The sequence below is a fragment of the Streptomyces sp. R302 genome, assembly GCF_012927245.1.
In the GTDB taxonomy this organism is placed as follows: Bacteria; Actinomycetota; Actinomycetes; order Streptomycetales; family Streptomycetaceae; genus Streptomyces.
Genome location: NZ_JABBGE010000011.1, coordinates 56,653 through 113,684 on the forward strand (window position 1 = coordinate 56,653; position 57,032 = coordinate 113,684).

General features: G+C 72.9%; 49 protein-coding genes, 1 tRNA gene and 1 pseudogene (2 of these 51 only partly in view). 27 read left to right on the plus strand and 24 right to left on the minus strand.

From position 1 onward, the window contains the following. Positions 1-2,329, minus strand: the 5' portion of a protein-coding gene (locus HHL19_RS29980) for a S41 family peptidase (protein ID WP_169093516.1). Its footprint begins 977 nt before the window's first position; only the first 2,329 of its 3,306 coding nucleotides appear in the window; it begins with the start codon at positions 2,327-2,329; its stop codon lies off the left edge, out of view. A 170-nt stretch (positions 2,330-2,499) separates the two neighbouring features. Between HHL19_RS29980 and HHL19_RS29985 the strand changes: the two genes are divergently transcribed. Next, a complete protein-coding gene (locus HHL19_RS29985) occupies positions 2,500-3,072 on the plus strand; it encodes a TetR/AcrR family transcriptional regulator (RefSeq protein ID WP_169093517.1) in 573 nt (190 codons plus the stop codon). A gap of 116 nt (positions 3,073-3,188) precedes the next feature. Further along, complete coding sequence (locus HHL19_RS29990; protein WP_169093518.1) at positions 3,189-5,348, plus strand: MMPL family transporter; 2,160 nt, start codon at positions 3,189-3,191, stop codon at positions 5,346-5,348. Positions 5,349-5,444: 96 nt separating this feature from the next. Here the strand turns inward: HHL19_RS29990 and HHL19_RS29995 are convergent, their stop codons facing one another. Beyond that, positions 5,445-5,795: an SsgA family sporulation/cell division regulator gene (locus HHL19_RS29995; protein WP_169093519.1), complete on the minus strand. Its 351-nt coding sequence runs from the start codon at positions 5,793-5,795 to the stop codon at positions 5,445-5,447. A gap of 162 nt (positions 5,796-5,957) precedes the next feature. Between HHL19_RS29995 and HHL19_RS30000 the strand changes: the two genes are divergently transcribed. From HHL19_RS30000 to HHL19_RS30015, 4 genes are all read left to right on the plus strand, one after another. Beyond that, positions 5,958-7,004 (plus strand): energy-coupling factor ABC transporter permease, encoded by a 1,047-nt coding sequence (locus HHL19_RS30000; RefSeq protein ID WP_169093520.1) that lies wholly within the window; start codon positions 5,958-5,960, stop codon positions 7,002-7,004. Position 7,005: 1 nt separating this feature from the next. Further along, positions 7,006-7,776, plus strand: a complete 771-nt coding sequence (gene cbiQ / locus HHL19_RS30005) for a cobalt ECF transporter T component CbiQ (RefSeq protein WP_169093521.1) — start codon at positions 7,006-7,008, stop codon at positions 7,774-7,776. Further along, a complete protein-coding gene (locus HHL19_RS30010) occupies positions 7,773-8,516 on the plus strand; it encodes an ABC transporter ATP-binding protein (RefSeq protein WP_169093522.1) in 744 nt (247 codons plus the stop codon). Before cbiQ ends, HHL19_RS30010 begins: the two co-directional genes overlap by 4 nt. 179 nt (positions 8,517-8,695) lie before the next feature. Further along, positions 8,696-9,871, plus strand: coding sequence for a serine hydrolase domain-containing protein (locus HHL19_RS30015; protein ID WP_346768471.1), 1,176 nt, complete (start codon positions 8,696-8,698; stop codon positions 9,869-9,871). Between the two features lie 71 nt (positions 9,872-9,942). On the opposite strand, the gene HHL19_RS30020 is transcribed toward HHL19_RS30015, so the two are convergent. Together HHL19_RS30020 and HHL19_RS30025 are read right to left on the minus strand one after the other, a co-directional pair. Continuing rightward, positions 9,943-10,152 carry a helix-turn-helix transcriptional regulator gene (locus HHL19_RS30020; protein ID WP_169093524.1) on the minus strand — a complete coding sequence of 70 codons (210 nt, stop codon included), beginning with the start codon at positions 10,150-10,152 and terminating at the stop codon, positions 9,943-9,945. Continuing rightward, positions 10,152-10,649 carry a DUF2975 domain-containing protein gene (locus HHL19_RS30025; protein ID WP_169093525.1) on the minus strand — a complete coding sequence of 166 codons (498 nt, stop codon included), beginning with the start codon at positions 10,647-10,649 and terminating at the stop codon, positions 10,152-10,154. Before HHL19_RS30025 ends, HHL19_RS30020 begins: the two co-directional genes overlap by 1 nt. 91 nt (positions 10,650-10,740) lie before the next feature. Here HHL19_RS30025 and HHL19_RS30030 point away from each other — a divergent pair. Further along, positions 10,741-11,488: pseudogene (locus tag HHL19_RS30030) on the plus strand (SDR family NAD(P)-dependent oxidoreductase). A 7-nt stretch (positions 11,489-11,495) separates the two neighbouring features. Here HHL19_RS30030 and HHL19_RS30035 read toward each other — a convergent pair. From HHL19_RS30035 to HHL19_RS30055, 5 genes are all read right to left on the minus strand, one after another. Further along, positions 11,496-12,131, minus strand: a complete 636-nt coding sequence (locus tag HHL19_RS30035) for a YdcF family protein (protein WP_169093526.1) — start codon at positions 12,129-12,131, stop codon at positions 11,496-11,498. A gap of 99 nt (positions 12,132-12,230) precedes the next feature. Continuing rightward, positions 12,231-13,076, minus strand: coding sequence for a DMT family transporter (locus HHL19_RS30040; protein WP_169093527.1), 846 nt, complete (start codon positions 13,074-13,076; stop codon positions 12,231-12,233). Beyond that, positions 13,073-13,564: a YbaK/EbsC family protein gene (locus HHL19_RS30045; protein WP_169093528.1), complete on the minus strand. Its 492-nt coding sequence runs from the start codon at positions 13,562-13,564 to the stop codon at positions 13,073-13,075. Before HHL19_RS30045 ends, HHL19_RS30040 begins: the two co-directional genes overlap by 4 nt. 68 nt (positions 13,565-13,632) lie before the next feature. After that, positions 13,633-15,261 (minus strand): penicillin-binding transpeptidase domain-containing protein, encoded by a 1,629-nt coding sequence (locus tag HHL19_RS30050; protein ID WP_169093529.1) that lies wholly within the window; start codon positions 15,259-15,261, stop codon positions 13,633-13,635. 96 nt (positions 15,262-15,357) lie between these two features. Next, positions 15,358-17,109 carry a phospholipid carrier-dependent glycosyltransferase gene (locus HHL19_RS30055; RefSeq protein WP_169093530.1) on the minus strand — a complete coding sequence of 584 codons (1,752 nt, stop codon included), beginning with the start codon at positions 17,107-17,109 and terminating at the stop codon, positions 15,358-15,360. 112 nt (positions 17,110-17,221) lie between these two features. Between HHL19_RS30055 and rsmI the strand changes: the two genes are divergently transcribed. From rsmI to HHL19_RS30085, 6 genes are all read left to right on the plus strand, one after another. Next, complete coding sequence (gene rsmI / locus HHL19_RS30060) at positions 17,222-18,067, plus strand: 16S rRNA (cytidine(1402)-2'-O)-methyltransferase (RefSeq protein WP_169093531.1); 846 nt, start codon at positions 17,222-17,224, stop codon at positions 18,065-18,067. A gap of 193 nt (positions 18,068-18,260) precedes the next feature. Continuing rightward, positions 18,261-18,683, plus strand: a complete 423-nt coding sequence (locus tag HHL19_RS30065) for a hypothetical protein (RefSeq protein ID WP_169093532.1) — start codon at positions 18,261-18,263, stop codon at positions 18,681-18,683. Between the two features lie 108 nt (positions 18,684-18,791). Then, complete coding sequence (locus tag HHL19_RS30070) at positions 18,792-19,661, plus strand: TatD family hydrolase (protein WP_169093533.1); 870 nt, start codon at positions 18,792-18,794, stop codon at positions 19,659-19,661. Positions 19,662-19,764: 103 nt separating this feature from the next. Further along, the gene (locus HHL19_RS30075; RefSeq protein WP_169093534.1) at positions 19,765-21,048 is read left to right on the plus strand and encodes a resuscitation-promoting factor; all 1,284 of its coding nucleotides are present in this window, start codon (positions 19,765-19,767) and stop codon (positions 21,046-21,048) included. Between the two features lie 28 nt (positions 21,049-21,076). After that, positions 21,077-22,000 (plus strand): 16S rRNA (adenine(1518)-N(6)/adenine(1519)-N(6))-dimethyltransferase RsmA, encoded by a 924-nt coding sequence (rsmA, locus tag HHL19_RS30080; protein WP_169093535.1) that lies wholly within the window; start codon positions 21,077-21,079, stop codon positions 21,998-22,000. Further along, positions 21,997-22,890, plus strand: coding sequence for a 4-(cytidine 5'-diphospho)-2-C-methyl-D-erythritol kinase (locus HHL19_RS30085; protein ID WP_169093536.1), 894 nt, complete (start codon positions 21,997-21,999; stop codon positions 22,888-22,890). The genes rsmA and HHL19_RS30085 overlap by 4 nt, the downstream gene beginning before the upstream one ends. Here the strand turns inward: HHL19_RS30085 and HHL19_RS30090 are convergent. After that, positions 22,887-23,852: a hypothetical protein gene (locus HHL19_RS30090; RefSeq protein WP_169093537.1), complete on the minus strand. Its 966-nt coding sequence runs from the start codon at positions 23,850-23,852 to the stop codon at positions 22,887-22,889. The two genes, HHL19_RS30085 and HHL19_RS30090, sit on opposite strands and share 4 nt — an antisense overlap. Positions 23,853-24,063: 211 nt before the next feature. Here HHL19_RS30090 and HHL19_RS30095 point away from each other — a divergent pair, with 211 nt between their 5' ends. The 9 genes from HHL19_RS30095 (at position 24,064) to HHL19_RS30135 (ending at position 36,131) form a co-directional block, all read left to right on the plus strand. Then, on the plus strand, positions 24,064-25,350 hold the full coding sequence (locus HHL19_RS30095) for an acyltransferase family protein (RefSeq protein ID WP_169093538.1): 1,287 nt from the start codon (positions 24,064-24,066) through the stop codon (positions 25,348-25,350). A gap of 76 nt (positions 25,351-25,426) precedes the next feature. Beyond that, complete coding sequence (locus tag HHL19_RS30100) at positions 25,427-27,235, plus strand: ABC-F family ATP-binding cassette domain-containing protein (RefSeq protein WP_169093539.1); 1,809 nt, start codon at positions 25,427-25,429, stop codon at positions 27,233-27,235. A 112-nt stretch (positions 27,236-27,347) separates the two neighbouring features. Then, positions 27,348-29,174, plus strand: coding sequence for a PQQ-binding-like beta-propeller repeat protein (locus HHL19_RS30105; protein ID WP_169093540.1), 1,827 nt, complete (start codon positions 27,348-27,350; stop codon positions 29,172-29,174). Next, on the plus strand, positions 29,171-30,988 hold the full coding sequence (locus tag HHL19_RS30110; protein ID WP_169093541.1) for a PQQ-binding-like beta-propeller repeat protein: 1,818 nt from the start codon (positions 29,171-29,173) through the stop codon (positions 30,986-30,988). The genes HHL19_RS30105 and HHL19_RS30110 overlap by 4 nt, the downstream gene beginning before the upstream one ends. A gap of 171 nt (positions 30,989-31,159) precedes the next feature. Beyond that, the gene (locus HHL19_RS30115; protein WP_169093542.1) at positions 31,160-31,843 is read left to right on the plus strand and encodes a response regulator transcription factor; all 684 of its coding nucleotides are present in this window, start codon (positions 31,160-31,162) and stop codon (positions 31,841-31,843) included. 99 nt (positions 31,844-31,942) lie between these two features. Further along, positions 31,943-32,986 carry a galactose-1-phosphate uridylyltransferase gene (galT, locus tag HHL19_RS30120; RefSeq protein WP_169093543.1) on the plus strand — a complete coding sequence of 348 codons (1,044 nt, stop codon included), beginning with the start codon at positions 31,943-31,945 and terminating at the stop codon, positions 32,984-32,986. After that, complete coding sequence (gene galE, locus HHL19_RS30125) at positions 32,983-33,978, plus strand: UDP-glucose 4-epimerase GalE (RefSeq protein WP_169093544.1); 996 nt, start codon at positions 32,983-32,985, stop codon at positions 33,976-33,978. The genes galT and galE overlap by 4 nt, the downstream gene beginning before the upstream one ends. Then, positions 33,975-35,114 (plus strand): galactokinase, encoded by a 1,140-nt coding sequence (galK, locus tag HHL19_RS30130; RefSeq protein ID WP_169093545.1) that lies wholly within the window; start codon positions 33,975-33,977, stop codon positions 35,112-35,114. The genes galE and galK overlap by 4 nt, the downstream gene beginning before the upstream one ends. A gap of 231 nt (positions 35,115-35,345) precedes the next feature. After that, a complete protein-coding gene (locus HHL19_RS30135; protein ID WP_169093546.1) occupies positions 35,346-36,131 on the plus strand; it encodes a response regulator transcription factor in 786 nt (261 codons plus the stop codon). Here HHL19_RS30135 and HHL19_RS30140 read toward each other — a convergent pair. Beyond that, positions 36,090-36,587, minus strand: coding sequence for a MarR family transcriptional regulator (locus tag HHL19_RS30140; protein WP_169093547.1), 498 nt, complete (start codon positions 36,585-36,587; stop codon positions 36,090-36,092). The genes HHL19_RS30135 and HHL19_RS30140 overlap by 42 nt on opposite strands. Before the next feature lie 161 nt (positions 36,588-36,748). Here HHL19_RS30140 and HHL19_RS30145 point away from each other — a divergent pair, with 161 nt between their 5' ends. Continuing rightward, positions 36,749-37,591, plus strand: a complete 843-nt coding sequence (locus tag HHL19_RS30145; protein ID WP_169093548.1) for a trans-aconitate 2-methyltransferase — start codon at positions 36,749-36,751, stop codon at positions 37,589-37,591. 85 nt (positions 37,592-37,676) lie between these two features. Here the strand turns inward: HHL19_RS30145 and HHL19_RS30150 are convergent, their stop codons facing one another. The 4 genes from HHL19_RS30150 to HHL19_RS30165 form a co-directional block, all read right to left on the minus strand. Further along, positions 37,677-39,350, minus strand: coding sequence for an FG-GAP-like repeat-containing protein (locus HHL19_RS30150; protein WP_240981969.1), 1,674 nt, complete (start codon positions 39,348-39,350; stop codon positions 37,677-37,679). 186 nt (positions 39,351-39,536) lie between these two features. After that, complete coding sequence (locus HHL19_RS30155) at positions 39,537-41,255, minus strand: VCBS repeat-containing protein (RefSeq protein ID WP_240981970.1); 1,719 nt, start codon at positions 41,253-41,255, stop codon at positions 39,537-39,539. A 193-nt stretch (positions 41,256-41,448) separates the two neighbouring features. Beyond that, positions 41,449-42,144: a TetR/AcrR family transcriptional regulator gene (locus HHL19_RS30160; RefSeq protein WP_206325414.1), complete on the minus strand. Its 696-nt coding sequence runs from the start codon at positions 42,142-42,144 to the stop codon at positions 41,449-41,451. Further along, on the minus strand, positions 42,141-43,124 hold the full coding sequence (locus HHL19_RS30165) for a fatty acid desaturase (RefSeq protein WP_169093549.1): 984 nt from the start codon (positions 43,122-43,124) through the stop codon (positions 42,141-42,143). The genes HHL19_RS30160 and HHL19_RS30165 overlap by 4 nt, the downstream gene beginning before the upstream one ends. A gap of 244 nt (positions 43,125-43,368) precedes the next feature. Between HHL19_RS30165 and ppc the strand changes: the two genes are divergently transcribed. Beyond that, positions 43,369-46,098, plus strand: a complete 2,730-nt coding sequence (gene ppc / locus HHL19_RS30170) for a phosphoenolpyruvate carboxylase (RefSeq protein WP_169093550.1) — start codon at positions 43,369-43,371, stop codon at positions 46,096-46,098. 67 nt (positions 46,099-46,165) lie between these two features. On the opposite strand, the gene HHL19_RS30175 is transcribed toward ppc, so the two are convergent. The 7 genes from HHL19_RS30175 to HHL19_RS30205 all read right to left on the minus strand — a co-directional run bounded on the left by HHL19_RS30175 (position 46,166) and on the right by HHL19_RS30205 (position 51,902). Next, positions 46,166-47,011: an LPXTG cell wall anchor domain-containing protein gene (locus tag HHL19_RS30175; protein WP_169093551.1), complete on the minus strand. Its 846-nt coding sequence runs from the start codon at positions 47,009-47,011 to the stop codon at positions 46,166-46,168. Positions 47,012-47,153: 142 nt separating this feature from the next. After that, a complete protein-coding gene (locus HHL19_RS30180; protein ID WP_169093552.1) occupies positions 47,154-47,597 on the minus strand; it encodes a hypothetical protein in 444 nt (147 codons plus the stop codon). Between the two features lie 39 nt (positions 47,598-47,636). Beyond that, on the minus strand, positions 47,637-48,239 hold the full coding sequence (pth, locus tag HHL19_RS30185; RefSeq protein WP_169093553.1) for an aminoacyl-tRNA hydrolase: 603 nt from the start codon (positions 48,237-48,239) through the stop codon (positions 47,637-47,639). A gap of 81 nt (positions 48,240-48,320) precedes the next feature. Continuing rightward, positions 48,321-48,905: a 50S ribosomal protein L25/general stress protein Ctc gene (locus tag HHL19_RS30190; protein WP_169093554.1), complete on the minus strand. Its 585-nt coding sequence runs from the start codon at positions 48,903-48,905 to the stop codon at positions 48,321-48,323. A gap of 247 nt (positions 48,906-49,152) precedes the next feature. Further along, the gene (locus HHL19_RS30195; RefSeq protein WP_031007234.1) at positions 49,153-50,127 is read right to left on the minus strand and encodes a ribose-phosphate diphosphokinase; all 975 of its coding nucleotides are present in this window, start codon (positions 50,125-50,127) and stop codon (positions 49,153-49,155) included. Between the two features lie 130 nt (positions 50,128-50,257). Next, positions 50,258-51,706: a bifunctional UDP-N-acetylglucosamine diphosphorylase/glucosamine-1-phosphate N-acetyltransferase GlmU gene (glmU, locus tag HHL19_RS30200; RefSeq protein ID WP_169093555.1), complete on the minus strand. Its 1,449-nt coding sequence runs from the start codon at positions 51,704-51,706 to the stop codon at positions 50,258-50,260. 120 nt (positions 51,707-51,826) lie between these two features. Further along, positions 51,827-51,902 (minus strand) — tRNA-Gln (locus HHL19_RS30205). A 91-nt stretch (positions 51,903-51,993) separates the two neighbouring features. Between HHL19_RS30205 and HHL19_RS30210 the strand changes: the two genes are divergently transcribed. Further along, on the plus strand, positions 51,994-53,292 hold the full coding sequence (locus HHL19_RS30210; RefSeq protein WP_169093556.1) for a histidine kinase: 1,299 nt from the start codon (positions 51,994-51,996) through the stop codon (positions 53,290-53,292). A gap of 32 nt (positions 53,293-53,324) precedes the next feature. On the opposite strand, the gene HHL19_RS30215 is transcribed toward HHL19_RS30210, so the two are convergent. Both HHL19_RS30215 and HHL19_RS30220 read right to left on the minus strand, forming a co-directional pair. Next, positions 53,325-53,807 (minus strand): SUKH-3 domain-containing protein, encoded by a 483-nt coding sequence (locus tag HHL19_RS30215; protein ID WP_169093557.1) that lies wholly within the window; start codon positions 53,805-53,807, stop codon positions 53,325-53,327. Between the two features lie 8 nt (positions 53,808-53,815). Then, positions 53,816-54,319 (minus strand): YwqJ-related putative deaminase, encoded by a 504-nt coding sequence (locus HHL19_RS30220; protein ID WP_169093558.1) that lies wholly within the window; start codon positions 54,317-54,319, stop codon positions 53,816-53,818. A 326-nt stretch (positions 54,320-54,645) separates the two neighbouring features. On the opposite strand from HHL19_RS30220, the gene HHL19_RS30225 reads away from it, so the two are divergent. Both HHL19_RS30225 and HHL19_RS30230 read left to right on the plus strand, forming a co-directional pair. Next, the gene (locus tag HHL19_RS30225; RefSeq protein ID WP_169093668.1) at positions 54,646-55,644 is read left to right on the plus strand and encodes an SMI1/KNR4 family protein; all 999 of its coding nucleotides are present in this window, start codon (positions 54,646-54,648) and stop codon (positions 55,642-55,644) included. 7 nt (positions 55,645-55,651) lie between these two features. Then, a protein-coding gene (locus HHL19_RS30230; RefSeq protein WP_169093559.1) for an SUKH-4 family immunity protein crosses the window boundary here: on the plus strand, positions 55,652-57,032 show its 5' portion. It continues 1,193 nt past the right edge of the window; 1,381 of the gene's 2,574 nt are visible here — the first part of the coding sequence; the start codon lies at positions 55,652-55,654; its stop codon lies beyond the right edge, outside the window.

Sequence of the window (57,032 nt, forward strand, 5' to 3'; positions counted from 1 at the left end):
GGCCCTGGGGGCGCTGGTAGTGCGGCGGTCCCTCGTTGCGCCGGGCCGGGGTGACGTAGGCGTGGGAGGTGCCGAGCTCGCCCATGACCTCGCGGAGCAGGTCGGCGAACTCGTCGGGGGAGGCGACCCGTTCGAGCAGGGGCCGGTACTGGTCGAGGATCGCGTCCCAGTCGACGCCGCCCATGCCGGGCTCCCAGAAGTAGGCGCGGACGATCCGCCCGGCCTCCTCGTAGGCCTGGCGCCATTCGGCGCCGGGGTCGGCGTCGTGGAGGATGCGCCGCAGGTCGAGGTAGACGGTGGAGTCGCCGTCGCCGGCCTCGGTGGCGGGGACGGCCCGCAGCTCGCCCTCGTCGAAGACGACGAGCCGGGTGCCGTCGCCGCTGACGGCGAACCAGTCGAGGTCGCGGGCGAGTTCGGTGCGGCGGGCCTTGGTGACGGAGAAGTGCTCCAGGGTGGGCCGGCCCGAGGTGTCGGCGGGGTTGGCGAAGGTCTCGCCGAGGGCGCCGGAGATGGGCCAGCGCAGCCAGACGAGGCCGCCGCCGGTGACGGGGGCGAGCGCCGAGTACTTGGAGGCGGCGACCGGGAAGGGGGTGACCCGGTCGGGCAGGCCCTCGATCTCCACGGTGACCGTGCCGTCGCCGCTGTCGGCGCCGTCGTCGGCGGGGTCGAGGCCGCCGGCCGCCGGGCGCCCGTCGGGCAGCAGCGCGAAGGGGGAGGGGGTCGCGGAGGAGAGCGGCACCAGGTAGGGGCGGCAGCCGAGGGGGAAGGACAGGTCGCCGGTGTGGACGTCGTACACCGGGTCGAAGCCGCGCCAGGAGAGGAAGGCGAGGTAGCGGCCGTCGCTGGTGAAGACCGGGTTCTCGTCCTCGAAGCGGCCGTTGGTGACGTCGATGACGGTGCGCGGGCCCGGTCCCGAGATGCGGACGAGCTTGATGGAGCGCAGGGAGCGGCCGATGCCGGGGTGGGACCAGGTGAGCCAGGCGCCGTCGGGGGAGAAGGCGAGGTCGCGGACGGGGCCGTTGACGGAGCGGATGAGCTCGGTGACCTCGCCGTTGGAGTCCTCGGTCGCGTCGATGAGGAGGAGCCGGCCGTCGTTGGAGGCGATGGCGAGCCGCTCGCCTTCGGGGTCGGCGACGAGCTCCTCGACGCGGCCGAGCTCCCCGGCGGCGAGCCGGCGCGGCGGCCGGTCGCCGCTGGCCCGGGGCAGGTAGGCGATCTCGACGGCGTCGTCGCCCTCGGCGTCGGTGACGTAGGCGATCTGGCCGCCGCTGCCGAGCATCTCGGGGAGCCGGACGCGGACGCCGGGGGTGTCGGTGATGGCCCGGGCGGGCCCGTCCCGGTGCGTCAGCCAGTACAGGCTGCCGCGCACGCCGACGGCGCTGGCCCGGCCGGTCTCGTCGACGGAGAGCGCGTCGACGTGCTGGGCGGCGGGCACCTGGTAGGGGCGGCGGCCGGCCCGCTGTCCGCCGAGCCGGACCTGCAGGCGGCGGGGTTCGGCGCCGGCGCCGAGGTCGTCGGCGATCCACAGCTCGCCGGCGCACTGGTAGACGATCCGGCGCCCGTCGGAGGAGGCGTGCCGGGCGTAGAAGTCGGCGTGGTCGGTGTGGCGGCGCAGGTCGGTGCCGTCGGGGCGGCAGGAGTACAGGTTGCCGATGCCCTCGTGGTCGGAGAGGAAGGCGATCCGGTACCCGTCCTCGCCGGGCGGCGCGGCGACGAACATGGGGTCGGCGAGGTGGCCGCAGAGGTCGGGCAGGAGCCGCTCGCCGTGGAGCCAGAGGCGGCCCGTGGCGCCGCCCCGGTACCGCTTCCAGGCGGCCGGTTCGTGCGGCGGGGTGCCGGTGAGCAGGAGCGTGCGGCGCTCGCCGTCGACGTCCCGGACGGCGATGTCGGAGACCGGCCCCCAGGGCATCTTGCTGCCGGGCGAGCCGTCGGTGGCGACGGTGTAGGCCCAGGAGAAGTACGAGAAGGGCTGCCCCTGGGAGGAGACGGCGAGGATGTCGGAGCGGCCGTCCTTGTCCGGGGGCGACCAGCCGCAGACCCGGGTGTCGGTGGAGCCCCAGTGGGTGAGCTGGCGGGCGTGGCCGCCGTCGACCGGCACGAGGTGGATCTCGGGGTCGAGGCTGCGCCAGTTCGTGTAGGTGATGTGGCGGCCGTCGGGGGAGAAGCGGGGGTGCCCGGCCCGGGTGCGGTCGACCGTGAGCCGCCAGGCGCGGCCGGGGCGATGGCCCTCGGGCACGAGCGGGGCGATCCAGAGGTCGTCCTCGGCCGTGAAGCACAGCAGGTCGTCGTGGAGGTGCGGGAAGCGGAGGTAGGCCACGTCGTCACTCACCCGTTCATGCTTTCCGTGCGGACGGGGTGCGGCAACCTGTGGACGCGAACCTGTGGATGACCGCGTGTGTCCCAGGCCACGTACGAAACGGTTTCGTTTCGCTGCGGGTGGGGGTACCTTCGTACCGTACGAAGAGTACGAAACCGTTTCGTTCGGTCCGGAGGTATGGCATGGCCCGCAGCAGACTCACCCCCGAGCGGGAGTCCGAGCTGTACGCGGCCGTGCTCGACCTCCTCCGCGAGGTCGGCTACGACGCCCTCACCATGGACGCCGTCGCCGCCCGCACCCACTCCAGCAAGGCCACCCTCTACCGCCAGTGGGGGAGCAAGCCGGAGCTGGTCGCCCGGGCCCTGCGCCACAACAAGCCCGTCAGCCTCACCGAGATCGACACCGGCTCGCTGCGGGGCGACTTCCAGGCCCTCATGGCGCTCACCGACGACTGTCAGATGGAGAAGGACACCGCGCTGATGCGGGGTCTGGCCCATGCCGTCCACGACAACCCGGACCTGCACCGGGCCCTGCGCGAGCTGCTCATCGAACCCGAGCTGAACAGCTTCGACGAGGTCCTCGCCCGCGCGGTCCGACGGGGTGAGGTCGCCCCGGACAATCCGGCGCTCAAGCTCGTCCCGCACATGCTGATCGGGGCGTTCGTCGCCCGCCCGCTGGTCGACGACCAGCCGGTCGACCACGCCTTCCTCAGCGCCTACGTCGACGCCGTCGTGCTCCCCTCACTCGGCGCCTGACCCCCCGTACGACCCGTACGACCCGTAAGTCCCCTGCTCCACCTGACTGCGCACCGCTCACGCCGTCGGGCCGGCTCCCCATGCCCTGTCCCGCCCCACAATGGGAGTACGCACCCGTGGCCACCTTCCTGTACAAGCTGGGCCGCACCGCCTTCCGGCGCCGACGGCTCGTCGCCCTCCTCTGGGTGGCGCTCCTCGCGCTCGCCGGAGTCGGCGCCGCCACCGCGCCCGCCGCGACCTCCAGCTCCTTCTCCATCCCCGGCACCGAGGCCCAGCGCGCCTTCGACCTGCTCGAAGAGCGCTTCCCCGGCGCCGGCGCCGACGGCGCCACCGCCCGGGTCGTCTTCAAGGCCCCCGACGGCGCGAAGATGACCGACGCGGCTTCCAAGGCCGTCGTCGAGGAGACCGTCTCCGCGCTGAAGTCCGGCTCGGACCAGATCGTCTCCGTCACCGACCCGTACACGGCGCAGGCCGTCTCCCGGGACGGCTCCACCGCCTACGTCTCCGTCGCCTACAAGGTGAACGCGATGGAGCTGACCGACGAGACCCGTGAGGCCCTCAAGCAGGCCGGTCACGCGGCCCAGGGCAAGGGCCTGACCGTCGAGCTCGGCGGCGACGCCCTCCAGTCCATGCCCGAGACCGGCGCCGGCGAGATCGTCGGCGTGGTCATCGCCGGCATCGTCCTCGTCATCACCTTCGGCTCGCTCGTCGCGGCCGGACTGCCGCTGCTGACCGCGATCATCGGCGTCGGCATCGGCGTCTCCACGATCACCGCGCTCGCCAACGTCCTGGACCTCGGCTCCACGACCTCCACGCTCGCGATGATGATCGGCCTCGCCGTCGGCATCGACTACGCCCTCTTCATCGTCTCCCGCTACCGCTCCGAGCTGGCCGACGGGCGCAGCGGGGAGGAGGCCGCGGGCCGCGCCACCGGCACCGCCGGATCGGCCGTCGTCTTCGCCGGACTCACCGTCGTCATCGCCCTCGTCGGCCTCGCCGTCGTCAACATCCCGATGCTGACGAAGATGGGCTTCGCCGCCGCCGGCACCGTCGTCATCGCCGTCCTGATCGCCCTCACCCTGATTCCGGCGCTGCTCGGCTTCGCCGGCGACAAGGTGATCGGCCGCAAGCAGCGCAAGGGCACCGCCGACCCGGAGAAGGCCGCCAAGCCGAACGCCGGCACCCGCTGGGCCCGCTTCGTCATCCGCCGCCCGCTCTTCGTGCTCCTCGCCGGTGTCATCGGCCTCGGCGCCATCGCGATCCCGGCCGCCTCCCTGGAGATGGGCCTCCCGGACGACGGCGTGAAGCCGGTCTCCGCGACCGAGCGCCGCGCCTACGACCTGCTCTCCGACGGCTTCGGCCCCGGCTTCAACGGCCCGCTGCTCGTCGTCGTCGACGGCGACAGGGCCACCGCCGACCGGACCGTCTCCACCATCAAGGGCCTCGACGGCATCGCCGCCGTCACCCCGGCCACCCCCAACAAGGCCGGCGACGCCGCCATGATCACGGTGATCCCGAAGGACCGCCCGTCCTCCGGCGCCACCGAGGCCCTCGTCCACGACATCCGGGACGCCACCGGCGACGACGTCCTCGTCACCGGCGCCACCGCGATGAACATCGACTTCTCGCAGAAGATGAACGACGCCCTGGTGCCCTACCTGGCCCTCGTCGTCGGCCTCGCCTTCGTCCTGCTGACCGTGGTCTTCCGCTCGATCCTGGTGCCGCTCAAGGCCGCCCTGGGCTTCCTGCTCTCGGTGGTCGCCGCCCTCGGCGCCGTCGTCGCGGTCTTCCAGTGGGGCTGGCTGGGCAGCCTGTTCGGCGTCGAGCAGACCGGCCCGATCATGTCGATGATGCCGATCTTCATGGTGGGCGTGGTCTTCGGCCTCGCGATGGACTACGAGGTCTTCCTCGTCACCCGGATGCGCGAGGCGTACGTCCACGGCGAGCGGCCCGGCGAGGCGATCGTGACCGGCTTCCGGCACAGCGCCCGGGTGGTCACCGCCGCCGCGGTGATCATGATCGCGGTCTTCTCCGGCTTCATCGGGATGACCGACCAGATGATCAAGATGATCGGCTTCGGCCTCGCCGTCGCCGTCCTCTTCGACGCCTTCGTCGTCCGCATGGCGATCGTCCCGGCCGTCCTCGCGCTCCTCGGCCACAAGGCCTGGTGGCTGCCGAAGTGGCTGGACAGGGCGCTGCCCAACGTGGACGTGGAGGGCGAGGGGCTCGCCGCCCACGACGCCGGGACCGCGGTGAAGGACCTCGTGAAGGCCTGATCCGTCACTGGACCCCGGGGCCGCCCCTGAGCGGGGGGTGCGCCCCGGATCGCGCCGGGACCTGTGGGGACGGGGAGCCGACGCGGCCGTACGCCGTCAGCGTGTCGTGAGCGACGACGCGCCGGCGGCGTACGTGTGTTCCAGGAACCGGGTCAGGGCGGCGTTGTCGAACTGGACGACGGCGACCGCCTCCCGGCCGTGGAACTCGACCACCGTCTGCACCCGCCCGCACGGCCAGACCGCGATGTCGCCCCGGTGCGCGGGCTCGTGCAGCCCGTCCTCCAGGAGGGCGCGGGGGAAGGACCATTCGACCCCGCCGGGAAGCACGAAGCGGACGGTGGCGGGGGAGAAGCCGGGGTCGTAGCGGAGGGCGACCGGGACGGCCCGGGTGACCGGGCCGTCGTCGCTGATCAGGCGGCCTCGGGCGTGGTCCTCGACGGCGCGCATGGAGTGGCTCCTCGGGTCGTGGTCGAGTGCGTTTTGTTGCTCAATGCCTGATTCTTCCCCCGTAGTCGCGTGGTCACTCGCGACGTGTCCGGCCTCACATCCGGTGTCTTGTCATCCCGGCGCTCTTGCAAGTCTTTTGCAGCTGCGCTCATCATTCGGTACGTGCACGTACCTGACGGATTCATCAACGCCCCCGTTTCGGCCGCAGCCGGCGTCGTCGCCGCGGCGGCCGTCGCCGTGAGCCTGCGCGGCGCGAGGAAAGAGCTCGACGAGAAGGCCGCCCCGCTCGCGGGCCTCGTCGCGGCCTTCGTCTTCGCCGTCCAGATGCTCAACTTCCCCGTCGCGGCCGGAACCAGCGGCCACCTCCTCGGCGGGGCGCTCGCCGCGATCCTCGTCGGGCCGTGGACCGGAGTCCTGTGCATCGCCGTCGTCCTGCTCATGCAGGGCGTCCTCTTCGCCGACGGCGGCCTCACCGCGCTCGGCGTCAACATCACCGTCATGGGCGTGGTGACCGTCGTCACCGCCCACGTCCTCTTCCGCGGCCTGCGGCTCGTGCTGCCCCGCACCCGGGGCGGCGTGACCGCCGCGACCTTCGTCGCCGCGCTCGTCTCCGTACCGGCCTCGGCCGCCGCCTTCACCCTGATCTACGCGATCGGCGGCACCACCGACGTGCCGATCGGCAAGGTCCTCACCGCGATGCTCGGCGTCCACGTCCTCATCGGCGTCGGCGAGGCCGTCATCACCGCCCTCACCGTCGGCGCCGTCCTCGCCGTCCGCCCCGACCTCGTCCACGGCGCCCGCGGCCTGACCGCCCCGCTGAAGCTCCGCGTCGACGGCGAACTGGTCGACGCCGCGCCCGCAGGGCCGGCAGCCCCCGCCGCCTCGAAGAGCCCGAGGAAGGTCTGGATCGGCGGCCTCGTCACCGCCCTCGTCCTCGCCGGCGTCGTCTCCTTCTACGCCTCCGAAAGCCCCGACGGCCTGGAGAAGGTCGCCGCCGACCAGGGCATCGACGCCAAGGCCGAGGAGTACGAGCACGCCACCGCCGACTCCCCGCTCGCCGACTACGGCGTCGCGGGCGTCGACTCCGACCGGATCTCCGGCGGCCTCGCCGGCGTCATCGGCGTCGGCCTCACCCTCGCCGTCGGCACCGGCGCCTTCTGGGCCGCCCGCCGCCGGCGTACGGGGGACGCCGGCGGGGCCCGGGTCTGACATGGGAGCGGGCCACGCGCACCGGCTGTACCGGCGGGGGGACTCGCCGGTCCACGGCCTGCCCCCGCACACCAAGCTCGTCGCCGTCCTCGGCTTCGTCCTGGTCGTCGTCACCACGCCCCGCGAGGCCGTCTGGGCCTTCGCCTGCTACGCGGCCCTGCTCGGCGCGGTCGCCGCGCTCGCCCGCGTACCGGCCGGCTTCCTGCTCCGCCGGCTCGCGATCGAGATCCCCTTCGTCGCCTTCGCCGTGCTCATGCCCTTCGTGGTCCCCGGCGAGCAGACGACCGTCCTCGGCGTCTCCCTGAGCGTCCCCGGCCTCTGGGGCGCCTGGAACATCCTCGCCAAGGGCACCCTCGGCGTCGCCGCCTCCGTGCTCCTCGCCGCCACCACCGAGCTGCGCGCCCTCGTCCTCGGCCTCCAGCGGCTCCGGCTGCCGTCGCTGCTCGTCCAGATCGCCTCGTTCATGATCCGGTACGGGGACGTCATCGCCGACGAGATGCGCCGGATGACCATCGCCCGCCGCTCCCGCGGCTTCGAGGCGTCCGGCGTACGCCACTGGGGCGTCCTCGCGAAGACCGCGGGCGCCCTCTTCATCCGCTCGTACGAGCGCGGCGAACGCGTCCACCTCGCCATGGTCAGCCGCGGCTACACCGGCACCATGCCGCTCCTCGACGCGACCGTGACGACCCGGGCCCAGTGGGCGCGGGCCCTGGCGCTGCCGCTCGCCGCCCTCCCGATCTGCCTCCTCGCCCTCCTCGGACGGACCCCATGACCGCGCCCTCGCTGGACGTCTCCGGCCTCGCCTACGCCTACCCCGACGGCCACCAGGCCCTCTTCGGAGTGGACCTGACCATCGGGCGGGGCGAGCGGGTCGCCCTCCTCGGCCCCAACGGCGCCGGCAAGACCACCCTCGTCCTCCACCTCAACGGCATCCTCGCCGCCGGCGCGGGCAGCGTCACCGTCGCCGGGCTGCCCGTCGGCAAGAAGCACATGGCGGAGATCCGGCGGAAGGTCGGCATCGTCTTCCAGGACCCCGACGACCAGCTCTTCATGCCGACCGTCCGCGAGGACGTGGCCTTCGGCCCCGCCGCGGCCGGGCTGCGCGGCGCCGCGCTCGACGCGGTGGTGGAGCGGGCCCTGGCGAAGGTCGGCATGAGCGAGTACGCCGACCGGCCCCCGCACCACCTCTCCTTCGGCCAGCGCCGCCGGGTCGCCGTCGCGACCGTCCTCGCCACCGAGCCGGAGATCCTCGTCCTCGACGAGCCGTCCTCCAACCTGGACCCGGCCTCCCGCCGCGAACTCGCCGACGTGCTGCGCTCCCTGGACGTCACCGTGCTCATGGTCACCCACGACCTGCCGTACGCCCTGGAGCTGTGCCCGCGCTCGCTGATCCTCAGCGAGGGCGTGATCGCGGCGGACGGCCCGACCCGGGAGATCCTCGCCGACGAGGAGCTCATGGCCCGCCACCGCCTCGAACTGCCCTTCGGTTTCGTCCCGGGTTCCGTCGCCTGACCGTCTCCGGTCCCGGGTTCGCTCCGATCGGTCGGTTCTTCCGGCGAGCCGTCGGCGAGACCGACGGCTTCTGCCGCACCGTCAACGCCCACGGCGGCGTCCACCTGACCCCGGAATCCCGCCGTCTCTCCTCACGTTGCACCATGGGAGCCGGTCGTACGAAGGGATGTGTGGGTCAGGTGGACGTGCAGGGCACGGTGGCGGCGGGCTGGGAGCCGGTCAGGGAAGCGTTCCTGCGCAACTTCGAGCAGCGGGGCGAGCGCGGCGCGGCCGTCGCCGTCCACCGCGACGGCGAGAAGGTGGTCGACCTGTGGGCCGGCACCAGGGACGCCGACGGCACCGCCCCGTGGACCGAGGGCACGGCCCAGGTCGTCCGCTCGGCCACCAAGGGCGTCGCCGCCGCCGTCCCGCTCCTCCTCCACCAGCGCGGCCTGATCGACCTGGACGCCCCGGTGGCCACGTACTGGCCCGAGTTCAAGGCGGCCGGCAAGGACCGCGTGACGGTACGGCAGCTCCTCGCCCACCGGGCCGGCGTCCCCGTCCTCGACCGCCCGCTGACCCTCGCCGAGGCCACCGACCTGGAGGCGTCCACCGCCGCGATCGCCGCCCAGGCCCCCGTCTGGGACCCCGGCACCGACCACGGCTACCACGCCCACACCTTCAGCTGGCTCCTCTCCGGCCTCGTCCACCGCGTGACCGGCCGCACGATCGGCCGCTGGGTCGCCGAGGAGATCACCGCCCCGCTCGGCCTGGACCTGTGGATCGGCCTCCCGCCGGCCGAGGAGCACCGGGTGGGCCTCCTCGCCCCGGTCGACGCCCCCGAGGACACCGGCGCCCTCCGCCTGCGCCCCAAGCGCTCGGTCACGGCGGCGTGGGAGGACCCGGCGTCCCTCACCCGCCGCGCCTTCGAGGTCATCACCCCGAAGCCCGACGAGAACGACCCCGCCTACCGCACCGCCGAACTCCCCGGCTCGGCGGGCGTCGCCACCGCCCGCGCCCTCTCCCGCTACTACGCCGCCACCCTCGGCCCCCTCGCCGACGGCACCCCCCGCCTCTTCGCCCCCGCGACCCTCGCCCTGGCCCGCACGGAGGAGTCGGCGGGCACGGACCGGGTCCTCCTCGTCGGCACCCGCTTCGGCCTCGGCCACATGCTCCACGGCCCCGCCTCCCCGCTCCTCGGCCCCACCTCCTTCGGCCACCCCGGCCGCGGCGGCTCGCTCGCCTTCGCCGACGCCGAATCCGGTACGGCCTTCGGCTACGTCACCAACGGCATGCGCAAGACGGTCACCTCGGACCCCCGCGCCCAGGCCCTGGTGCGAGCGGTCCGCGCGTCCCTCGACGGCCGGACGGGCTGACCCCACGGCTCGGCGGTCCGAGCACCGGCGCCCGAGGAGCTCCCCGCCCTCGGGGACGGCGGCCCGGCGGTCTACCCCTCCTCCTCCCACCGCAGGAGGTCGCCCGGCTGGCAGGCGAGCACCTCGCACAGGGCGGCGAGGGTGGTGAAGCGTACGGCCTTGGCCCGGCCGTTCTTGAGGACCGCCAGGTTGGCGGGGGTGATCCCGACCCGCTCCGCCAGTTCGCCCACGGACATCTTCCGGCGGGCGAGCATCACGTCGATGTCGACGACGATCGGCATCAGATCACCTCGTCGAGCTCGGCCCGCATCGCCGTCGCCTCGACGTCGCGGTCGACGGCCTGGGCCAGCAGCATCCGCAGCACGAGCACGATGAGCGCGACCCCCAGGACCGCCAGGGAGACCCCGCAGATCAGCAGGACGATCCCGGGTGCGACCGCCTCGCCGGGCGCCAGCAGCACCGCGAGCGAGAAGACCAGGAGCGCGGCGGTCACGAGCGCGCCGATCACGATGTGCACGTACCGGAAGGCGGCGGGGGAGAAGACCGTCCCCCGCCGCACCATCGTCACCAGCCGCCACACGCACACCAGGGTCACCTGGACCGTGACGACGCCGAGGAAGAAGACCACCAGGAGCGGTGTCCGCAGGTGCACCAGGTCTCCCTCCGCCCCGTCGAGGTCGGCGGCCAGCAGCGGGATCATCACCGCCTGCACGAACACCGTCCCGGCCGCCAGCCCCGCGAGCACGGCGCGCAGCGCCAGCACCGTCAGTCTTCCCATGACCCCTCCTTCGATCGACTTGCAGTGGGAATCTATCGAAAAACGATAGGTGAGGGTAGTCGGGGCCCGCGATCGGTGCTCAGATCGGAGGATGGATCTCACGAAGCGGTTCGACGGACGGACGGCGCTGATCACGGGCGCGGGCAGCGGCATCGGCGCGGCGACCGCCCGCCGGCTTGCGGCGGAGGGCGCGCGGGTCCTGGTCACCGACATCGACGAGGAGTCGGCGCGGGCGGTGGCGGCGGACCTCCCGTACGCGACCGCCCGCCGCCTCGACATCACCGACCGGGAGTCGGTCGACGAGGTGGTCGGCGGACTCCCCGCCCTTCACGTCCTCGTCAACAACGCCTTCGTCCCCTTCGTGGACGACCCCGACGAGAACTGGCGCCGCCAGCTCGACGGCACCCTCCTCGGTGCCGTCCACTGCGCACGCGCCGCCCTCCCGCACCTGACCGCGACGGGCGGCGCCATCGTCACCATCGGCTCGGTCAACGCGGAGGCCGACTTCGGCGACCACGCCTACAGCGCCGCGAAGGCCGCCCTGGGCTCCTTCACCCGCACCCTGGCCGGCGAGGCGGCCCCGCACGGCGTCCGCGTCAACCAGATCAACCCCGGCACCGTCGCCACCCCCGCCTGGTCGGGCAGGGAGAAGGAGCTGGTCGCCCTGGCCACCCGCGCCTACCCCCTCGGCCGCGTCGGCATCCCCGACGACATCGCCGCCGCCGTGGCCTTCCTCGCCTCCCCCCGACGCCGCCTGGATCACCGGCACCACCCTCCGCGTCGACGGCGGCCTGATGGCCGTGAACACCCACTTCCACGAAATCCTGAACGGCGCCTGATCCCGTTTCAGCGCGTGAACCCCCGCTCCCGCAGCCGCTCGCAGGCAGCCACGACCGGGCCCGGGACGTCCATCTCGACCATGAAGCCGTGCGCCGGATAGACCATGAGCCGCTGTACGGCTCCGACGAGCATGTCCAGGACGAGCCGGGGGTCTCCGATCGAGTCGGCGTACTCCGGCAGCTCCATCGGCACCGAGGCGCAGACGAACTCCACGCCGGGCCAGACCTTGCGGGCGGTCGCGTACGCCCGCCGCTCCTCGTACGGCTTGCTGACGAGGAGCACGGAGTCCACGGCCACGCCCCGCTCGGCGAGCAGTTCGCGCGAGAACCGCATGTTCTCCCCGGTGTTGCGCGCCCGGGGCTCCACCAGGATCGCGCCCCCCGGCACGCCCAGCTCCACCGCCCGCTCCCGATAGTGCACGGCCTCGCCGCGGGGCATCCGCTCGCGGGTGGTGGGGCTGGTGGCCCCGGTGAAGACGACGAGCGGTACCAGTCCCTGCCGATACAGGCCCGCCATGACGTCGGCGACCCCGAGATCGTGGCTTCCCAGGCCGACCCCCACGGAACAGGCCCGCGGCTCATGCCCCATCCGCTGAAAGCCCCAGAGCAGTCGGGCGTCCTCCCAGTCCCGCGCCGTGATCACCGGCCCGGATCCGCTCCGCCAGGGCCACGCCCGCTCCTCTCGACCATCGCAGTCACACACAGTCCCAGGATGGACGACAGCGCGGTGGCTGACCGCGCCTCAGCCGGTCGTCAGCATCAGGCCGATGCCCAGGACCATCAGGCCGGCCGCGGCGACTCTCGGGCCGCCGAAGCGTTCCTTGAAGAAGAGGGCGCCGATGGCGGCGCCGACGATGATGGAGGACTCGCGGAGGGCGGCGACGGGGGCCAGGGGGGCCTGGGTCTGGGCCCACAGGACGAGGGCGTAGGCAGCGACCGAGAGGGCGGCGCCGAGGAGGCCGCGGGCCGCGTGGGGGCGGAGCTCGGTGAGCAGGGCGCGGCGGCGGACCGCCAGGGCGTACGCCGGGATGGCCAGGCCCTCCAGGGCCATCAGCCAGGCGATGTAGCCGAGGGGAGTGCCGGAGGCGCGGACGCCGACGCCGTCGACGACCGTGTACAGGGCGATCGACAGGCCGGTGGCCAGCGCCGCGAACAGCGCCGGTCCGTGCGCGCCCCTGCCGCGGATGCCCCACAGCGCCAGGCCCGTCAGGCCCGCGCTCGCCACCGCCACGCCGAGGAGCTGCCAGCGGTCCGGGACCTCGCCGACGAAGACGGCCGCGAGGAGCGTGACCACCAGCGGCGCCGTGCCGCGCGCGATCGGATACATCTGCCCGAAGTCGCCCAGCGTGAAGGACTTCATCAGGAGGGCGTAGTACGCGACGTGCAGGGCCGCCGAGGCCAGCAGGTACGGCCACGCCCCGGCCGCCGGCAGTGGCGTGAAGGGGATCAGCGCCAGGCCGATCAGGGCCCCGCCGCCGGAGATGAGCGTGAAGGAGAGCAGCTGGTCGCGGATGTGGTGGGCCAGCGCGTTCCACGACGCGTGCGTGACCGCCGCGACCAGCACCGCGCACGCGACCAGCGGCGTCACGCCGTACGCTCGCGCACGGCCGCGACGGTCGCGCCCGCGTGGGCGATCAGTTCCTTCGGGGGCAGGGCGAAGACCGAGTGCGGGGTGCCGGCCGCCGCCCACACCAGCGCGTGGCCGAGCAGGCCCTCGTCGGCCAGCACGCGGGTCCGGGTGCGGTGCCCGAAGGGCGGTACGCCCCCGATCGCGTACCCGGTCGTCTCCCGCACCACGCGCGCGTCCGCCCGCGTGACCTCCCCGGCGCCCAGCGCCTCCCGCACCCGCTCGACGTCCACCCGCGAGGCCCCGTCCATCAGGACGAGCACCGGCACCCCGTCGGCGGCGAAGATCAGCGACTTCACGATCTCGGAGACCGCGCAGCCGATCGCGTCGGCGGCCTGCTGCGCGGTCCGCGTCTCGTCCGGGAAGCTCCGCACCTCGACATCGAGGCCCAACTCGGCGAGCGCGGCGGCGAACTGGGGGTGGGCGGCGGAAGCGGCGTCGGTCGTCATGCCCCGCACCGTAGCGGTAGGTGTACGGGGCATGCGACCTGCTTTCCGATGCCGGAACCCGCCTGCCGTCAGCCCGCCTTCAGGACCTGCGCCACCACCGGTCCCGCCGCGTCGCCGCCGTGCCCGCCCGCCTCGACGACGGCCGCCGCGGCGAGGTCGCCGGAGTAGCCGGTGAACCAGCTGTTGGAGTCCCCCTGCCCGTCGACCTCCGCCGAGCCGGTCTTCGCGCCCTTGGGCGACGGAACGCCGGCCATCGCACGCTGCGCGGTGCCGTTCGGGCCCGTGGCCGCCTTCATCAGCTTCTGCAGCCCGGCCTCGACCGCGCCCGGCAGTGGCTCGGCGGTCGCGAACTCCCGGCCGTCCACGTCCTTCGGGATCAGGTACGGCTGGAGGAAGCCGCCGTTCTTCACGGTCGCGGAGACCGACGCCATGTTCAGCGCGTTCATGGTGATCTTGCCCTGGCCGATGTACGAGGCCGCCGTCTCGGACCCGCTCGACTCGGGCACCTTCCCGTCCTCGGTCAGCACGCCGACCGACCACACCTCGCCGATCCCGAACCACTTGCGGGCGGTGTCGCCGAGCGCGGTGTTGTGGACGCCCTTGGACTTCAGCGGGTTGATCGCCTTGATGAAGGCGGTGTTGCAGGAGCGCGCGAAGGCGTTGCTGAGGTCGCCGTCGGTGGAGAAGCCCTTCAGGTTCTCGAAGCGGGTCCCGTCCCACAGCACGTGGTCCGGGCACTCCACCCGCGAATCCGGCTGGGCCACCCCGTACCGCATCATCATCGCCGCCGTCACGATCTTCATCGTCGAGCCCGGCGCCTGCGCCCCCTGGAACGCCGTGTTGAATCCGGACGCCGGGTTGTTGGCGACCGCCCGGATCGCGCCCGTCGACGGTTCGACCGCCGCCACGGCCGCCTTCGGGAACTTCTTCACCGCCTTCTCCGCCGCCGCCTGCACGTCCGCGTCGATCGTCGTCCGCAGCTCGCCCGGCTTGCCCTTCGACAGGACGAGGAGCGTGGCGCCGGGCGTGCCGTTCGCGCCCTCGATCCAGGTCTCGACGCCCGCCTCGCCGCCGGCCTTCCCGCCGTACCGCTGCCGCAGCGCGTCCAGGACGGGCGCGAGCGACGGGTACTTCTCCGGCGGCAGGGCGACGCCCTCGTGGTCGACGGCCTTGACCGGCGGGGTCTTCGCGGTGCCGGTCCGCAGCGTGGCGCCGGCGGTCAGCTTCGGGTGCAGCACGGTGGGCGTCCACCGCACCAGCGGGCGGCCGGTGGACTCGCCGCGGACGACGCTGAGCTTCGACTCGTACGTCCACGGCTTCGACACCCCGTCGTGGGTGACGGTCGCCTTCACCGTGAACGGCACGATCGTCCCCGTCGGCGTCCCGGCCGTGATCACCGTCTCCGAGATCCCGCCCCCCTCCCGGTACGCGGCGATCGCCGGACCCGACGTCACCGGGTCGTTCGTCAGCCCGCCCGCCTGCTCGGCCTCGCCGGCCGCCCACGCGGCGAGGAAGTCCCGCGCGGTGGCGGTGACCTCCTCCGCCGTGACCGGCCCGGTCTTCGGCCCCGACTGCGCACGGACGTCCGGCGAGCCGCCCGTGACGCCGTTCCAGAGGTTGTACCCCCCGTACGCCACCCCGCTCGCGACGACCGCGAACACACCCCCGACGATGCCGACCTTCACTCCACTACGCATGACTGGGTTCCCCTCCCCGTGTGGACCATCGAGTCAAGCAGCCGTCACTGACAGCTGTCGAGCGAGGTCTGTCACACCTGTCACCTGAGGCCCCGCTCAGATCCAGGTGTCCAGCCACATCCGCGCCCGCCACTGGTCCAGCGGGATCGGGGTGGCCGTGTAGATCGGCCAGAAGTAGATGAAGTTCCAGACGATCAGGAGGACCAGGCAGCCCGCCACCACGGCGCCGATGGTGCGGCGTCTCTCCGTGGAGCCCTTCGGGCCGATGATGGCGCCGATCATCATGGCGACCGCCAGGCACAGGAAGGGGACGAGGATCACGGCGTAGAAGTAGAAGATGGTGCGTTCCTGGTAGCGGAGCCAGGGGAGCCAGCCGGCGGCGAAGGCGCAGAGGATCGCGCCGGCGCGCCAGTCGCGGCGGAACAGCCAGCGCCACAGGACGTACAGGAGGGCGGCGCAGCCGGCCCACCACAGGAGGGGGGTGCCGAGGGCGAGGATCTCCTGGGCGCACTTCTCCTTCGCGGAGGCCGGGCAGCCGCCGGTGCCGGGGGCGGGGGACTCGTAGAAGTAGGAGACGGGGCGGCCCGCGACCAGCCAGGACCAGGGGTTGGACTCGTACGTGTGGGGCGAGGTCAGGTCGACGTGGAACTTCCACACCGCCGACTCGTAGTGCCACAGGCTGCGCCACCACTGCGGCAGCCAGCTCCAGAAGCCGGGGTCGACCGCGTCCTGCTCGGCGGCCCAGTTCCGGAAGTACCCCTTGTCGGAGGCGAGCCAGCCCGACCAGGTGGCCAGGTACGCGGCGAGCGCCACCGGCACCGTGGAGACGAAGGCGGGCAGCACGTCCTTCTTCAGGACCGCCACGTACGGGCGGACCGCGCCCGCCGTCCGCCGGGCGCCGACGTCCCACAGGACGGTCATCAGGCCGAACGCGGCGATGAAGACCAGGCCGTTCCACTTCGTGGCGGCCGCGAGGCCCAGCATCACACCGGCCGCGAGCCGCCACGGGCGCCAGCCCAGGCGCAGGGTCTCGGCGATCTCCGCGTCGGGGCGGAGGATTCCCTCCTCGTCCTCGGGGAGCGCCGCCGCGAGCCGTTTCCGGGTCCGGTCCCGGTCGACGACCAGGCAGCAGAAGGCCGCGAGCAGGAAGAACATCAGCACCTGGTCGAGGAGCGCGGTGCGGCTCATCACGAAGTGCAGGCCGTCGACGGCGAGGAGCAGCCCGGCGAGGCAGCCGAGGAAGGTGGAGCGGAAGAGGCGGCGGCCGATCCGGCACACCATCAGGACGGAGAGCGTCCCGAGGAGCGCCACCATGAACCGCCAGCCGAACGGTTCGAAACCGAAGAGCTTCTCGCCGAGGCCGATGACCCACTTGCCCATCGGCGGGTGGACGACGTACCCGGGGTCGGTGGGGATCAGGACCGAGTCGGGGTTCGCCAGGATCGTCTTGTCGATGTCCTTGGGCCACGCCCCCTCGTACCCCTGGTTGATCAGGGCCCACGAGTCCTTGGCGTAGTACGTCTCGTCGAATATCACCGCGTGCGGCTTGCCCAGGTTCCAGAACCGGAGCACGCCCGCGACGGCCGCGACGAACAGCGGGCCGCCCCACGCGGACAGCCGCCACAGCCGGTCGGCGGCGGCGGGGCCGAGCCCCAGGAGGGACGTCACCCGCGGCGACGGCCGGGTGTACGGCGGGTCGAGCCGGTCCCGGATGCCGATGGCGAGCGTGCCGGCGGCGGGCGGGCGGTAGCCGAAGCGCCGCAGCCGCAGCTGCCACGAAGAGGGCTCGGCCACGGTCGGCGCCATGGAGTGCTGGCCCTCCAGGGCCTCGGGTGCGGTACGGGTCACCGCGCCATCGTAGGGACTGCGCCTGTGCGCGTCGCCGTCCCGGCGGTACGCGGCGCCGTCACGCACCCGACTCCGGGGAGGGGACGGGTGCGACTCCTGGGAGGATGGACGCGTGACTGGAACGCTGGTACTCGCAGGGACCCCCATCGGTGACGTCGCGGACGCGCCGCCGCGGCTCGTCGCCGAGCTGGAGGGGGCGGACATCGTCGCGGCCGAGGACACCCGCCGGCTGCGCGGGCTGACCCGGGCGCTCGGCGTGCACACCACCGGGCGGGTGGTGTCGTACTTCGAGGGGAACGAGTCGGCGCGCACGCCCGAGCTGGTCGAGGCCCTGCAGGGCGGCGCCCGGGTGCTGCTCGTGACCGACGCGGGCATGCCGTCGGTCTCCGACCCGGGCTACCGCCTGGTCGCCGCCGCCGTCGAGGCGGACATCAAGGTGACCGCCGTCCCCGGCCCGTCCGCCGTGCTCACCGCGCTCGCGCTCTCCGGCCTCCCGGTCGACCGGTTCTGCTTCGAGGGCTTCCTGCCGAGGAAGGCCGGCGAGCGGCTCGGCCGGCTGAAGGAGGTCGCGGCCGAGCGGCGCACCCTCGTCTACTTCGAGGCCCCGCACCGGCTGGACGACACCCTCGACGCGATGGCCGAGGTCTTCGGCGCCGACCGGCGCGCCGCCGTCTGCCGCGAGCTGACCAAGACGTACGAGGAGGTCAAGCGCGGCCCGCTGGGCGAGCTGGCGGCCTGGGCGAAGGAAGGGGTACGCGGCGAGATCACGGTCGTCGTCGAGGGCGCCCCGGAGACCGGGCCCGAGGAGCTGGACGCGGCCGAGCTGGTGCGCAGGGTGCGGGTGCGGGAGGAGGCGGGGGAGCGGCGCAAGGAGGCGATCGCCGCGGTCGCCGCCGAGGCGGGGCTGCCCAAGCGGGAGGTCTTCGACGCGGTCGTCGCGGCGAAGAACGCGTCCTGACCATTCCAGGAAAGGCCCTGGAAACGGTAAAGGGCTAATCTTTGAGGTAAAGCCGAATCCGGCGCCGGGAGTCTTCACGGGGCGCTTGGCAAGGGAACGCCCAAAACCGCTCCACGGACCTTCCATGGTTTCTTCCGTGCTGATGCGCTCCGGCCCGAAAAGGCGTCCACTGGACCAGTGGAGAGGAGCTGGCATGAGCGAGACCACCGGCACCGGAACGCCCGTCGCCCATGAGGCCTACGCCTTCGCCTGCATGAGGTGCGGGTACGGCTGGGAGCAGTCCTACGAGATAGAGCACCACACGGACGCGCACGGCCAGGCGTTCGTCGTGTACAAGGCGGACGGAGAGCGGGTCCCCTCCCCGCTCTCGAATCCGACCTGCATGAACTGCGGAGGGCACGTCGTGCGGATCATGCGCGCCGGCCAGGTGTCGACCGTGCTCGACCTGATCGCGTCGATGGAGCACCACGGGCGCGGGGCGAAGGAGAGCCGGCCCGTCTCGCCGGCCGGGCCGGTGGGACAGGAGCTGACCCGGGGCGGGGAGGCCCCGCCACCGCCGGTCCCGCACCACTGGCACCTCTCCGACCTGCTCCACCCCTTCCGCTCCCGACACTGAGATCCCGTCGCTGAGATCCCGGCACTGAGATCCCGTCACTGAGATCCCGGCACCGGGAGCGCGAAACCGCCGCGCGGACCCGCTCATGGCCCTCGTACGATCGGGGCCATGAGTGCCAAGGACGCCCCGCCGCCGCTGCCCGAACCCCTCCTGGTGGAGGTCGCGGACTCGCACACCCACCTCGACATGCAGTCCGGCACGGTCGAGGAGGCGCTGACCAAGGCCGCGGCCGTCGGCGTGACGACGGTCGTGCAGGTCGGCTGCGACGTGAAGGGCTCCCAGTGGGCCGCGGAGACGGCGGAGCGGTACGCGAACGTGCACGCGGCCGTCGCCCTGCACCCGAACGAAGCGCCCCGGATCGTGCTCGGCGACCCCGACGGATGGTCGCGGCAGGGGGCGCGGGAGGCGGGCGGCGACGCGGCGCTCGACGACGCGCTCGGCGAGATCGACCGGCTCGCCGCCCTCCCGCACGTCCTCGGCGTCGGCGAGACCGGCCTCGACTTCTTCCGCACGGGCCCCGAGGGCATGGCCGCGCAGGAGCGTTCCTTCCGCGCCCACATCGAGATCGCCAAGCGGTGGGGCAAGGCACTTGTCATCCACGACCGGGAGGCCCACGCCGACGTGCTGCGCGTCCTCGACGAGGAGGGCGCCCCCGAGCGGACCGTCTTCCACTGCTACTCCGGCGACGCCGCGATGGCGGAGATCTGCGCCGCCAAGGGCTACTACATGTCCTTCGCCGGCAACATGACCTTCAAGAACGCCCAGCCGCTGCGCGACGCCCTCGCCGTCGCCCCGCTGGACCTCGTCCTCGTCGAGACCGACGCCCCCTTCCTCACCCCGGCGCCCTTCCGGGGCCGCCCCAACGCCCCGTACCTGATCCCGGTCACCGTCCGGGCGATGGCCGCGGTGCGCGGGATCGACGAGAACGCGATGGCGGAGGCGCTCGCCGTGAACACGGCCCGCGCCTTCGACTACTGATCCTCCCCTCCCCGCCCGTGATGATCACCGATCCGTAACGGTTACGTGTCGTAGCCGGGTCGCTTTGGAGAGTGACGGGTGCGGGGGCTAGGGTCCCGGCCTCGTGAGCACTTCCCAGGGCAGTCACCGCGCCGGACGGCGGGGCGCGACGGCCACGCTGCCCGTCCACGAGCAGCCCACCCAGGTCGCCCCGCCGACTCCGGCCGCCCCGGCGCCCGCCCCCGCTTCCGTCCCCGCGCAGGGCCGGGCCGCCGCCCGGCGCGGGGCCCGGCGCCGCAAGGCGGCGCGCCCGGCCGGAGAGGGACTGCGCAGGCTCGTCCCGCAGGCCCTCGTCGTCGCCTTCCTGGCCGGCGGCACCAGCGCGTTCGTCGCCGACGACAAGGCCGTCCGGCTCTCCGTCGACGGCGTCCCCCGCACCCTGCACACCTTCTCCGACGACGTGCGGGAGCTCCTCGCCGACGAGGGCCTGGAGATCGGCGAGCACGACCTCGTCGCCCCCGGCCCCGGCGAGCCGCTGGCCAGCGGCGACGAGGTCGTCCTGCGGTACGGCCGGCCGGTCGTCCTCACCCTCGACGGCTACCGCCGCCAGGTGTGGACCACCGCCGACACCGTCGACGGCGCCCTGCGCCAGCTCGGCGTCCGCGCCGAGGGCGCCCACCTGTCGGTCTCCCGCTCGGCCGCGATCTCCCGCACCGGCCTCGCGCTCGACGTCCGCACCGAACGCGCGGTCACCTTCCTCGCCGACGGGCGCGAGCGGACCGTCCGCACCAACGCGGCCACCGTCGCCGAGGCCCTCGACGAGGCCGGCATCACCCTCGGCGGCGAGGACACCACCTCCGTCCCCCGGGACGCCTTCCCCCGCGACGGGCAGACCGTCACCGTGCTGCGGATCACCGGCTCCACCCAGACCCGCGAGGAGGCGGTCCCGTACGCCGTCGAGCGCGTCCGCGACCCGGAGCTCTTCGCCGGCACCGAGGTCGTCGAACGGCAGGGCGTGCCGGGCCTGCGCCGGGTCACGTACCACCTGCGGTCCGTCAACGGCGTGAAGCAGCGGCCCCGCCGCACCGGCGAGGAGCTCGTCCGCGAACCCGTCTCCCGCAAGGTCCGCGTCGGCACCCGCGCGCTCCCCACCTCCGTCGCCGGCGCCGACGGCCTGAACTGGGGCGCGCTCGCCGCCTGCGAGTCCGGCGGCCGGCCGAACGCGGTCGACCCCTCGGGGACGTACGGCGGCCTCTACCAGTTCGACCCCGGTACGTGGCGCTCCCTCGGCGGCACCGGCGTCGCCCAGAACGCCCCCGCCGCCGAACAGACCTTCCGGGCGAAGAAGCTCTACGTGCAGCGCGGCGCCGGCCCCTGGCCGCACTGCGGGCGCAGGTTGTTCCAGTGACCGGTACGGCGACCCGTAGGCTGTACCGGTGAGCACCACCACCGGCCCCGACGGCCCCGACGCCCTCCTCGGCCCCGCCGACATCCGTGAGCTGGCCGCCGCCCTCGGCGTGCGCCCCACGAAGCAGAAGGGCCAGAACTTCGTCATCGACGCCAACACCGTCCGGCGCATCGTCCGCACCGCGGGCGTACGCCCGGACGACGTGGTCGTCGAGGTGGGGCCCGGACTCGGCTCCCTCACCCTGGCGCTCCTGGAGGCCGCCGACCGGGTGACCGCCGTCGAGATCGACGACATCCTGGCCGCCGCGCTGCCGTCGACGATCGCCGCGCGCATGCCGGAGCGCGAGGACCGCTTCGCGCTGGTCCACTCCGACGCCATGCTCGTCCAGGAGCTGCCGGGCCCGGCGCCGACCGCGCTCGTCGCCAACCTCCCGTACAACGTGGCCGTGCCCGTCCTGCTCCACATGCTCGACCGCTTCCCGACCATCGAGCGGACCCTCGTCATGGTCCAGGCCGAGGTCGCCGACCGGCTCGCCGCCGGACCGGGCAACAAGGTGTACGGCGTCCCCTCCGTCAAGGCGAACTGGTACGCCGAGGTCAAGCGCGCCGGGTCCATCGGCCGCAACGTCTTCTGGCCCGCGCCCAACGTCGACTCCGGCCTCGTCTCCCTGGTGCGCCGCACCGAGCCGATCGCCACCACCGCCACCAAGGCGGAGGTCTTCGCGGTCGTCGACGCGGCCTTCGCGCAGCGCCGCAAGACCCTCCGGGCCGCCCTCGCCGGCTGGGCGGGCTCCCCGGCTGCCGCCGAGGAGGCGCTGGTGAAGGCCGGGATCTCGCCGCAGGCGCGCGGCGAGGCGCTGACGGTCGAGGAGTTCGCCCGGATCGCCGAGAACAAGCCCGCGGCGGAGACCGAGCCGACGGCGGAGACCAAGCCGGAGGCGGAGCAGCGGTGAGCGTGACCGTACGCGTACCGGCCAAGGTCAACGTCCAGCTCGCGGTGGGCGCGGCCCGCCCCGACGGCTTCCACGACCTGGCCAACGTCTTCCTCGCCGTCTCCCTCTACGACGAGGTGACCGCCACCCCCGCCGACGGGCTGACGATCACCTGCGAGGGCCCCGACGCCGACAAGGTGCCGCTCGACCGCACCAACCTGGCCGCGCGCGCAGCGGAACTCCTCGCCGCCCGGCACGGCATCTCCCCGGACGTCCACCTCCACATCGCCAAGGCCGTCCCGGTCGCCGGCGGCATGGCCGGCGGCAGCGCGGACGGCGCCGGCGCGCTGCTCGCCTGCGACGCGCTGTGGGGCCTGGACACCCCGCGCGAGGTCCTCCTGGAGATCTGCGCCGAGCTCGGCTCCGACGTGCCGTTCAGCCTCGTCGGCGGGGCGGCGCTCGGCGTCGGCCGCGGCGAGAAGCTGACGGAACTGCCGGTCGCCGGGCCCTTCCACTGGGTCTTCGCGGTCGCCGACGGCGGCCTGTCGACCCCCGCGGTGTACGGCGAGTTCGACCGCCTCGCGGAGGGCGTCGAGATCCCGGAGCCGGCGGCCTCCCCGGTGCTCCTGGACGCCCTGTCCTCCGGCGACACCAGGGCCCTGGCGGCCGCCCTGTCGAACGACCTCCAGCCCGCGGCGCTCTCCCTGCGCCCCTCCCTCGCCGCCACCCTCACGGCCGGCACCGAGGCCGGCGCCCTGGCGGCCCTGGTCTCCGGCTCGGGCCCGACGACGGCGTTCCTGGTGAAGGACGCGGAGGCGGCGGACCAGGTGGCGCGGGCGCTGCGCGCCTCCGGCACCTGCCGCGCCACCCACACCGCGACCTCCCCGGCGCCGGGCGCGACGCTCGTCTAGAGCTTGTTCTTGGAGAGCGTGGCCAGGAGCAGGTTCGGGTCCGGGTCCAGCGTGTTGAAGAAGGCCGCGCTGTTCACGTAGACGGTCTTGTGGCGGACCGCCACCGAGGTCGGGTTGTCGAGGCCGTCCGTGGCGGTGAGCACGGTCTTGTGGGTGCCGTCGGGCCGTACGAGCTCCAGCTTGTCCGCCGTGAGCAGCGCGGCGAGGACCGTGTCGCCGTGTCCGGTGAAGGCGAAGTCGTCGATGAAGGTCAGCCCGGTCGCCCGGGTCTCGACCGGGCCGGCGGTCCGGTCCTGGCGGAACGGGACGCGGAGCAGGGTGCCCCGGGCCGAGTTGGACACCCAGACGGCGCCGTCGTGGATCTTGAGGCCGTTGGCGCCGAAGGGGAGCTCGGCGGTGGGTTCGAGCGCGGCCCCGGTGGCCCAGGCCGTGGGCTCGCCGCCGGTCACCGGGAGGCTCCACACCGTGCCGAGCAGGCTGTCGGCGGTGTAGAGGGTGCCGCACTTCTCGTCGAGGGCGAGGCCGTTGGGGAAGGCGCCGGCCGGGAAGAACCCGATCTGCTCCGGCGTGCCGCCGCCGGGCGGGATGCGCCAGATGCCCGTCTTCTCGGTCCCGGTGGCGTAGTTGACGTACAGGGTCCCGTCGTGGGCCCGGGCGATGCCGAGGACGACGGCCCCGCCGACGGGCGTCTGCGCGTCCGGCACGTCGGGCAGGGTGGCGACGGGCGTCGTGACGCCCTGCCGGGTGACGCGGACGACCTTGCGGGCGAAGGCGAAGGTGATGTCGGCGGAGCCGTCGGGTTCCAGGGCGATGTTCTCCGCGTTCTCACCGGCGCCGGTGAAGTGGGCGACGACGCGGGGATCGGTGACGGCCGGATCGCCGGCCGAGGCGGGGCCGGCGGCGAGCACGGTGAGCGCGACGGCGGCACCGGCGACGGCGGCCAGGCGTGGATGTCCGGACATGGGTCTCTCCTCGGGGCGGGGTGGTGGGTCCGAGGAGAAGCTGACGGCTCGCGGCCGGAGCCTCCGGCAGCCCCGGCCGTGAGGTCGCCCGCGTGGCCGACGGCATGGGGCCGGTTGGCACTGTCCGGTGGCCCGCTCCGGGCCCGTACTCAGGGGCCGGCTGAGTATCCGAGCCCTGTCGGGCCGGAGGCGGGCACGGGACCCTGCCCGTATGAAAATCAGCGCGCGGGAGCTTGCCGAGGGCACGCCGACGAGCCGGGACCGGTATGTGGACCTGCTGAGGGTCGTCTCGCTCGGGGTCGTCGTCCTCGGCCACTGGCTCATGGCGGCCGTGACCCAGGACGGCGGCGTCGGGAACCTGCTGGCCGTCGTGCCGGAGCTCCAGGCGGCGACCTGGGCGCTCCAGGTGATGCCGGTGTTCTTCTTCGTGGGCGGCTTCGCGCACGCCCTCGCCCACCGCTCCCGCCCCCGGTACGCGGACTTCCTGCGGGCCCGGCTGCGCCGGCTGCTGCGGCCGACGATGGTGTTCGTCGCGGTGTGGGGCGCGGCGGCGCTCGTCCTCCAGGTGGCGGGGGCCGACGGCGGGCTGACCGGCGTCGCGCTGCGGCTCGTCACGCAGCCGCTGTGGTTCATCGGGATCTACCTCGCCATGGTCGCGTTCACCCCGCCGCTGCTGCGGGCGCACGAGCGGTACGGCTGGGGCGCCTTCGCGGGGCTCGCGGCCGCCGCCGTCCTCGTCGACGTGGCGCGCTTCGCCGCCGGCGTCCCGTACGTCGAGTTCCTGAACTTCGCGTTCGTGTGGCTGGCCGTGCACCAGCTGGGCTTCCTGCGGGCCGACGGCATGATCCGGCGGCCGGCGCTCCTCGCGGCGGCGGGGCTCGCGGGCGCGGGCCTGCTGGTGGCCTTCGGCCCGTATCCGCTGTCCATGGTGGGGATGCCCGGCGAGAAGGTGTCGAACATGGCCCCGCCGACCCTTGCCCTGCTCTGCCACGGCCTGTGGCTGATCGGCGCGGTGGAGCTGCTGCGCGGCCCGGGGGAGCGGTTCGCGGCCCGGGCGCGGGTCTGGCGGACGGTGGTCGCGGCGAACGGCATCGCGATGACGGCGTTCCTGTGGCACCTGACGGCGATGCTCGGCGTGTACGGCGCGATGCTCGCGCTCGGCGTACGGCTCCCGGCCCCGGCGACCGCCGCCTGGTGGGCGCAGCTGCCGCTCAGGCTCCTCGCGGCGGCCGCGCTGACCGCGCTCCTCGTCGCGGTCTTCCGCCGCTTCGAGGCGCCCTCCCCCGTCCCCCGCACCGGCGGCTCCGGACCGCTCGCCGCGCTCGGCACCGCCCTCGCCCTCCTGGGGATCCTGGGCCTGTCGACGACCGGCCTCGGCGGCCTCCTGGAGGGCCACACCGCCACCCTGATCGCGGTCAGGGTGACCGCCCCGGCGGCGGTCGCGATGGCCCTGGTGGGCTGGCTCCTGGTCGACCGGCCGGGGCGCTCCCGGCCCTGACCCGGTCGGCCAGGGCCGACGGGGGCGCGGGGACGTACCCTGGTATGTCGATCGATCACCCCGCACTGGAGTCAACGTGGCCGTCAACCTGGTCAATGTCGAGAACGTCAGCAAGGTGTACGGCACCCGTGCCCTGCTCGACGGGGTCTCGCTCGGCGTCTCCGAAGGGGACCGGATCGGGGTCGTGGGGCGCAACGGCGACGGCAAGACCACCCTCATCCGGATGCTGGCGCGCCTGGAGGAGGCCGACACCGGTCGCGTCACGCACAGCGGCGGGCTGCGGCTCGGGGTGCTGACCCAGCACGACTCGCTCGACCCGAAGGCCACCATCCGGCACGAGGTCATCGGCGACATGGCCGACCACGAGTGGGCCGGCAGCGCCAAGATCCGGGACGTGCTCACCGGCCTCTTCGGCGGGCTCGGCCTGCCCGGCTTCGAGCACGGCCTCGACACCGTCATCGGCCCGCTGTCCGGCGGCGAGCGCCGCCGCATCGCGCTCGCCAAGCTGCTCATCGACGAGCAGGACCTGCTCGTCCTCGACGAGCCGACCAACCACCTGGACGTCGAGGGCATCGCCTGGCTCGCCGGCCACCTCCAGGCCCGCCGCTCGGCGCTCGTCTGCGTCACCCACGACCGCTGGTTCCTCGACCAGGTCTGCACCCGCATGTGGGACGTGCAGCGCGGTGACGTGTACGAGTACGAGGGCGGCTACTCCGACTACGTCTTCGCCCGGGCCGAGCGGGAGCGGATCGCCGCCACCGAGGAGGTCAAGCGGCAGAACCTGATGCGCAAGGAGCTGGCCTGGCTGCGGCGCGGCGCCCCCGCCCGCACCTCCAAGCCCCGCTTCCGCATCGAGGCGGCCAACGCGCTCATCGCCGACGTGCCGGAGCCCCGGGACTCCACCGAGCTCATGAAGTTCGCCAACGCCCGGCTCGGCAAGACCGTCTTCGACCTGGAGGACGTGACCGTCACCGCGGGTCCGAAGACCCTCCTGCAGCACCTGACCTGGCAGCTGGGCCCCGGCGACCGCGTCGGACTCGTCGGCGTCAACGGCGCGGGCAAGACCTCACTCCTGCGGGCGCTGGCGGATGCCGCCGTCTCCCAGGGCGAGAAGCAGCCGCCGGCCGGCCGGATCGTCGTCGGCAAGACCGTGCGCCTCGCCTACCTCTCCCAGGACGTCACCGAGCTCCCCGCCCAGCTGCGCGTCCTGGAGGCCGTGCAGCAGATCCGCGACCGGGTCGACCTCGGCAAGGGCCGGGAGATGACCGCCGGGCAGCTGTGCGAGCAGTTCGGCTTCGGCAAGGAGAAGCAGTGGACGCCGGTCGGCGACCTCTCCGGCGGCGAGCGCCGCCGTCTCCAGCTGCTCCGCCTGCTGATGGACGAGCCGAACGTCCTCTTCCTCGACGAGCCCACCAACGACCTCGACATCGAGACCCTGACCCAGCTGGAGGACCTCCTCGACGGCTGGCCGGGCTCCATGGTCGTCATCTCCCACGACCGCTTCTTCCTGGAGCGCACCACCGACCGGACCTTCGCCCTGCTCGGCGACCGGGCCCTGCGGATGCTGCCGCGCGGCATCGACGAGTACCTGGAGCGCCGCCGCCGGATGATCGAGGAGGCCGCCCCGGCGCCCGCCCCCGCGGCCGCCCCGCAGCAGAAGGCCGGCGTCTCCGCGGCCGACGCCCGCGCCGCGAAGAAGGAGCTCCAGAAGGTCGAGCGGCAGCTCGACAAGCTCTCCGAGCGGGAGACGAAGCTGCACGCGCAGATCGCCGACAACGCGACCGATTTCGAGAAGGTCGCGAAGCTCGACGCCGAGTTGCGAGAACTTTCCGGAGAACGTGAAGAGTTGGAGCTGCGCTGGCTCGAACTGGCGGAGAACGCATAACGAGGGCATCACGGACCGGTCCTCCCTTGGGCACAAGGGATGGACCGGTCGCTTTTGCGCCACCGGGTGAGTGGTAGAAAGAAAACCCGCTCACAGCAAGGGGGAAGCGCTGATGACCCAGCCGCCCAGCAACCAGCCGCCGGGGGGCTTCGGAGCTCCCCAGGATCCGAACCAGGGCGGCATGCCGCCCGTCCCGCCGGCGCAGCCGCCGCAGATGCCGCCGGTCCCGCCGCAGGCGCCCGGCCAGCCGCCGCAGGCCCCGCAGGGCCAGCCCGGCTACGGCTACCCGAACCAGCCGCCGCAGCACCAGCAGCCGGTCCCGCCGCCGTACGGCTACCCGAACCAGCCCCAGCAGCCGGGGCCGTACGGCCAGCCGCAGCAGCCGGGTCCGTACGGGCAGCAGGCCGGCCCCTACGGCGGCTACCCGGGCCAGACCCAGCCGATGTACCCGGGCGCGCCCGCCCCGGCCGGCGGTTCCGGCGGGGGCCCGTTCAAGGGCCGCACCGGTCTCGTCGCGATCGTCGCGGCCGCCGCCGTGCTCGTCGCCGGTGTCACCACCTGGGCCGTCGTCGGCGGCGGTGACGACGAGAAGCCGACCGTCGCGCAGACGCCGACGAGCAGCTCCAGCGCCACCACCGGCCCCAAGCCGACCGAGTCGGTCGACGAGGGCGACGGCTCCGGCGACGGCGACAAGGGCGGCGAGGACGACCTCAACGCGGCCCGCCAGGAGGGCGAGGCGAAGGTCAACTTCCTCACCACCAACGACGTCGACCTGCCCCGCAACGGCTCCGAGGTCTTCGGCCCCTGGATCGTCGGCGACACCGTCGTCAAGGCGATGTACAAGGGCGTCTCCGGCTACTCCCTGGCCGACGGCACCAAGAAGTGGTCGGTCGACCTGCCGTTCAAGCTGTGCGCGGCCCCGGCCCAGCCCGGCGCCGACGGCCTCATGGTCTTCGGGTACGAGGAGAGTGCCAAGGACAACGCCAAGTGCACGATGCTCCAGCAGATCGACCTCAAGTCCGGCAAGGCGGGCTGGAAGAAGGCCGTCCCGAAGCCGCAGGGCCTCTTCGCCTTCTCCGACAACACCCTCGCCATCGGCGGCAACACGGTCACCGCGGCCGGTAGCAGCAGCGCCTACGGCTTCTCCCTCACCGACGGCAAGCAGCTCTTCACCGGCCCCACCGGCGACTGCAAGCCGTACGCCTACGCCGGCGACGCCACCAAGCTGGTCGCCGCCAGCCAGTGCCGCACCGCCGACGTGAAGAAGGAACAGCACACGATCAGCGAGGTCGACCCCGCCACGGGCAAGGCCAAGTGGACCTACCGGCTGGCCGCCACCTGGGAGGTCGACAAGGTCTACTCGGTGAACCCGCTCGTCGTCTCCGCCTTCCAGCGCGAGCAGAAGAAGTGGTCCGTCGTCGCGCTCAAGCCGGACGGCAAGGTCCGCTCCGAGATCCAGGGCGGCAAGGACAAGTTCGCCCCGCGCTGCGGCGGCGGCCTGATCATCTTCGGCCGCAAGCTCCAGGGCTGCACCGGCGTCGCCGCCGGCGGCGACACCTTCTACATGGCGACCGACACCTCCTACGGCACCTCCAACGAGATCGTCGCCTTCGACCTGAACACCGGCAAGCCGAAGTGGCGTTCGAAGGCCCCCGACCAGCAGCACATGTCGCCGCTGGGCATGGAGGGCGGCGAGGTCCTCGCCTACGTCGCGCCCAAGTACGACAAGGGCGGCGCGGTCGCGACGATCGCCCCGGCCGGCGGCGCGCCGAAGATCCTCCTCAAGCACCCCGTCTCGGTCGCGCAGATCGAGAGCAGCTTCTTCAGCGCGGGCTACGCCTACGGCAACGGCACCTTCGTGATCGCGGCGGGCCGGGTCTCGGCGAGCAACGACGCCGAGGAGAAGGAGACCAAGACGATGATGGGCTTCAGCAAGTGACCCAGCCGCCCCCGCCTCCGAACCAGCCGCCGAACCAGCCTCCGAACCAGCCCCCCGGCCCGCCGCCGGGCGGCTTCGGCGCGCCGACGCCCCCGCCGCCGCAGGGCGAGCCCGGCTACGGCCACCCGCAGGCCCCGCAGGGCCAGCCCGGCTACGGCTACCCGCAGCAGGCCCCGCAGGCCCCCCAGTACCAGCAGCCCCCGCAGCAGGGCCAGCCGTACCAGCAGCCGGTTCCGCCGCCGTACGGCTACCCGAACCAGCCGCAGCAGCCGTACGGCTACCCGACCGCGCCGCAGCAGCAGGTCCCGGCCGCCGCCCCGGGCGGCCGCCGGAAGCTGTCCGCGCAGGCGCAGATCGTCGTCGCGGCGGCCGTGGCCGTCGCGGTGATCGTCGGCGTCGGCATCTGGTACGCCAACTCCGGCTCGGACACGCCCCCGGACGCCAAGCCCGTCGGCGGCACCAGCCAGTCCCCGAACGGCGGCGGTGACGGTGGCGGTGACGGCGGCGCCGGCAACGGCCTCGGCGGCAACGGCAAGGAGAAGCCGGGCGGCAAGACCGGCGCCCGCCTCGCCTTCCGCATCGACGTGCCGAAGGTGCCCGACACCACGCCCGTCGACGGCTCCTGGCTCACCGACAAGACCTTCGTGAAGACGGGCGTCAACTCGGTCGTCGGCTACGACATCGACAAGGGCACGGTCTCCTGGACGATCCCGCTGGCCGGCCAGGTCTGCGGCGCGTCCCGGCACAAGACCGAGGACAACAAGGTGCCGATCCTCTTCGAGGAGAAGAAGCGCGTCGCGCCCCGCTACTACCAGAGCTGCAACCAGGTCGGCATGCTCGACCTGAACACCGGCAAGCTCCTCTGGTCCGCCTCCGTCAGCGGCGGCGGCGACGCGAAGGCCCGCTTCAGCGAGGTGACGCTCGGCGGCGGCACCGTCGCGGCCGGCGGCACCGACGGCGGCGCGGCCTTCGACGCGGCCACCGGCAAGGTGCTCTGGAAGCCGCAGTCCAACGACCAGGGCTGCTACGACATGGGGTACGGCGGCGGCGCCGGCCTCGTCGCGGTCCGCAAGTGCGGCAAGTACGGCGCCCAGACCATCACCGTCCAGAACCTGGACCCGAAGTCGGGCAAGCCGCTCTCCGAGTTCAAGATGCCGCAGGGCGTGGACTACACGTCGGTCGTCTCCACCAAGCCGCTGGTGGTCGCGGCCAACGTCGGCGACGCCGCCGACGACGGCAGCAGCGTCTCGGACTTCTTCTCCATCGACGAGAAGACCGGCAAGCTGCGGACCAAGATCACGGCCGACCCGGACCGCTACGCGGCCGAGTGCGGCGCCACCTCGGTGGAGGAGTGCTCGCAGGCGCTGGTCGGCGACGACCGGCTCTACCTGCCGACCGAGGAGCACGAGGGCTCCACCGGCGAGTACAAGGACAAGACCAACGAGATCGTGGCCTTCAGCCTCGCCGACGGCAAGATGGCGCCGGAGAAGGCCGACGCGGGCGACGGCTACGTGCTGATGCCGCTGCGCATGGACGGCGGCGACCTCATCGCGTACAAGGTGCCCCCGTACGACAAGGGCGGGCAGCTCGTCTCCGTCCACGCGGGCACGATGAAGTCGACGCTGCTCCTGGAGAACCCCTCGGACAAGGCGAACCGGTCCATCGAGGGCAGCTTCTCGATCACCGGCGCCGAACTCCTCTACGCCGACGGTCGGTTCTTCATCTCCGGCACCTACGCCAACAAGCCGAGGGAGTCCTCCGGCTCCGCCCTCGACAAGAGGTACCTCGCGGTCTCGTTCAGCACCAAGGGCTGACGTCCGCGACCCGCGCGAAGGGCCTCCCCGGGACACCGGGGAGGCCCTTCGCGCGTCCGCTTCCCCCTTTCGGGCGGCGGCGGTTGACGGACCGTGGGGCGGGGGAGCGTGTAGCTTGCCGGGATCAGAAGTGCCGGGGGACGGTGCGCCCGGGGGATGGGGGATGACGGGATGGGCGTTCGGCTCGTGGTCGTGGACGACCACCGCCTGCACGCGGAGGCGCTCGCCTCGGCGCTGAAGCTGCGCGGGCACCGGGTGCTCGCGGCGGCCGCGCCGGCCGCCGGGGCGGCGGAGGTCGTGGTGGGCCGGGCCCCCGAGGTGTGCCTCTTCGGCACGGCGGCACCGGCCGCCGCCGGGGCCTTCGAGCCGGTCGCGCGGATCAAGCGGGAGCGGCCGCAGGTGGCCGTGGTCGTCCTCGGCCCGGTGCCGTCGCCGCGCGGGATCGCCGCCGCCTTCGCTGCCGGGGCGTCCGGGTACGTCCGGCACGACGAGCGGATCGAGGGCGTCGAGCGGGCCCTGCTGAAGGCGCGGGCGGGGGAGGCCGCCGTGGCGCCGCAGCTGCTCGCCGGGGCCTTCGCGGAGCTCCTCGACCCGGCGGCGCAGCCGGACGACGAGGCGCAGCGGCTCCTCGCGCTGCTGACCCACCGGGAGGTGGAGGTCCTGGTGCGGGTCGCGGAGGGCGACGACACCCGGCTGATCGCGGCGGGGATGGGGATCGCGCCGAGCACGGCGCGGACGCATGTGCAGCGGGTGCTGATGAAGCTGGGCGTCGGGTCGCGCCTCGAAGCGGCGGCGCTGGCGGCGCGGACCGGGCTGCTCGACCGGGCGGTGCCGCGGCCGCGTACGGCGTACTGACGTTCCACGGAGGGTCCTGCGGGGTCGCACCCTTGACCCCGATGTTCGGTTGTGGTTCTTTGTGCGTGGTTCTGTTTGTTCGCGCCCGGAGGGCACCCCGTGAAGAAGACCGTCACCACGCTCGCCGACGGGCGCGAGCTCATCTACTACGACAGCCGCGACGACCTCGTCCGCACCGCCGTCGACCCGCGCCCCCTCGCCCCCGTCACCTCCCGCTCGGAGATCCGGTACGACGAGCTGACCGGCGACCACGTCGCCGTCGCCTCCCACCGGCAGACCCGCACCTACCTCCCGCCGGCCGACGCCTGCCCGCTCTGCCCGGCCCGGGACGGACGCGAGAGCGAGATCCCCGAGGAGGGCTACGAGGTCGCGGTCTTCGAGAACCGCTTCCCGTCCCTCTCCGGCGGCGTCGGCCGCTGCGAGGTCGTCTGCTTCACCGACGACCACACCGCCTCTTTCGCCGACCTCACCGAGGAGCGGGCCCGCCTCGTCCTCGACGCCTGGACCGACCGCACCGCCGCCCTCTCCGCCCTCCCCGGCGTCCAGCAGGTCTACTGCTTCGAGAACCGGGGCCGGGAGATCGGCGTCACCCTGCCCCACGCCCACGGCCAGATCTACGCCTTCCCGTACGTCACCCCCCGCACCGCCCTCATGCGCCGCCGCGCCGACGAACACCGCCGGGAGACCGGCCGGAACCTCTTCGACGACCTCGTCGCCCGCGAGCGCGCCGACGCCGAACGGGTGGTCCTGGAGACCGAGCACTGGATCGCCTTCGTGCCGTACGCCGCCAAGTGGCCGTACGAGGTCCACCTCCACCCCCGGCGGCGCGTCCCCGACCTGCTCGGCCTCGACGAGGCCGCCCGCACCGAGTTCGCACAGGTCTATCTGGAACTCTTGAGGCGCTTCGACCGGATCTTCGGCCCGGCGGAGCCGCCCACGCCCTACATCGCCGCCTGGCACCAGGCGCCGTTCACGGACGAGCGGCGGGAGGACTTCGGACTGCACCTGGAGCTGTTCACGGTCCGGCGCGCCTCCGGCAAGCTGAAGTTCCTCGCGGGCACCGAGTCCGGCATGGGCGCGTTCATGAACGACGTCCGGCCGGAGGACGCGGCCCGGCGCATCCGAGAGGTGGCAAGCGCATGACGACGGCCAAGAAGTACCTGGTCACGGGCGGGGCGGGCTATGTGGGCGGCACGGTCGCCGCCCACCTCCTGGAGCGGGGGGACCGGGTCACCGTCCTCGACGACCTCTCCACCGGCTTCCGGGAGGGCGTCCCGGCCGGCGCCGAGTTCGTCGAGGGCCGCGTCCAGGACGCCGCCCGCTGGCTCGACGGCTCCTACGACGGCGTCCTGCACTTCGCCGCGTACTCGCAGGTCGGCGAGTCCGTCGCCCAACCGGAGAAGTACTGGGAGAACAACGTCGGCGGCACCATGGCGCTGCTCGGCGCGATGCGCGCGGCCGGCGTCCGCAGGCTGGTCTTCTCCTCCACCGCCGCCACCTACGGCGAGCCGGCGGCCGTCCCGATCACCGAGGCCGCCGCCACCGCCCCCACCAGCCCCTACGGGGCGAGCAAGCTGGCCGTCGACCACATGATCACCGGCGAGTGCGCCGCCCACGGCCTCGCCGCAGCCTCGCTGCGCTACTTCAACGTAGCCGGGGCCTACGGCGGGCTCGGCGAACGCCACGACCCCGAGTCGCACCTCATCCCGCTCGTCCTCCAGGTCGCCCTCGGCCGGCGCGGGGCCATCTCCGTCTACGGCGACGACTACCCGACCCCCGACGGCACCTGCGTCCGCGACTACATCCACGTCGCCGACCTCGCCGAGGCCCACCTCCTCGCCCTCGACGCCATGACCGGCGGCACCGTGCCCGCCGGCGAGCACCTGATCTGCAACCTCGGCAACGGCAACGGCTTCTCCGTCCGCGAGGTGATCGAGACCGCCCGCAAGGTCACCGGCCACCCGATCCCGGAGGCCGCCGCCGGGCGCCGCCCCGGCGACCCGGCCGTCCTCGTCGCCTCCGCCGACACCGCCCGCGAGCGGCTCGGCTGGACCCCGTCCCGACCCGACCTGGCGGCCGTCGTCGCCGACGCCTGGGCCTTCGCCCGGCACCGACACGAGGAGGAGGGCGCATGAGCGTCGCCGCCGGCTTCGAGGCGCTGTACGGCGCCGCGCCCGACGGGGTCTGGGCCGCCCCCGGGCGGGTCAACCTCATCGGCGAGTACACCGACTTCAACGACGGCTTCGTGCTGCCGCTCGCCCTCCCGCACACCACCGTCGCCGCCGTCTCCCGCCGCGACGACGGCGTCCTGCGGCTGCACTCCGGCGACATCGACGGCGGGATCGTCCAGCTCGACGTGGCCGACCTCGAACCCCTCTCCGGCGGCGGCTGGGCCGCCTACCCGGCCGGGGTCGTCTGGGCGCTGCGGGAGGCCGGGCACCCGGTGACCGGCGCCGACGTGCACCTCGCCTCCACCGTGCCGACCGGCGCCGGGCTCTCCTCCTCGGCGGCCCTGGAGGTCGTCACCGCCCTCGCCCTGAACGACCTCTTCGGCCTCGGGCTCACCCGGCCCGAGCTGGCCCGGATCGCCCAGCGCGCCGAGAACGCCTTCGTCGGCGTGCCCTGCGGCGTCATGGACCAGATGGCCTCCGCCTGCGCCGAGGAGGGCCACGCCCTCCACCTGGACACCCGGGACCTGTCCTGCCGCCAGGTGCCCTTCGACCTCGCCGCCGAGGGGCTCGCGCTGCTCGTCGTCGACACCCGGGTGAAGCACGCCCTCGGGGACGGCGCGTACGCGGAACGGCGCGCCGGTTGTGAGGCGGGCGCGCGGGCGCTCGGGGTGCGCACCCTGCGCGAGGTCGACGCCGCGCATCTGCCCGCCGCGCTCGACCGTCTGAGCGACGGGACGATTCTGCGGTACGTCCGGCACGTGGTCTCGGACAACGACCGGGTGGTCCGGGTGATCGACCTGCTCGACGCCGGCGCGACCCGGGAGGTCGGCCCGCTCCTCACCGAGGGCCACGCCTCGCTCCGGGACGACCTGCGGGTCTCCTGCGCGGAGCTGGACCTGGTGGTCGAGGCGGCGAACGCGGCCGGGGCGCTCGGCGCCCGGATGACCGGCGGCGGCTTCGGCGGCTCGGCGGTGGTCCTGGTGGAGGCGGACCGGGCGGAGGACGTCGCGGCGGCGGTCCGCAGGGCCTTCGCGGGCGCCGGGTACGCGGAGCCGGGAATCTTCCCGGCCGTCCCCTCGGCGGGCGCCCGCCGCCTCTGACCGCGATCGTTCACACGGACGGTCGACTTCGGACACTTCCGCCATTCGGCCCCCACCGTGCCGCCCCGCCCCTACTCTGTGGGCAGCGCCGGTGGGGGCCGGTGCCGTTCAGGGGAGCGAGACCCGTCGGGTACGGCGCCGGGAGCGGGGTAGCAGTCTGGTCACGGCGGCGGCCGTGTGCCCGACGGACCCGCCCTCCGGCGTCGTACCGCGCCGGTCTCTCCTCGACACTTGGGGGTGTCCGTGGCACGAATCCGGGTCCTGGTGGTGGACGACCACCGCGTCTTCGCCGAGTCGCTGGCCGCCGCGCTCGCGGCCGAGCCGGACGTCGACGTCGCCGCGGCGGGTACGGGTCCCGCCGCCATGCGCTGTCTGGACCGGGGGGTCGCGGAGGGGCGCCGGTTCGACGTGCTGCTCGTCGACGCCGATCTGGGCGTGCCGCCCGGGCCCGCGGCCGTACCGCCCCCTCGTGAGGGCGAGCCCGCCGTGGACGGGATCGCGCTGGTCGCGGGGGTGCGCAAGGCCCAGCCCGCGGTGCGCACGGTCGTGCTCGCCGAGAGGGACGACGCCCGCCGGGCCGCGCTCGCGCTGCAGGCGGGGGCTTCCGGCTGGGTGGCGAAGGACTCCTCGCTCCAGCGGCTGCTCGCCGTGGTGCGGGGGGTGCTGCGGGACGAGACGCATCTGCCGCCGGCGCTGCTGACCGGGGTGCTGCGGGAGCTGACGGCGGCCCGGCGGCACCGGACGGAGAGCGAGCGGCTCGTGGAGTCGCTGACCCCGCGCGAGCGGGAGGTGCTGCGGTGCATGGTGGCGGGCCTGGGCCGCAAGGCGGTGGCGGAGCGCCTCTTCCTCTCCCCGCACACGGTCCGCACGCACATGCAGAACGTGCTGGGGAAGCTGGGCGTCCACTCGACGCTCGCGGCGGTGGCGCTGGCCCGGCGGGCGGGCGTGGGCCCTGCGCCGCTGCCGGCGCCGGTCCTAGCCGGGGACGTTGTCGAACGGGGCGGTCAGCCGGCGTAGCAGGGTGGCGAGTTCGGCGCGCTGGGGGCGGGAGAGCTGGGCGAGGATGGCCCGCTCCTGGGCGAGCAGCCCGGCGAGCGCCTCGTCGGCGCGGTCGCGTCCCTCGGGGGTGAGGCGGACGAGCACGCCGCGCCGGTCGCTGGGGTCGGGGAGCCGCTCGACCAGGCCCTTCTTGGTGAGCCGGTCGATGCGGTTGGTCATGGTGCCCGAGGTGACCAGGGTCTGGGTGAGGAGCTGGCCGGGGGAGAGCTGGTACGGGGCTCCGGCGCGGCGCAGGGAGGTGAGGACGTCGAACTCCCAGGGCTCCAGCTGGTGCTCCGAGAAGGCGAGCCGGCGGGCGCGGTCGAGGTGCCGGGCCAGCCGGGAGACGCGGCTGAGGACCTCCAACGGCTCCACGTCGAGGTCCGGGCGCTCTCGGCGCCATGCAGCGACCAGCCGGTCGACCTCGTCCTCCATGTGATCAGTGTAGTGGGTCTGTTGACATAAAGTCTCTTGGGGTCAAGTTTCTCTATCTCATGAATCTTGATATCGAGATATATTTGGCCGAAAGGTGGGGAAGGGACCCGGCCGGAACCGGTTCCGTTTCGCCGACTCACACCTGCAAGGGGGCTTCGAACATGCATTCCGTGCCGTCCGTCGATTCAGCCGCACCGGTCTGGGATCCGCACCAGTACCTCCGCCACTCCACCCACCGCACCCGCCCCTTCCTCGACCTCCTCCACCGAATACCGCGCCTCCCCGACCACGGGCGCCCCGCCCGCATCGCCGACCTCGGCTGCGGACCCGGCAACGTCACCGCCCTCCTCGCCGACCGCTGGCCCGATGCCCACATCACCGGCTTCGACCTCTCGCCCGAGATGCTCGAACAGGCCGAGAAGGACTGGTCCGGCACCACCGCCGGCGGCGGCTGGCTCGACTTCCGCGCCGCCGACGCCGCCCACTGGACCCCCGCCGAGCCCTACGACCTGATCGTCTCCAACGCCGCCCTCCAGTGGGTCCCCAACCACCCCGAGTCCTTCGCCGCCTGGATCGACGGCCTGCGCCCCGGCGGCGTCCTCGCCTTCCAGGTCCCCGCCAACTTCACCTCCCCCAGCCACGCCCTCCTCGGCGAACTCTGCGCCCGCCCCGAATGGCGCGCCCGCCTCGCCGGCCAGGGCCGCCGCTTCGTCCACATCCTCGAAGCCCCCGACTACCTCACCCGCCTCACCGCCCTCGGCTGCGAGACCGATGTCTGGGAGACCGTCTACTGCCAGCTCCTCCAGGGCGAGGACCCCGTCCTCGACTGGGTCAAGGGCACCGCCCTGCGCCCCGTCCTCACCGCCCTCGGCGACGACCGGGAAGCCGTCGACGCCTTCCTCGCCCAGTACCGCGACCTCCTCCGCGAGGCCTACCCCCCGGGCCCGGACGGCACGATCTTCCCCTTCCGCCGCGTCTTCGCCATCGCCCGAAAACCCGCCTGAGACGGGGCCTGGGACGGGGCCTGGAAACGCGGCCGCCCCCGCGCCGGAGGAACCGGTGCGGGGGCGGCCGACGGGGCGCCGGGGACTAGGAGATCTGGTTGAAGATCTGGAAGCCCGGGCCGTAGAGCGAACGGCCGGAGAACTTGCCCGGCAGCGTGTTCAGGTAGGTGTACAGGTCGCCGCCGGAGGTGACGCCGACGATGTCGCCCTTGCCGTCGGCGTTGAGGTCGCCGGCCGCGGCCAGGTGCTTGTACGTGTTCCAGCCGGAGCCGATCTCCTTCCGGCCCGCGAACGGAGCGGTGGCGCTGCCGGTGCCCGCGTACAGGTACAGGACGCCGCCGGTGGTGCGGGCGAGCAGGTCGGTCTTGCCGTCACCGTTGTAGTCACCGGCGCCGAACAGCTTGTTGTACACACCCCAGCCGGCGCCGACCCGGATCCGCGAGGCGAAGGCGTCGCCCTCGCCGTTACCCCTGTACAGGTACAGGACGCCGGAGCTGTCGCGGGCCAGCAGGTCGCCCTTGCCGTCGCCGCTCAGGTCACCCGCGCCGACGAAGGCGTTGAAGCCGCCCCAGCCGCCGCCGATGTACAGCATCTCGACGTACAGATCGCCGTTCAGCTTCTGCAGGACGTCGGCCCGGCCGTCCGCGTTCAGCGAGGACAGGGCCGTCCAGGTGGTGCCCGCCCACTCGCCGGTGTCGCTGATCGCCTGGCGCTTGGTCAGCCGGCCGGTGGTCGAGCTGCCGTAGAACCACAGCGTGCCGGCGCCGTCGCGGGCCATCAGGCCGTCCTTGCCGGTGTACGGGATGTTGCCGCCGAGCGCGAACTGCTCGATGCCCGCGAACGCGCCGTCCTCGGAGACCTTCTGGCGGCCGTTCAGGGTGCCGTCGCCCTTCGGCACGTAGAAGAACAGCGCACCCTTGTTGTCCCGCGCCCACAGGGAGCCGTCCTGGCCCGCCGGGAGGATCTGGTTGTAGGTCTGCCAGCCGCCGCCGATCAGCTTGCGGGTCTCGAACGGACGGGTCGTGGAGCCCGTGCCGAAGTAGAAGTACAGCTGGCCGTCGGCCTTGCGGCCGTACAGGTCGGCCTTGCCGTCGCCGTTGACGTCGCCGGCGCCGACCAGCTGGTCGTAGGCGTTCCAGCCGCCGCCGACGGGGATCTTGCCGCCCAGCGGCTTCGACGGGCTGCCGGTGGCCAGGTACAGGTAGAGCTGGCCGTCCTTGGCGCGGGCCACCACGTCGGCCCGGCCGTCGCCGTTCACGTCACCGGGCGAGGTGATCTTGTTGTACGCCTGCCAGCCGCCGCCCACGGTGTACTCGTACGGCGTGCCCGTCGGGTCGACGTCCTGGTAGAGCTTCAGCGTGCCGTTCTCGGACAGGACCAGGACCTCGGGCTCGGCCTCACCGTTCTGGTTGCCGATCGGGATGATGTCCTTGGCGATGTCGTCGTAGCGGTAGAACGACACAGGCTCGTCGCCCGCCGTCGAGTAGACCTCGCCGTCCACCGCGCGGTAGAGCATGTCGTTGATGCCGTCGAGGTTCAGGTCCGACAGGAGCGGCGAGGTGCCCTGCTCGGCCTGGGCACGGGCGGTGCCGCCGGCGTCGGGACGGACCAGCTTCGGCGGGGTGAAGGACGGCGCGACCTTCTTGACGGAAGGCGTCGGCGCCGGCTCGGCGGCCGACGCGGGGGTCGCCAGCACCATGCCGGCGGAGAGGACGAGCGCGGTGCACGTGGCGATACGACGGCCACGCCCGAAGAACATGGAACGCAAAGGATCCCCCCCTGGGGAACATGAAGATGTGGGTACCGGGGCGGTTTCCGCACGCCTTCGCCACGCACTTTGGGCGTGTATGTGCGAAGGGCGAACACCCCTCCCGATGTGTGCGTGAGTCTAACGTCCGGCACCGACATCCGGGTGAACGGATGCCGGTGCCGGACGGAACGCGGACTAGTACAGGTTCGGGTAGACCTGCCAGCCGGCGCCGATCTCGGCGCGCTTCGCGAAGGTGGCCGTCGGGTTCGTCGCCGCCGTCGAGTGGTAGCGGTACAGCGTGCCGCCCGGCGTCGTCGCCAGCAGGTCCGCGCGACCGTCGCCGTCCACGTCACCCGGGGCGGCGATCTGCCGGTACGTGTTCCAGCCGCCGCCGACCTTCTGCCGGGTCGCGAACGGACGCGTCGACACGCCCGTGCCCTTGTACAGCCACAGCGTGCCCGAGCCGTCCCGCGCGAGGATGTCCGCGCGGCCGTCGCCGGAGACGTCACCGGCGCCGATCAGGCGGTTGTACTGGCCCCAGCCGCTGCCGACGCGGATCCGGGAGGCGAAGCCGGTCCCCTCGCCGTTGCCCCGCTGCAGGTACAGCACGCCCGAGCGGTCCCGGGCCAGCAGGTCGCCCTTGCCGTCGCCGTTCAGGTCACCGGGGCCGAAGACGTGGTTGTACGAGCCCCAGCCGCCGCCCTGCCAGTCCTCGACGTAGAGGGTGCCGTCGTGGAGGACGATCAGTTCGCCGAAGCCGTCCCTGCCGAGCGAGGCGGCGTAGCCCAGCGTGAGGCCGGACAGGTCGGTGTCGAGGGATTCGCGCGGGGTCAGCTTGCCGTTGTTCGTCGCCCCGTACCAGTACATGGAGCCGCCGGACGTCCGGGCCATCAGCGCGTTCTTGCCGACGAAGGCGATCGCGCCGGAACCGGCGAACTGGTCGACCGAGAGGTACCCGCCGGACGACGAGACGCGCGTACGGGCGGTGAAGGTGCCGTTGCCCCGGCCCTGGTAGGCCCACAGCGTGCCGTCGACGGACCGGGCGAACAGGTCGGCGTACCCGTCGCCGTCGATGTCGTCGGCCGACAGGAGCTGGTTGTACGTGTTCCAGCCGCCACCGATCAGCCTCTTCGGCTTGAACGGGTTCGTCTTCACGCCCGTGCTGCCGTAGAAGTACAGGTTGCCGTCGGGCATGCGGGCCACCGCGTCGCCCTTGCCGTCGCCGTCGTTGTCGCCGATGCCGACGAGCTGGTCGAAGACCCCCCAGCCGACACCCGCCTTCACCGGCGCCGAGAACGGCGCGTACAGGTTGCCGGTGGCCCGGTAGAAGTACAGCTCGCCGTTGTGCTTGCGGGCCAGCAGGTCGAAGCGGCCGTCGCCGTCGACGTCACCGGGCGAGAAGACCTTGTTGTAGACGTTCCAGCCGCCGCCGGTCCAGGAGCTGTAGCCGCCGTACAGCGTGGCGTCGCCGTGCAGCTCGGCCTTGCCGTACTTGGTCAGCACCAGCACCTCGGGCTGGCCGTTGCCGTTCTGGTCGCCGAGCGGGACGAGATCCATCGGGACCTCGGCGGCACCGGAGCGGTTCCACTCACCGCCCGTGGTCTCACCGCTCGGCACCACACCGAGTGCGCCGTTCCAGTCGCGGTACAGGATGTCCGTCGAACCGTCGCCGTCCACGTCGAACCGGGACGGCAGCGGGGTGCCCGCCTCCGCCGTCCGCGCGGTCGCACCGGACCGCAGCGGCGACAGGTCGAGGTCGGGCAGCGGGGCCGCGGCGTGGCGCGGGGCCTCGGCGGCCGGGGGTACGGGCGTGGGCTGGGCCACGGCGGGAGACGCCAGCAGCATGCCGGCGGAGAGGGCGAGCGCGGTGCACGCGGCGATCCGGCGGCCGCGCAGGGAGAAAGCGGTACGCAAAGTGATCCCCCCCTGGGGAACGTGAGAACAGGTTCCAGGGCAGGGCTCCGCTCCCGCTCCGCGCGGCAGAAGGCGCACGCGGAGGGCGGACACCCCCCCGGATGTGGGGGGATCATAACCTTGAACGTTGATCCGGCAACGAGTCTTTTCGGGATCCGTCAGGTCGGCGGCCCCGCACCGGGGCCGGCGACCCTCAGTTCTTCCGGTGCCCTATCAGCCGCGGCTTCTGCTCCAGGCCGTCCAGGCCGTGCCACGCCAGGTTCACCAGGTGCGCCGCGACCTCCGCCTTCTTCGGCTTGCGGACGTCCAGCCACCACTGGCCCGTCAGCGCCACACTGCCGACCAGCGCCTGCGCGTACAGCGGCGCCAGCTTCGGGTCGAAGCCGCGCGCCTTGAACTCCAGGCCCAGGATGTCCTCGACCTGCGTGGCGATGTCGCTGATCAGCGACGCGAACGTGCCCGTGGACTGCGCCACCGGCGAGTCCCGGACCAGGATCCGGAACCCGTCCGTGTAGTTCTCGATGTAGTCGAGCAGCGCGAACGCCGCCTGTTCGAGCAGCTCCCGAGGGTGGCCGGCCGTCAGCGCGCCCGTCACCCCGTCGAGGAGCTGGCGCATCTCCCGGTCGACGACGACCGCGTACAGCCCCTCCTTGCCGCCGAAGTGCTCGTACACCACCGGCTTCGAGACCCCGGCCTTCGCCGCGATCTCCTCCACCGACGTGCCCTCGAACCCCTTCTCGGCGAAGAGCGTCCGGCCGATGTCCAGGAGCTGCTCCCGGCGCTCCGCGCCGGTCATCCGCACCCGGCGGCTCCGCCGGGGCTTCGCTCCGGTACCGCCCGTACCGCTGGTGCTGCTGGAACTGCCGTCGATCGCCACGTCCTCCATCATGCCGCGTCGGAGGGCGCGACCTGGCGCCGGGCGTCGAGACGGGACTGCGCGGGCCAGCGGACGTCGGTCGCCCAGCCCGCCAGCTCGAACCAGCGGATCAGCCGGGCGCTGGAGTCGATCTGCCCCTTCAGCACGCCGTGCCGCGCCGACGTCGGGTCCGCGTGGTGCAGGTTGTGCCACGACTCGCCGCAGGACAGCACCGCCAGCCACCACACGTTCCCCGAACGGTCACGCGACTTGAACGGGCGCTTGCCCACCGCGTGGCAGATCGAGTTGATCGACCACGTCACGTGGTGCAGCAGGCAGACCCGTACCAGCGAGCCCCAGAAGAACGCGGTGAACGCGCCCCACCACGACCACGTCACCAGACCGCCGATCACCGGCGGGATCGCCAGCGACACGATCGTCCACAGCACGAACTGCCGCGAGATCCGCCGGATCGTCGGGTCCTTGATCAGATCGGGCGCGTACTTGTGCTGCGGCGTCCGCTCCTCGTCGAACATCCAGCCGATGTGCGCCCACCACAGGCCCTTCAGCAGCGCCGGGACCGTCTCGCCGAACCGCCACGGCGAGTGCGGGTCGCCCTCGGCGTCCGAGAACTTGTGGTGCTTGCGGTGATCCGCCACCCACCGCACCAGCGGCCCCTCCACCGCCAGCGACCCCATGACCGCAAGGGCGATCCGCAGCGGCCGCTTCGCCTTGAACGACCCGTGCGTGAAGTACCGGTGGAAACCGATCGTGATGCCGTGGCAGCCGATGTAGTACATCGCCGTCATCAGCCCCAGATCCAGCCAGCTCACCCCCCAGCCCCAGGCCAGCGGCACCGCCGCGAGCAACGCCGCGAACGGCACCACGATGAACAGCCCCAGCGCGAGCTGCTCGACGGAACCCTTGCTGTCGCCGCCGAGCGTGGCGGAGGGCAGGGCCTGGGCGGAGTCCGGCGTGTCGTGAGCCGGAGTCACCTCGGGGGTGATGGTCATACGTGTCCCCTGGGGGGTGAGGGAGAGGGTGAAGGCACGGCCGGAAACGACCGGGCCGAGGCTACGGATGCGTAACCTACGGCGACGTAAGTATGGCAGTGCGACGGCGCCCGGCAAGAGGGCACAAGCGGGGGGCTCACCCGCGTCCAGGGAATGGACACCTATCCTGGGACCGCCGGACAGCGCGGTCCGCAAGCCTCCAGAACCCTCCAGACGTGCCAGAACACTGCAAGGAGCCACACCTGTGAGCAGTGCCGACCAGACTCCCACCACCAACGCAGAGCTGCGCGCCGACATCCGCCGACTGGGCGACCTCCTCGGCGAGACCCTCGTACGCCAGGAGGGCCACGACCTCCTCGACCTCGTCGAGAAGGTCCGGCGACTCACCCGCGAGGACGGCGAAGCCGCCGCCGAGCTCCTGCGCGGCGTCGAACTGGAGACGGCGGCCAAGCTCGTCCGCGCCTTCTCCACCTACTTCCACCTGGCGAACGTCACCGAGCAGGTCCACCGCGGCCGCGAGCTCCGCGAGAAGCGCGCCGCCGAGGGCGGCCTCATCGCCCGTACGGCCGACATGCTCAAGGACGGCGACCCCGCCCACGTCCGCGAGACGATCAAGAACCTCAACGTGCGCCCCGTCTTCACCGCGCACCCCACCGAGGCCGCCCGCCGCTCCGTCCTCAACAAGCTCCGCCGCATCGGCGCCCTCCTGGAGAGCCCGGTCATCGAGGCCGACCGGCGCCGCCACGACCTCCGCCTCGCCGAGAACATCGACCTCATCTGGCAGACCGACGAACTCCGCGTCGTCCGCCCGGAGCCCGCCGACGAGGCCCGCAACGCCATCTACTACCTCGACGAGCTCCACGCCGGCGCCGTCGGCGACGTCCTGGAGGACCTCGCCGCCGAACTGGAGCGCGTCGGCTACGAGCTGCCCGCCGGCACCCGCCCCCTCACCTTCGGCACCTGGATCGGCGGCGACCGCGACGGCAACCCCAACGTCACCCCCCAGGTCACCTGGGACGTCCTGATCCTCCAGCACGAGCACGGCATCACCGACGCCCTGGAGCTCATCGACTTCCTCCGCGGCCTGCTCTCCAACTCCATCCGCTACACCGGAGCCACCCAGGAACTCCTGGACTCCCTCCAGCGCGACCTCGACCTCCTCCCCGAGATCAGCCCGCGCTACAAGCGGCTCAACGCCGAGGAGCCGTACCGCCTCAAGGCCACCTGCGTCCGCCAGAAGCTCCTCAACACCCGCGAACGCCTCGCCGCCGGCACCCCCCACCAGGAGGGCCGCGACTACCTCGGCACCGCTGAGCTCATCCACGACCTCACCCTCATCCAGACCTCCCTGCGCGAGCACCGCGGCGGCCTCTTCGCCGACGGCCGGATGGACCGCACCATCCGCACCCTCGCCGCCTTCGGCCTCCAGCTCGCCACCATGGACGTCCGCGAGCACGCCGACGCCCACCACCACGCCCTCGGCCAGCTCTTCGACCGCCTCGGCGAGGAGTCCTGGCGGTACGCCGACATGCCCCGCGACTACCGGCAGAAGCTCCTCGCCAAGGAGCTCCGCTCCCGCCGGCCGCTCGCCCCCACCCCGGCCCCGCTCGACGCCCCCGGCCAGAAGACCCTCGGCGTCTTCCACACCGTCAAGGAAGCCTTCGAGCGCTTCGGCCCCGAGGTCATCGAGTCCTACATCATCTCGATGTGCCAGGGCGCCGACGACGTCTTCGCCGCCACCGTCCTCGCCCGCGAGGCCGGCCTCGTCGACCTGCACGCCGGCTGGGCCAAGATCGGCATCGTGCCGCTCCTGGAGACCACCGACGAGCTCAAGGCCGCCGACGTCATCCTCAACGACATGCTCGCCGACCCCTCCTACCGACGCCTCGTCGCACTCCGCGGCGACGTCCAGGAGGTCATGCTCGGCTACTCCGACTCCTCCAAGTTCGGCGGCATCACCACCAGCCAGTGGGAGATCCACCGCGCCCAGCGCCGGCTCCGCGACGTCGCCCACCGCTACGGCGTCCGCCTCCGCCTCTTCCACGGCCGCGGCGGCACCGTCGGCCGCGGCGGCGGCCCCTCCCACGACGCGATCCTCGCCCAGCCCTGGGGCACCCTGGAGGGCGAGATCAAGGTCACCGAGCAGGGCGAGGTCATCTCCGACAAGTACCTCATCCCGGCGCTGGCCCGCGAGAACCTCGAACTGACCGTCGCGGCCACCCTCCAGGCCTCCGCGCTGCACACCTCGCCGCGCCAGTCCCACGAGGCGCTGGCCCGCTGGGACGCGGCCATGGACACCGTCTCCGACGCCGCCCACACCGCCTACCGCAAGCTCGTCGAGGACCCCGACCTCCCCGCGTACTTCTTCGCGGCCACCCCCGTCGACCAGCTCGCCGACCTCCACCTCGGCTCCCGCCCCTCCCGCCGCCCCGACTCCGGCGCGGGACTTGACGGACTGCGCGCCATCCCGTGGGTCTTCGGCTGGACCCAGTCCCGCCAGATCGTCCCCGGCTGGTACGGCGTCGGCTCCGGCCTCAAGGCGCTCCGCGAGGCCGGCCTCGACGCGGTCCTCGGCGAGATGCACGAGCAGTGGCACTTCTTCCGCAACTTCCTCTCCAACGTGGAGATGACGCTCGCGAAGACGGACCTGCGGATCGCCCGCCACTACGTCGACACCCTCGTCCCCGACGAGCTCAAGCACGTCTTCGACACGATCGAGGCGGAGCACGCGCTCACCGTCGAGGAGGTCCTCAAGGTGACGGGCGGCGAGAAGCTGCTCGACTCCCACCCCGTCCTCCAGCAGACCTTCGCCATCCGCGACGCCTACCTGGACCCGATCTCCTACCTCCAGGTCGCCCTCCTCGCCCGCCAGCGCGCCGACGCCGACGCCGGCCAGGAGCCGGACCCGCTGCTCGCCCGGGCCCTGCTGCTCACGGTCAACGGCGTCGCCGCGGGCCTGCGCAACACCGGCTGACCCGCCGCACCCATGAGAAGTGCCCCCACGGAATCCCGTGGGGGCACTTCTCGCTACCGGGGGTACGTCAGCCCTGCACGGCCTTGCGACGGCGCAGCACCAGGAACGCGCCGGCCGCGGCGAGCGCGGCGGCGACACCGGCGATCACGCCGACGGGGGCGCTGGAACCGGTCTCCGCGAGGTTGCCCTCCTCGGAACCGCCCTTGGTGTCGGTCTCGCCCTTGACGTCACCGGTGGTGGTGTCGCCACCCGTGGCGGTCGTCTCGCCGGTGGTGGTCCCGCCGGTGGCGGAGGACCCGCCGGTCGCGGTGGTCTCACCGGTGGAGGTGGTCTCGCCCGTGGCGGTCGTCTCACCGGTGGAGGTCGTCTCACCGGTGGCGGTGGACTCGCCCGTGGTGGTCTCACCGGTGGTGGTCTCACCGGTGGTGGTCTCACCGGTGGTGGTCTCGCCGGTCGTGGTCTCACCCGTGGTGGTCTCACCGGTGGCGGCGCCACCGGTGGTCTCCTCGCCCTCCGCGGCGCAGGTGTGGGACAGGTTGAAGAACTTCACCTGCTCACCGTTGACGGTCGCGACGGCGGAGGTCAGCTCCGCGCCGGCCTCGGAGGCCACGTACGCGTGGTCGTCCTTCGGGGGACCGAAGGAGGTGATCTCGATCGGCGCGCCGTTGTCGAACGTGACGGTCAGTTTCACGAAGTCCGTGCCGCCGCCGGGAATCACGAAGTGCCACCCGTCCTTGTCGGCCGGAATGGTGTCGGGGCACTCGCCCTGCTCGAAGTCGGCAGCCTTGATCGGCGTCGCCTGGTGCAGCTTGAGCTCGTATTCACCGCTGGTGGCCGAGGCGGTCGTCGCCAGGGCCAGGGAGCCCGCCATGGCCGCGACAAGCGTGGCGGCGGGAATCAGGGAGCGTCGCATGTGCAGTCGTCCATCTGTGGGATGAGGGATGCCGTGGGAGGTGGCGGGGGCAGCCTATCCGTCGCTTTAAGCCCCTCTTAACCCAGAGGGCCATAACAATCCCGCCAGGAACTGGTTGAATCCGGTCGTACCTTGCGGTCCGTCACAGCGCCACGAACGCCGCCACCCACAGCGCCGCCCCCACGCCCGCCAGCGACCACGCCGTCCGTCGCAGCCGCAGGCCCCCCGCCACCAGCGGAGACGCCAGGACCAGCGCCCCGCCCAGCGGCAGCCAGGCGTGCAGCCCGCCGCCCCAGCCGGTCCGTACGCCCTCGTCCGTGCCCGGCTTCACCACCACCGGGATCACCGCACCCGGCCCCGCCGCCACCGACCGCTCGATCGTCAGCGTCCGCCGGGCCGAGCCGGAGTCGTCCGGCGCGTACGCGCCACCGCACCGCTCGTCCGTGCACTTTGTCACCGTCAGCGTCCCGTGCTCACGCCCCTTCGCGAGCAGCACGTGCTGCGCCGACGCCCACGACGCCCACACCCCCGCGACGACGAGCAGGACGGCGACGAGGACCATGGCGGCGTTCCGGACGTGCGTCATGACCCGCGATCGTACAGTCGTACGGCCGCGGGGCGACGGTCAGGAGTTGTACGCCGACTGCGCCCGCTCCAGCCCCTCCGTCACCAGGCACTCCACCGCGTCCGCCGACCGGTCCACGAACCAGTCCAGCTCCTTGCGCTCGGTCGACGAGAAGTCCTTCAGCACGAAGTCCGCCACCTGCATCCGGCCCGGCGGACGCCCGATCCCGCACCGCACCCGGTGGTACTCGGCACCCATCGACTTCGTCATCGACTTCAGGCCGTTGTGCCCGTTGTCCCCGCCGCCCAGCTTCAGCCGCAGCGTCGCGTAGTCGATGTCCAGCTCGTCGTGGACCGCCACGACGTGCGCCGTCGGCACCTTGTAGAAGTCGCGCAGCGCCGTCACCGGACCACCGGACAGGTTCATGTACGACATCGGCTTCGCCAGCACCACCCGCCGGTTCTCGGGGCCCACCGGGCCGATCCGGCCCTCCACGACCTGCGCCTGCGCCTTCTGCGCCCGCTTGAACTTCCCGCCGATCCGCTCCGCCAGCAGATCCACCACCATGAAGCCGATGTTGTGGCGGTTGCCCGCGTACTCCGGCCCCGGGTTGCCGAGGCCGACGATCAGCCAGGGCGCGTTCGCGTCGTCGGTCACCGACATCTCCTCGCGTCGAAACAGAGAAACGGGGTGACGGACCGCAGCGCGGCCCGTCACCCCGTCACGTCAGACAGAGCCTACGGCTCAGGCCTCGGCGGCCTCTTCGCCCTCGGCGGCCGGCTCCTCGGCCTGGGCGGCCAGGACCTGCAGGACGACGGCGTCGGCCTCGGTCACCAGGGCGACGCCCTTCGGCAGCGCGATGGCGCCGGCGGTGACGGAGGAACCGGCCTCCAGGCCCTCGACGGAGACCGTCACGGACTCGGGGAGGTGGGTGGCCTCGGCCTCGACGGAGAGGGTGCCGAGGACGTGCTCCAGGAGGTTGCCACCGGCGGCGAGCTCGCCCTCGGCGACGACCGGAACCTCGACGACGACCTTCTCGCCGCGCTTCACGAGGAGGAGGTCGACGTGCTCCAGGGAGCCCTTCAGCGGGTCACGCTGGGCGGCCTTCGGGATGGCCAGCTCGGAGCCCTTGCCCTCGATGTCCAGGGCCAGCAGGACGTTCGGGGTGCGCAGCGCCATCGTGGTCTCGTGGGCCGGCAGCGTCAGGTGGACCGGCTCCGTGCCGTGACCGTAGAGAACGGCCGGAACGGCGGCGGCGCGGCGGATCTTGCGGGCGGCGCCCTTGCCGAACTCGGTGCGGACGGCGGCGGCGAGCTTCACCTCGGACATGTGCACTCCTCGTAGTGGTGGTGACGTCTGTGACTGTCACCCGGCCGCCGACTGGCGATGGCCTGCTACGAAGAGCGCGTCGATAACGGAGCGCCGACCCGAGAACGGGTACCGGCCTCCCTCGCCGAGCAACCAGGGCAGTCTACCCGCCCGGCCCCGGCCCCCCAAATGGATCACCGGCCGGGAACGGCGGAGGGCCGCCTCCCCCGAACGGGGAAGACGGCCCTCCGCAGCGGAACCCGGAGGCTCAGTGCTCCTCGAAGAGGCTCGTCACCGAACCGTCCTCGAACACCTCGCGCACCGCGCGCGCGATCGTCGGCGCGATCGAAAGCACCGTGATCTTGTCCAGCTCCAGCGAGCCGGGCACCGGCAGCGTGTCCGTGAACACGAACTCGCTCACCTTGGAGTTCTTCAGGCGGTCGGCGGCCGGACCCGACAGGATGCCGTGCGTCGCCGTCACGATGACGTCCTCGGCACCGTGCGCGAAGAGCGCCTCGGCCGCCGCGCAGATCGTGCCGCCCGTGTCGACCATGTCGTCCACCAGGACGCAGACGCGGCCCTTCACGTCACCGACGACCTCGTGGACCGTCACCTGGTTGGCGACGTCCTTGTCACGGCGCTTGTGCACGATCGCGAGCGGCGCGTCCAGACGGTCGCACCAGCGGTCGGCGACCCGCACGCGGCCCGCGTCCGGGGAGACGATCGTCAGCTTCTCGCGGTCGACCTTGCCGCCCACGTAGTCCGCGAGCACCGGCAGCGCCGACAGGTGGTCCACCGGGCCGTCGAAGAAGCCCTGGATCTGGTCCGTGTGCAGGTCCACGGTCAGGATCCGGTCCGCGCCGGCCGTCTTCATCAGGTCCGCCACCAGACGGGCCGAGATCGGCTCGCGGCCACGGTGCTTCTTGTCCTGACGGGCGTAGCCGTACGACGGGACGATCACGGTGATGCTCCGGGCCGAGGCCCGCTTCAGAGCATCGATCATGATCAGCTGCTCCATGATCCACTTGTTGATCGGAGCCGTGTGGCTCTGGATCAGGAAGCAGTCCGCGCCGCGCGCCGACTCCTGGAAGCGGACGTAGATCTCACCGTTGGCGAAGTCGAACGCCTTGGTCGGAACGAGACCGACGCCCAGCTGGTGCGCGACCTCCTCGGCCAGCTCGGGGTGGGCGCGGCCGGAGAAGAGCATCAGCTTCTTCTCGCCGGTCGTCTTGATCCCGGTCACAGCACTGTCTCCTCAGACGTGTTCTCTGGCCGCAAGACCCGCGCTCCCGGAGCTCCCGGGCGCGTGTGCGAACCAGCCGAATTTGTGTGCACGTATCACGGTACGCCTCGATCGACGTACCCGTTTCCGGTCAGCTTTCGCCGGCCGAGCCCTCCGAGGCGGCCTCGGCCGCGTTCGCGGCGGCGCTGCCGGGACGCTTCCGGGCGACCCAGCCCTCGATATTCCGCTGCTGGCCCCGCGCGACGGCCAGCGCACCCGCCGGCACGTCCTTCGTGATCACGGACCCGGCGGCGGTGTACGCGCCGTCCCCGATCGTGATGGGAGCCACAAACATGTTGTCCGAACCGGTCCGGCAGTGGGACCCGATCGTGGTGTGGTGCTTGGCCACGCCGTCGTAGTTCACGAAGACGCTCGCCGCGCCGATGTTCGAGTACTCGCCGATCGTCGCGTCGCCCACGTACGACAGGTGGGGGACCTTGGTGCCCTCGCCGATCGAGGAGTTCTTGACCTCGACGTACGTACCGATCTTCGCCTTCGCGCCGAGGCGCGCGCCCGGACGCAGATAGGCGTACGGACCCACGGAGGCCCCGTCGCCGATCACGGCGGAGTCGGCGACGGTGTTGTCCACCCGCGCGCCCCGGCCCACGGTGGTGTCCGTCAGGCGCGTGTTCGGCCCGACCTCGGCGTCCTCGCCGATGTGCGTGGCGCCGAGCAGCTGCGTACCGGGGTGGATCACGGCGTCCGGCTCGAACGTCACGGTCACGTCGACGATCGTCGACGCCGGGTCGACCACGGTCACACCGGCCGTCATCGCGGCCTCGATCAGCCGCCGGTTCAGCAGCGCGCGGGCCTCGGCCAGCTGCACGCGGTTGTTGATCCCGAGGATCTCCCGGTGGTCGGCGGCCACGGAGGCGCCGACGCGGTGCCCGGCCTCGCGCAGGATCGACAGCACGTCGGTGAGGTACTCCTCGCCCTGGCTGTTGTCCGTCCGCAGCTGCTTGATCGCCTGCGCGAGCAGGGCGCCGTCGAAGGCGAACACGCCGGAGTTGATCTCCCGGATGTCCAGCTGGCCCGGGGAGGCGTCCTTGTGCTCGACGATCGCGGTCACGGCGCCGGTGGCCCCGTCCCGCACGATCCGGCCGTACCCGGTGGAGTCCGGCACCTCGGCGGTCAGCACGGTCACGGCGTTGCCGTCGGCGGCGTGCGTCTCGGCGAGCGCCTTCAGCGTCGCCCCGGACAGCAGCGGAGTGTCACCACAGACGACCACGACGGTCCCCTCGGGCGCGGCCCCGAGCTCCTCCAGCGCCATCCGCACCGCGTGCCCGGTGCCGTTCTGCTCCTCCTGCACGGCGGTACGGGTCCCCGGGTACGCCTCCTCCAGGTGCCCCCGCACCCGCTCCCGCGCGTGCCCCACGACCACCACGAGGTGCTCGGGCTCCAGCTCGCGCGCGGCGGACACGACGTGCCCGACGAGCGAACGCCCGGCGATCTCGTGCAGGACCTTGGGGGTCTTGGACTTCATGCGGGTGCCCTCACCCGCTGCGAGGACGACGACGGCTGCCGGGCGATTGGCGCTCACGGATATGCCCTTCGGCTTTGGGTGGTGGACGCACGAAGGATACCGGGGCGTCGCGGGACGGCCACGAGCAAGGGCCCTGACCTGGGAGGTCAGGGCCCGAACATGGGGATCCGCGCGCGGTGGCTCCCCCGCAAGGATTCGAACCTTGTCCTGCTGGTACCAAAAACCAGTGTGCTGCCAGTTACACCACAGGGGACGGCGCCTCAGACCATACCGGAGACCGTCAGCCGAAAGGGCTGGTCCGCATCCTGCGGAATCCCCTGGGGGGCGCCCGTAGGGTGGGGGGCATGACCGCAACGGGGGCAGATCGGGACGCGCCGGGCGCGCGGGCCGTGTGGTGGTGGGAGCGGCGGCGGAGTGCCGTGCTCGATGTCGGGCTGGCGCTGGTGTCGGCGGTGGAGTGTGCCGTCGAGGGGGTGTCGTTCGCGGGGAAGGCGGGGGTGCCGGAGGCGCTGGGGGCGCTGTTCGGGTTCCTCGTGGGGGCCGTGTTGCTGGTGCGGCGGCGGTGGCCGATCACCGTCGTGCTGGTGTCGGTCGCGGTGGCGCCGGCGGAGATGGGTTTTCTGCTGGGGATCGTCGGGCTGTACACGCTCGCCGCGTCCGAGGTGCCCCGGCGGTACACGGCGGTGCTCGCGGGGATGGCGACGGTCGCCGTGTTCGTCGTCACGGCCGTGGAGATGCGGCGGGACATCGCCGCGCAGGCGGACGGCTTCGATCCGAGTGCCTGGTACGTGCCGGTGATGGCGCTGTTCATGACGCTGGGGCTGAACGCGCCGCCGGTGCTGTTCGGGCTCTACATAGGCGCGCGGCGGCGGCTGATGGAGAGCCTGCGGGAGCGGGCGGATTCGCTGGAGCAGGAGTTGTCGCTGCTCGCGGACCGGGCGGAGCAGCGGGCGCAGTGGGCGCGGCAGGAGGAGCGGCGGCGGATCGCGCGGGAGATGCACGACGTGGTGGCGCACCGGGTGTCGTTGATGGTGGTGCACGCGGCGGCGTTGCAGGCGGTGGCGTTGAAGGATCCGGAGAAGGCGGTGCGGAACGCGGCGCTGGTGGGTGACATGGGGCGTCAGGCGTTGACGGAGTTGCGGGAGATGTTGGGGGTGCTGCGGGAGGAGGCTCCCGCGGTGGCTCCGGCCGTGGTGCCGTTGGCGGCGGTGGGGCGGGCTGCCGCGGCTGCGGCGGAGGCGGCGGCGGGGCCGGGGCTCGGCGCCCTGGAGGAGCTGTGCCAGGAGTCGCGGCTCGCGGGGGCGGCGGTGGAGCTGGTGGTGCTGGGGGAGCCGGGGGCGTATCCGCCGGAGGTGGAGCGGACGGCGTACCGGGTGGTGCAGGAGGCGTTGACGAACGTGCACAAGCACGCTCCGGGCGCGTCGGTGGTGGTGCGGATGGCGCATCGGGAGGCGGAGGTGGCGGCGCAGGTGGAGAACGGTCCGTCGGACGCGGGGGCGGCGGACGCGGGGCTGCCGAGTGGTGGGAACGGTCTGGTGGGGATGAAGGAGCGGGTGGTGCGGCTGGGCGGCGCGTTCGTGTCGGGGCCGACGGACGCGGGCGGTTTCAAGGTGTCCGCGGTGATCCCCCTGGTACGGGGCTAGCTGCCGGCGGTCAGCCGGCGGTCAGCCGGCGGTCAGCCGGCGGTGAGGCGGGTGGGCTGGGTGCCGGTGACGAGGGTGGCGAGGGCGGCGTCGATGTCCCGGCCGAGGTACCAGTCGCCGGCGTGGTCGAGGCTGTAGACGCGGCCTTCGGCGTCCATGGCGAGGACGGCCTGGTGGTCGCCCTCCTCGCCGAGGGGGGCGAGTTCGGTGCCGAGGGCGCGGCCGAGGTCGGCGAGGGTGCGGGCGAGGTGGAGGCCGGCCAGGGGGTCGAAGCGCAGGGTGGCGGGCGCTATGTGGCGGCCGTGGCCGGGGGCGGTGAGGCGCAGGCCGCCGAATTCGGCCCAGGCCTCGACGACGGCGGGGAAGACGCTGTGCCGGTGGCCGGCGGGGGAGACGTGGGCGCGGAGGGTGTCGGCCCATTCCTCGGCGAGTTTGATGTCCCAGCGGCCGGGTTGCCAGCCGGCGTCGCGGAGGGCGGCGTCGACGTTGACGGGGAAGCGGGTGGTGTCGGCCATGGGGCGGGTCAGCCGTTCTCGGTGGGGGGGACGGTGCGGACGCCGAAGTGGTCGAGGAGGGCGGCGCAGGAGCGGCAGGGTGCGGCGTAGCTGCCGTGCAGGGGGTCGCCGTCCTCGCGGATGCGCCGTGCGGTGATCTTGGCGTGTTTGAGGCTGCGGCGGGCTTCGCCGGCGGTGAGCGGCTTGCGCTGGGCGCGCTTGGAGCGGCCGTTCTCGGTGGCGGTGAGGTGCCGGGAGAGCAGGATGGCCTCGGGGCAGCGTCCGGTGAAGCGTTCGCGCTGGCCGCTGGTGAGGGTGTCGAGGAAGTCCTGGACGAGGGCGTGCAGGACGGGCGGCGTGTCGCCGCGGCCGGCGGTGCAGGTGAGGGTCTCGCCGCGGACGGAGAGCGCGGCCCCGACGGCGGGCAGGATGCCGTCGCGGCGGTGGAGCAGTAAGGGGGCGCGGCCGTGGTCGGTGTCGCTGCTCCAGTTGAGGCGTGGGTCACCCTGTGTGGGCGTCGTGCTGGCGTACATGGCGCTGGTCTTCCCCTCCTGCAATCCCCCGAGTTGCGGTGACAGCCTGCCAAATAGGGAGCCATATGGGGAAGCTGGGTGGGGGTTTCGCCGCGCCGGTGTGTCGGAGCCGTGGTCGGCCTGTCATGGGCTCGTGACGGTTCGTGACGCTGGGTGTGCGGGGTGGGCCGGTGGGGGCGCGGGCCGGTTCGTGCTCTTGTGGCAGCGCATAGGCTGTGCGGGATCGCTCGGGCGTGCCGGGAGCAGTGGTGTCCGGGGCGCGGGCGAGTCGTAGCGAGCAGTAGCAAGCAGTAGCAGCCAGTGACGCCATGCAGGGGGCAACCGCCATGACGACAGGTCGGCTCGGGCAGTACACCGCGCCACCGAACGCGGCCTATGCCGGGCAGGTCGTGCGCTTCCCGGATCCGGTGCGCGCCTCGCGGCATCCGCGCGGGGTGCGGGTGGACGAGCGGGGTTTCCCGGATTTCTCGCCGTACGCGCGTGCGGCGGCGGAGATCGCGGAGCCTCCGGAGGGTTTCGGTGTCGACGAGTTGCGGCTGACGGACTACGTGTCGGCGAACGCGGCGATGGCGGCGACCGGGCACGAGCTGTGGGACACGATTCCGGCGGTGGCGACGCCGCACGGCTGGACGTGGCACCACGTGGCGGGTTCGCGCCGGCTCGAACTGGTGCCGGTCGAGGTGAAGGCGCTGCTGCGGCATCACGGTGGCGTGGCGACAGCGGCGGTGGACCACGCGAAGCGGGGGACGCGGCAGTTGCAGGAGACGCGTCCGGTGCACTTCGGGCTGCCGAAGTCGGGGATGTCGGTGTCGGAGCAGCAGTTGCAGGGGGTCGAGGAGGATCTCGGCTACCGGCTGCCGGGGGCGTACCGCTCGTTCCTGAAGGCGGCGGGCGGGTGCGCGCCGGTGGGCGCGGCGCTCGACGCGGAGCTGGGTCTGCTCGTGGACCAGCCGTTCTTCACGGTGCGTGAGGAGGCGGGGGTCAACGACCTCGTCTACGTCAACAAGTGTCTGCGGGACCATCTGACGAAGGACTACCTGGGGGTGGCGTTCGTGCAGGGTGGTCTGGTCGCGGTGAAGGTGCGGGGCGCGGGCGTGGGTTCCGTGTGGTTCTGCGCCTTCGACGACGTGCGGGACTCCGGTGAGGAGGCCGCGGGGTGGTCGGTGAACGAGCGGGTGGAGCGTCTGCTGCTTCCGTGTGGTGAGGACTTCGACGCGTTCCTGCTGCGGCTGGCCGGTAATCCGCCGGAGCTGGAGACGGTCGCGAATCTGATGGTGGACGGCGGCTTCGCGCGCGCCGTGCCCGTGGTCCCGGTGGGAGAGTGAGCCGGCTGTGGTGACGTTCGCGCAGGCGCAGGAGCGCGCCGAGGAGTGGATCAACGGCGATCTGCCGCCGTATCTGCACCAGGAGGTGCGGGTGCGGGAGTTCGGTCTGGGGTTCGTGGTGTGGGCGGAGGACCGCGAGGGCGGTCCGACGTCGGACAACGGCCGGCAGCGGCTGGTGATCGCGCGGGATTCGGGCGAGGCGACGCTGTGGCCGGGGCTGCCGGTGGGTGAGGTGATCCGCCGGTACGAGGAGGAGTACGGGGCGGCGGAGGAGGCGGTGCCGGCTCCGGCCGCGCAGCCGGCGCGGATCGACCTGAACCAGACGTCGTTCCTGCTGAGTCCGCCGGAGTGGTTGCAGGACGCGGCGGACAAGATCGGTCTGCCGCAGCGGCCGAACGCGTCGCAGGAGGAACGGGGCGAGGCGCAGGGCGAGCCGGACACGGGCGGGGACGTGGTTCCGGCGTCGGGCCCGGAGGCGGTCGCGGCTTCGGTGTCGGTGTCGTCGGCCGGGGCGGACGCGTCGGACGGGTCGGACGGGTCGGAGACGCCTGCCGCGGCGATCCCGCTTCCCTCGTTCGACTCTTCTTCCTCGTCCTCCTCTTCTTCGTCGTCCTCTCCTTCGTCGTCCTCCTCCGCGTCGTCGGACGGGGACGGGTACGAGCCGACGGCGATGGACGGGGTTCCGACGTCGGCGCCGGCCGGTCCGTGGGCGGACGCCAACGCGAGCTCCGGCGGTGTGGAGGGCGTACCGCTGCCGGCGACGGTGTTCGCGCCGCCGCTGTCGGGGGCCGACGACGAGGACACGCCGCTGCCGGTGGTGGGCGCGGACGCGCCGACGGCGCTGATGCAGGGCGGGAGCGCGCTGCCGAAGACGGCCGTGGCGCCGCGTCTGGACCCGTCGGCGCCCGCGCCGCAGGGTGCGACGCCGCCGCCCGTGCCGCCGGTGGCCCCGGTGGCTCCGGGTGCCACTCCGCCGCCGCCCGTCGCTCCGCCGGTCGCGCCGGGTGCGGGGGACATCGCGGACGCGGCGACGAGCAAGGCGACGCTGCCGCCGAAGAAGCAGGCGCCGGCGCCGGTCGCGCCGCCGCCCCCGCCGGGGGTGCCCGGTGCGACGTCCGGCGGGCCCGCGCCCGCGCCCGCGTACGTACCGACGCAGTTGGTGCCGCAGACGCCGGCGCCGGGTGTGCCGGTGGGGCCGGGGGCTCCAGGGGCTCCGGGTACGCCTCCGCCGCCCGCGCCGCCGGGGCCGGTGACGCCGCCGCAGCCGGTGCACCACGCGGCGACGATGCTGGCGCATCCCGGGCAGGCGGGTCCGTCCGGCGGCGGCAACGTGCCTCCGCCGCCCCCGCCGCCGGGTGCTCCCGGCGCTCCGGGCGCTCCGGGCGCTG

Bases quoted from the DNA above. Each gene is read 5' to 3' on its own strand.
- HHL19_RS29985 (WP_169093517.1), top strand. From the start codon at position 2,500: ATGGCCCGCAGCAGACTCACCCCCGAGCGGGAGTCCGAGCTGTACGCG.
- HHL19_RS29995 (WP_169093519.1), bottom strand. From the start codon at position 5,795: ATGCGCGCCGTCGAGGACCACGCCCGAGGCCGCCTGATCAGCGACGAC.
- cbiQ (WP_169093521.1), top strand. From the start codon at position 7,006: ATGGGAGCGGGCCACGCGCACCGGCTGTACCGGCGGGGGGACTCGCCG.
- HHL19_RS30010 (WP_169093522.1), top strand. From the start codon at position 7,773: ATGACCGCGCCCTCGCTGGACGTCTCCGGCCTCGCCTACGCCTACCCC.
- HHL19_RS30020 (WP_169093524.1), bottom strand. From the start codon at position 10,152: ATGCCGATCGTCGTCGACATCGACGTGATGCTCGCCCGCCGGAAGATG.
- HHL19_RS30025 (WP_169093525.1), bottom strand. From the start codon at position 10,649: ATGGGAAGACTGACGGTGCTGGCGCTGCGCGCCGTGCTCGCGGGGCTG.
- HHL19_RS30045 (WP_169093528.1), bottom strand. From the start codon at position 13,564: ATGACGACCGACGCCGCTTCCGCCGCCCACCCCCAGTTCGCCGCCGCG.
- HHL19_RS30050 (WP_169093529.1), bottom strand. From the start codon at position 15,261: ATGCGTAGTGGAGTGAAGGTCGGCATCGTCGGGGGTGTGTTCGCGGTC.
- HHL19_RS30065 (WP_169093532.1), top strand. From the start codon at position 18,261: ATGAGCGAGACCACCGGCACCGGAACGCCCGTCGCCCATGAGGCCTAC.
- HHL19_RS30070 (WP_169093533.1), top strand. From the start codon at position 18,792: ATGAGTGCCAAGGACGCCCCGCCGCCGCTGCCCGAACCCCTCCTGGTG.
- HHL19_RS30090 (WP_169093537.1), bottom strand. From the start codon at position 23,852: ATGTCCGGACATCCACGCCTGGCCGCCGTCGCCGGTGCCGCCGTCGCG.
- HHL19_RS30095 (WP_169093538.1), top strand. From the start codon at position 24,064: ATGAAAATCAGCGCGCGGGAGCTTGCCGAGGGCACGCCGACGAGCCGG.
- HHL19_RS30105 (WP_169093540.1), top strand. From the start codon at position 27,348: ATGACCCAGCCGCCCAGCAACCAGCCGCCGGGGGGCTTCGGAGCTCCC.
- HHL19_RS30115 (WP_169093542.1), top strand. From the start codon at position 31,160: ATGGGCGTTCGGCTCGTGGTCGTGGACGACCACCGCCTGCACGCGGAG.
- galE (WP_169093544.1), top strand. From the start codon at position 32,983: ATGACGACGGCCAAGAAGTACCTGGTCACGGGCGGGGCGGGCTATGTG.
- galK (WP_169093545.1), top strand. From the start codon at position 33,975: ATGAGCGTCGCCGCCGGCTTCGAGGCGCTGTACGGCGCCGCGCCCGAC.
- HHL19_RS30140 (WP_169093547.1), bottom strand. From the start codon at position 36,587: ATGGAGGACGAGGTCGACCGGCTGGTCGCTGCATGGCGCCGAGAGCGC.
- HHL19_RS30145 (WP_169093548.1), top strand. From the start codon at position 36,749: ATGCATTCCGTGCCGTCCGTCGATTCAGCCGCACCGGTCTGGGATCCG.
- HHL19_RS30150 (WP_240981969.1), bottom strand. From the start codon at position 39,350: ATGTTCTTCGGGCGTGGCCGTCGTATCGCCACGTGCACCGCGCTCGTC.
- HHL19_RS30160 (WP_206325414.1), bottom strand. From the start codon at position 42,144: ATGATGGAGGACGTGGCGATCGACGGCAGTTCCAGCAGCACCAGCGGT.
- HHL19_RS30165 (WP_169093549.1), bottom strand. From the start codon at position 43,124: ATGACCATCACCCCCGAGGTGACTCCGGCTCACGACACGCCGGACTCC.
- HHL19_RS30175 (WP_169093551.1), bottom strand. From the start codon at position 47,011: ATGCGACGCTCCCTGATTCCCGCCGCCACGCTTGTCGCGGCCATGGCG.
- HHL19_RS30180 (WP_169093552.1), bottom strand. From the start codon at position 47,597: ATGACGCACGTCCGGAACGCCGCCATGGTCCTCGTCGCCGTCCTGCTC.
- pth (WP_169093553.1), bottom strand. From the start codon at position 48,239: ATGTCGGTGACCGACGACGCGAACGCGCCCTGGCTGATCGTCGGCCTC.
- HHL19_RS30190 (WP_169093554.1), bottom strand. From the start codon at position 48,905: ATGTCCGAGGTGAAGCTCGCCGCCGCCGTCCGCACCGAGTTCGGCAAG.
- HHL19_RS30210 (WP_169093556.1), top strand. From the start codon at position 51,994: ATGACCGCAACGGGGGCAGATCGGGACGCGCCGGGCGCGCGGGCCGTG.
- HHL19_RS30215 (WP_169093557.1), bottom strand. From the start codon at position 53,807: ATGGCCGACACCACCCGCTTCCCCGTCAACGTCGACGCCGCCCTCCGC.
- HHL19_RS30220 (WP_169093558.1), bottom strand. From the start codon at position 54,319: ATGTACGCCAGCACGACGCCCACACAGGGTGACCCACGCCTCAACTGG.
- HHL19_RS30225 (WP_169093668.1), top strand. From the start codon at position 54,646: ATGACGACAGGTCGGCTCGGGCAGTACACCGCGCCACCGAACGCGGCC.